Raw genomic sequence first — 57,001 nt, 5'->3', positions numbered from 1 at the left:
ACCTTGGGTTCTCACCGACGCCCCAGCCAATCGACATCTTTCATAGGTGCGGACCGTTTCAGTGCCGTTAAGGGCCCGCCGCCCTACATCAGAATCACACGCGATGACCGGCGAGAACGGACTGTTCAGTAAACCCCGAGTCATCGCCCAGAGATTGTGCCCTTACGTTTCAGGACTTGATCTTGGACAATCCTGCGTTGTGCGCAGCGTGAGCTTTTCCGGCGGACTGACGCGCCGTGCTCTGCCCCGGCGCGGAGCAACCGGTATCCGCCCTGCAGGCGGCGGTCCCGCTGTCGCCGGGGAGCACCGGGGGACATGCGCCGTTTCCAGGCCCGTCGCGCGTCGAGGGACGTCAGGCGGTCCGGCCGATCGTCGCCTCAATGCGGCCGGCAGGCTCATCCGTCGGTAGAAAGACGGTTCCAGCATTGTCGAGGCCGAAGGAAGTAAGGTCGATCGGCAGGTAATGCTTGTTGGGCATCACGAAGCCGATCTCGGCGAGTTCCGGAACCGCGTCGAGCGCGGCCTCACCCATCCGGTACATGCTGTCCTGAATGCCGCGGCTGTAGGTCGTGCCGAACACCGTGAGCAGCGTCTGGAGGATGCGGGCATTGGCCTCGCTGCAATCGGGAGGGGGCGACGCCCAGGTCCAGGTCGCATCCATGCTGGTGGCGGCGATGCGATCCGTCGTATCCGGCAGCGTCCGGTATCGGTCCGCAACGAAATCCGACCAGCCCGATTGGGTCGTCTTCATGAAGGTGTAGCCCCGCAGGCCGGAGCGCAGCGTCGAACCGGCTCGGCTGGCGGTGAGCGCCACGAAGCCGGTGCCGTTCCCGTCCCGCGTGAAGGTATGCCCGTGCGGCGCGCCCGCAATCGCGTGACGCAGCCAGCGGATCTCCTCTGCCTCGATGGCGACGGCCTCGATCTGCGGATAGGTCTCGAGCAGGACCTGCGCGACCGCGGCGACGAAGGCTTCCGCGTCGAGAGTCAGGTTCTGCGCCGCCGTGACGTTGACGATGTTCCTGATGCTGTCGGTGGCGATGGCGGCGCGGTTATCCCCCGTGGTCCAGGCGGCCTCGAAGCGGCCGGTCAGCATGACCGACAGCGTCAGCTCCCGCGGCGTATGCTGCTCGCCGTCGCGGGTGAGACGCAGCACACGAACCCGCTCCTTGCCGTAGCGCGATGCCGTCAGGGCCATGGGGATCTCCGAGCGGGCCGCAGCCGGCCATCTCACGCGATTCTGATTCATCCTAGGCCGAGGCGGGCGGGGGCGCCAAGGTTCCCCGGCACCGCCGCGGCTTGACCGGTGCCTCATATCGGCCGGCATAGTGAAGGGCCGGACCGAACCGGCGCCGGACCGGCGAGGGGGCATGGACCTCAACACCATCGAGACCGTCCTGCGTCCGCGCAGCCGGATCGAGTTGCCCGCCTGGCAGGACGGCGATGCCTGCCTGGGCGGCGGCACGTGGCTGTTCTCCGAGCCGCAGGTCGGGATGCGGCGCCTCATCGACCTCGCGACCCTCGGCTGGCCGCCGCACACGATCGACGCAGGCGGCCTCACTTTGGCTGCGACCTGCACCATCGCGCAGCTCGACCGGCTGGAATTGCCGCCGGGCTGGAACGCGGCGCCCCTGGTCGGCCAGTGCTGTCGGGCGCTGCTCGGCTCCTTCAAGATCTGGAACGTGGCCACGGTCGGCGGCAATGTCTGCCTCGCCCTCCCGGCCGGCCCGATGATCGCCCTCGCGACCGCCCTGGACGCGACCTGCACGATCTGGTCCGCGGACGGGACCGAGCGCCACGTCCCGGTGATCGACTTCGTCCTCGGTCCGCAGCGCAATGCCCTGAGACCGGGGGACGTCCTCCGCAGCCTCTCGATGCCGGCCGCTGCCCTTGCGCGCCGCACGGCGTTTCGCCGCGTCAGCCTCAGCCCGAACGGCCGTTCCGGCGCGCTGCTCATCGGGACGCGCGCCGCGGACGGCGCCTTCGCGCTGACCGTCACGGCCTCGGTGACGCGTCCGCTCCGCCTAACCTTCGACGGGCTGCCGGGTCCGGATGCGCTGACGCGTGCCCTCGAAGGTGCGATTCCGGATGCCCTCTATTACGACGATGTCCACGGCCGGCCCGACTGGCGCCGCCACATGACCCGGCACTTCGCCGAGGAGATCCGCGCGTCGCTCGACGCGGCGCCGTCGCCGGGAGCCGCGTCATGAACGTTATGATCAACGGCGCGATGCACGAGGGTTCGCCGCGGGCCGGACAGTGCCTGCGGACCTATCTGCGCGAGGCGGGCTGGTTCGGCGTCAAGAAGGGCTGCGATGCCGGCGATTGCGGCGCCTGCACGATTCATCTCGACGGCGAGCCGGTCCACAGCTGCCTCGTCCCGGCATTCCGCGCCGAGGGCCGGAGCGTGACGACGATCGAAGGCCTGGCGGGTCCCTGCCATCCCGACGATCCCGAGCCCGCCGAGTTCCATCCGACGCAGCAGGCCTTCCTGGACGCCCAGGGTTTCCAGTGCGGGTTCTGCACGCCGGGCATGATCATGACGGCGGCGAGGCTCGACCAGGGGCAGAAGCAGGATCTCGGCACCGCCCTCAAGGGCAATCTCTGCCGCTGTACCGGCTACCGCGCCATCCGCGAGGCCATCGCGGGCAGCGCAAGGTCCGTGGAGCGCGGCGGCTGTGGAGATCCGGTCGGGCGGAACTGCCCGGCGCCGGCTGCGCCGCTTGTGGTGTCCGGTCGCGCCCGTTTCACCCTGGACGCCCCGCTCGGCGACACGCTCCATCTCAAGGTCCTGCGCTCGCCCCATGCCCATGCCCGGATCGTGGCGATCGACGCCGCGGCAGCGCGCGCCGTCCCGGGGGTCGTGGCCGTGCTGACCCATGCGGACGCACCGCCGCGCCGGTTCTCCACCGGCCGCCACGAGGATCCGCGGGACGATGCGTCCGACACGCGGGTGCTCGACCCGATCCTGCGCTTCGTGGGCCAGCGCGTCGCCGCCGTGGTGGCGGAGTCTGAAGCGGCCGCCGAGGCCGGCTGCCGGGCCCTGCAGGTCACCTACGAGGTCCGCCCGGCGCTCCTCGATCCGGACCGCGCCCTGGAGCCCGACGCACCCCGGGTCCACGATCCCCGCGACGGCCCGGGCGATGATGCGCCGCCCCTCGGACGCCACCCCAACCTCGCCGGCGAGGTCCACGGCGCTGTCGGCGACGTGGAGGTCGGCCTGGCCGAAGCCGACTTCGTCTATGCCGGGACGTTCCGGTCGCAGCGCGTCCAGCACGCCGCCATGGAGACCCATGGCTGCATCGGATGGCGCGCCGAGGACGGCCGCCTGACGCTGCGCACGAGCACCCAGGTGCCGTTCCTGACCCGGGACGCGCTGGCCGACCTGTTCGGCCTGGAGAAGGACGCGGTGCGCGTGGTCTGCGCCCGGGTCGGGGGCGGATTCGGCGGCAAGCAGGAGATGCTCACCGAGGATCTCGTCGCCCTGGCGGTCCTGCACACCCGCCGGCCGGTCCGCTGGGAGCTGACCCGCCGGGAACAGTTCGTCGGAACCACGACGCGTCATCCGATGCGGGTGGATGTGAAGGTCGGCGCCCGGCGCGACGGCACGCTGACGGCGCTCAGCCTGGACGTCCTGTCCGACACCGGCGCCTACGGCAACCACGCCGGCGGCGTGATCCATCACGCCTGCAACGAGGTGCTGGCCGCCTATGTCTGCCCGAACAAGCGGGTCGATGGCCGCGCCGTCTACACCCATACGCTGCCGGCGGGGGCCTTCCGGGGCTATGGGCTGAGCCAGACCGTTTTCGCCCTGGAATCCGCCCTGGACGAGGTCGCCCGCGGGCTCGGCCTCGACCCCTTCGCGCTGCGGCGGCACAACGCCGTCAAGCCGGGCGACGCCCTGGTGTCGAACAGCCTGGAGCCCCACGACGTGGTGTTCGGCAGCTACGGCCTCGACCAGTGCCTGACCCTGGTCGAAGAGGCGCTGCAAGCCGATCCGGGAACGGAGCCGGAGGCCGGCTGGCGCTGCGGAACCGGTATGGCGATGGCGATGATCGACACGATTCCCCCGCGCGGCCACCATGCCGATGCGCGGGTCGGCCTGGACGCCGACGGGCATTTTACCGTTCGCGTCGGGACGGCGGAGTTCGGCAACGGCACCAGCACGGTGCATCGGCAGATCGCGGCCTCGGCGCTCGGCGTCGCGCCGGAGCGCGTTCGCATCGCGGGCGCGGACACCGATGGCGTCGGCCACGATACCGGCGCCTATGGCAGCACGGGGACCGTTGTGGCGGGTCTGGCGACGCTCCGCGCCGCGGAGGCGCTCGCGGTCCGGATCCGCACGCGGGCGGCGGAAATCGCGGGTGCGTCCCCGGATTCCTGCCGCGTGGCGGGGGATGTCGTCGAGACGCCGGCCGGGCCGGTGACGCTCGCGGCGATCGGACCGCTCGACGCGGCCGGCCGGGCCGACGGCAGCCCGCGCTCGGTGGCGTTCAACGTCCACGCCTTCCGGGTCGCGGTCGATCCCGTGAGCGGGGTGGTGCGCATCCTGAGGAGCGTTCACGCCGCCGATGCCGGGCGGGTCATCAACCCGATGCAGTGCCGCGGACAGGTCGAGGGCGGCGTCGCGCAGGCGATCGGCGCAGCGCTCTACGAAGAGGTCCGCGTCGGTGCGGACGGGAGCCTCATCACGCAGACATTCCGCGACTACCACATCCCCGCCTGCGCCGACGTGCCGGACACCGAGGTCCTGTTCGCCGACACGTACGACAGCATCGGCCCCCTCGGCGCCAAGTCGATGAGCGAGTCGCCCTTCAACCCGGTGGCGGCGGCGCTCGGCAACGCGATCCGCGACGCGACCGGCGCGAGGCTGACCGCGACCCCCTTCGCCCCCGACAGGATCTACCGGGCCGTGGCGGCCGGCAGGACCGGGCTCTCGTGATGGATCACCCGCGGGATGCCACGCCGGCGGCCAAACCCGGCTTTCTGGAGCGCACCTTCCGCCTCGCCGAGCACGGCACCAGCGTGCGCACGGAGGTGCTGGCGGGGCTGACCACCTTCCTGACGATGGCCTACATCGTCTTCATCAATCCGAGCATCCTGGCGGATGCCGGCATGCCGCGGGGCGCCGTGTTCGTGGCGACCTGCCTCGTGGCGGCGCTCGGCTCGCTGATCATGGCGCTCTACGCCAATTACCCGATCGCCCTCGCGCCCGGGATGGGGCTCAACGCCTACTTCACCTACGTGGTGGTCCAGCAACTCGGCTTCAGCTGGCAGGCCGCCCTCGGGGCGGTGTTCATCTCGGGGCTGTGTTTCCTGATCGTCACCCTGACCGGGCTGCGCGCGCTCATCGTCGACGGGATCCCGCGCTCCATGCGCATCGCCATCACGGTGGGGATCGGCCTGTTCCTGGCGATCATCGCGCTCAAGAATGCCGGCCTCGTGGCGGCGAACCCCGCGACCCTCGTCACCCTCGGCGATCTGCACAAGCCCGAGACGATCCTGGCGGTGGTCGGCTTCCTGATGGTGGCCGTCCTGTCCGCGCGGAAGGTTCGGGCGGCGCTGCTCGCCAGCATCCTGACGGTGACGGCTTTGAGCTTCGTGTTCGCCGGCAACACCTTCCAGGGTGTCGTCGCCCTCCCGCCTTCCATCACCCCGACGCTCTTTGCCCTCGACATCCCGGGGGCGCTCTCGGCGGGCCTGCTCAACGTGATCCTGGTCCTGTTCCTGGTCGAGCTGTTCGACGCCACCGGAACGCTGATGGGCGTGGCGAACCGCGCCGGGCTCCTGACAGACGGGCGGATGCGCCGCCTCGACCGGGCCTTGATGGCCGATTCCGTCTCGGTCTTCGCGGGCGCGCTTCTCGGCACGTCGAGCACCACGGCCTATCTGGAGAGCGCCTCCGGCGTGGAGGAGGGCGGCCGCACGGGGCTGACGGCCGCCACCGTGGCGGTTCTGTTCCTCGCCTGCCTGTTCTTCGCCCCCCTGGCCGGTGCCGTCCCGGCCTACGCCACGGCACCGGCGCTGTTCTACGTCGCCTGCCTGATGCTGCGGGAGTTGGTGGAGCTCGACTGGGACGATCTCACTGAGGTGGTGCCGGCCTGCGTGACGGCCCTCCTGATGCCCTTCACCTACTCGATCGCCACCGGCGTCTCCTGCGGGTTCATCACCTACGCGGCGCTGAAGCTGCTCGCCGGCCGGGCCCGGGAGGTGAAGCCGATCGTCTGGGTGATCGCGGCGGTGTTCCTGTTCAAGTTCGTCGAGACGGGCGGGGCGCATTGACGGCCGGGCCGCACGGCTACCGGGGCATCGCCGCCTCATAGAGAGCCGCCGCATCCCGTGCCACACGCATGGCCGCGGCGGCCTCGGGATCGCGCAGGCGCCGTGCCACGCAGGCCAGAGCGTTCAGCGGCTCGCCCTCAGCGGCCGTGGGGAGCAGCAACAGGAAGACGAGGTCCACCGGCCGGTCGTCGACCGCCTCGAAATCGATCGGCTCACGGAGCCGGGCGAGGATCCCGTACGGGCGCGTCACCGCGTCGAGGCGCGCATGCGGCAGGGCGATGCCGTCTCCGATCCCGGTCGAGCCGAGGGTCTCGCGCCGGACGAGCGCCGGATGGATCGCCCCCGCGCTCAGGCCGAGGGCGCCGGCTGCACGGCGGGCCAGCTCCTCGAGCAACGCGCCTTTGCTGGCCATGCGCAGGCCGACGAGGGCGTCGGCCGGCATGAGGATCTGGTCCACGGTCATCGCGCGAAATCGCGGGCGCAGGGACGCATCGGGCTATCCTCGAGATCAGTGGGTCGCGGCGCCGTCGGCGGCGCGGGGATGCGGGACCGGCTCGTCGTCGGGCGCGCGCAGGCGGTAGCCGACGCCGGTCTCGGTCAGCAGGAGGCGCGGCCGTTCGGGATCGGCCTCCAGCTTCTGGCGAAGCTGGCGCACGTAGACGCGCAGATATTGCGGATCGGACGAGGACGGGACCGAGCGCATGAGCTGCGCGTGGGTCAGCACCTTGCCGGCATGCAGCACCAGGACGCGCAGGAAATCGTATTCCCGCGGGGTCAGCTTCACCTCGGCCTCGTCGACTTTCACGATCCGGCGGACGAGATCGACCGATAGGTTGTCGACGCGGAAGATCGGCCGCTCGCCCCGCGCGGCGAGCTGGTGGCGCATGGCGGCCCGCAGGCGGGCCAGCAGCTCCGCCATGCCGAAGGGCTTGGTCACGTAATCGTTGGCGCCGAGATCCAGCGCCTCGACCTTGCCGCCCTCGTCGTCGCGGCTCGACAGCACCACCACGGGCAGATCGGGATGGCTCGCCCGGACCGCCCGCAACAGATCGTGGCCGCGCATGTCGGGCAGGCCGAGGTCGAGGATCACGAGGTCCACCCCCTCGCGCCCGAGCAGCGCCAGGGCAGTCCGGGCGTCGGGCGCCTCCAGGACGGCGTAGCCCTGCGTGGCGAGGCCCATGCGCAGGAGCTTGCGGATCGGCGGCTCGTCGTCGACCACCAGGACCGTGGGGCTCATGCGGCGATGTCCTTGGGCGCAGTTCGGGCGGGCACGGGAAGGCTGATGGTGAAGCAGGCCCCGCTCCGGTCCCGGCGATTTCCGGCCGTGACCGTGCCGCCCATCGCCTCGACGAAGCCCCGGGAAATGGCGAGCCCCAGCCCGGTGCCGGCCCTGACCCGATCGCCCTTCCGGACGCGGTAGAACTTGTCGAACACCCGCTCGACATCCGCCTCGGGCAGGCCGTCCCCCTCGTCCAGCACGGCGATCCGGACCCGGTCGTCGGCGCGGCGGACCTGCAGGGTGACGGTCGAGCCCTCGGGCGCGTATTTGGCGGCGTTGTCGAGGAGATTGACCAGAACCTGTTCGAACAGGACGGGGTCGAGCGCCAGGGCCGGCAGGTCGGGCTCCACCTCCACGGCGACGCGATGGTCGGCGAGGATCTTCTGGGTGCGGCGCAGGGCCGTGTCGACGGTCTCGGCCACGTCCTGCGCCGAGAGGTTCGGTGCCACCGCGCCCGCCTCCAGCCGGGTCATGTCGAGGAGGTTTGCGATGAAGCGATTGAGCCGCTCCGATTCCTCGATGATCGTCGCCAGCAGCTCCGCCTTCGCGTCTGCCGGAAGCGCGGATTCGAGGTCGCGCAGCGTGCTGGCCGCGCCGAGCACCGACGCGAGGGGCGTGCGCAGGTCGTGGCTGATCGAGGTGAGCAGCGCCTGGCGCAGGCGGTCGGTCTCGGCGGCGCGCTCGGCCCGGTCCAGATCCTCCACGAGCCGGACCCGCTCGATGGCGAGGGCGCCCATGTCGGCCAGGGCGTCGAGGAGGCGGCGGCCCTCCGGCGACAGGATCGGTCCGGTGCCGTCGGAATCGAGGCCGATCACCCCGATCGTGCCGCGCCCGGTCCGCATCGGCAGAAACAGCCGCTTGGCCCCCGGCAGCGTGTCGGCCCCGCGGCCCGCCGGCCGGTCGTTGTCGAAGGCCCATTGCGCCGCCGCCAGATCGGCCTCGTCCAGCATGTCCTCCGGCGGGTAGCCGGCCCGGACCGTGACGGCCTGACCGTCGGGCAGCAGCAGGACGACGCGGACCTTCAGCATCGCGGCGACCTGGGCGCAGGTGGCCCAGAGCACGTCGTCCAGGGTGCCGCAGGCGGCGAGCTTCCGCGAGAAGCCGAACAGCCGCTCGGTGGCCCGGGCGCGGCCCTGGCTGACCACCGCCACGCGGCGGGCGCGGGAGGCGAGGTTCGAGACCAGCACCGCCACCAGGGTGAAGAGCAGGAAGGCCGCGACGTTGGTCGGGTCGGCGATGGTGAGCGTGTAGACCGGCGGCAGGAAGAAGAAGTTGTAGGCGAGCGAGGCCGCCACCACCGCGGCGAGCGCCGGCCCGAGCCCCCAGCGCACCGCCACCGCGACGATGGCGGTCAGAAGGAAGAGGTCGGCGTTCTCGACGCCGGCATAGGGCTGAGCGAGGATGGCAGCGCCGAGCCCCGCGGCGACGGCCGAAAGCGCGACCGCGTAGGGCCGCGCCTCGAAGCCCGACCGCGACGGGGCGACCGCGACGGGGCGGCGCGGCTGCGTCGTATCCGGAACGGCCTCGCCGGGGACCACGTGCACGCTGATGGCGCCGCTGCCCCGCACGAGATCGTGCACCACGGAGCCGTTGAGCAGCTCGAACAGCCATGACCGGTTCGCCTTGCCGACCACGATGTGATTGACGTTGGCGGACCGGGCGTAGTCGAGTACGTCGTCGGCGATCCGGCGGCCGCCCGGGAGAGTGACGGCATCGCCGCCGAGCCGGTCGGCGATCCGCAACGCTTCGGCGATCCGGTCGCGCTCGGCCTCGCTCAGGGTCGCCGCGCGGGCCCCATCGATCGAGAGCGCCGTCCAGGGCGCATGCAGGCGGTCGGCAAGGCGCTTGGCGTAGCGCACGAGGCCTGCGGAGCGGGGGTCCTCGTTCACGCAGACCAGCACGCGCTCGCCCGCCGCCCAGGGGCCGGCGATGGCGTTGGCCCGCATGTGGCCGAGCAGCTCGTCGTCGACCCGGTCGGCGGTGCGCCGCAGCGCCAGCTCGCGGAGCGCCGTCAGGTTGCCGCGGGAGAAGTAGTGCTTCAGGGCCCGCTCGGCGTGGGTCGGGACGTAGACGTTGCCGTCCTTCAGGCGCTGGATGAGGTCGTCGGGGTTGAGGTCCACCACCTCGATGTCGTCGGCGCGGTCGAGGACGCCGTCCGGCACCGTCTCGCGCACCCGGATACGGGTGATCGAGGCGACCACGTCGTTGAGGCTCTCGACGTGCTGGATGTTGAGCGTCGTCAGAACGTCGATGCCGGCATCGAGAAGCTCCTCGACATCCTGGTACCGTTTCGGGTGGCGCGAGCCCGGGGCATTGGTGTGGGCCAGCTCGTCGACCAGCGCCAGCGCCGGCCGGCGGGCGAGGAGGGCGTCGAGGTCCATCTCCTGAAGGACGGTGCCGTGATACGGCACCGACCGGCGGGGGATCGTCTCTAAGCCGTCGAGCAGGGCCTCGGTCTCGGCCCGGCCGTGCGTCTCGACCACGCCGATCACGACGTCGATCCCAGCCTTCAGCCGGGCCCGGCCGATGGTCAGCATCTCGTAGGTCTTGCCGACACCCGGAGCGGCCCCGAGAAACACCTTGAGCCGCCCGCGCGTCCGCTCCTCCCGGCGCGCCGCTTCGAGCAGGGCGTCGGGCGAGGGGCGGGTCGGGTCGCGGGTGGTCTCGGGCATGAACCTCGTCTCAGGAGCAGTCTGTCTCGGGCCATCCGGCCCTCGCTCTCAGCCGGTGGCCTCGCGGTGCTCCGGCCGGATGCGCGACCCCCGGCCATCCCCGTCGGGGCCGCTGACGCGGCTCTTCAGGATGCGGGCGGGGATCGGACGTGTCCATCACCGACGGGCGAGATCGTCGACGGCGAGGTTCAGCGCCAGGACGTTGACGCGCGGCTCACCCAGGATGCCCAGGGTGCGCCCCTCGATCCGGGCGGTCACGAGGTCGCGCAGCTTGTCCTCCGGGATGTTGCGGGCCTTGGCGACGCGGGGAACCTGGAAGTAGGCGGCCTCGAGCGAGATGTCCGGATCGAGGCCGGAGCCGCTTGCCGTCACGAGATCGACGGGCACCGGGACGCTCGGATTCTCGGCCTTCAGCGCTTCGACATCGGTCTTCACCCGCTCCGCCAGCGCCGCGCTGGTCGGCCCGAGATTCGAGCCCGAGGAATTGGCCGCGTTGTAGGGCGCCGGCACCGTCTTGGAGGCGTCGGCGGGGTCCGGCGCCGTCGTCGCGGAGGGCCGGCCGTGGAAGTAGCCGGCGCCGGTGAAGGTCTGGCCGATCAGGCTGGATCCGATGACGGTGCCGTCGCGCTCGATCAGGCTGCCGGCGGCCTTGGCGGGGAAGATGGCGCCGGCGAGGCCGGTCATCGCGAGGGGGTAGGCGAGGCCGGTGATCGCGGTCAGCGCGGTGAGCAGGACCAGGGCGGGGCGAAGCTGTTTCAGCATGGCGGGTCTCCGATGGACCGGTTCAGACGAGGTGTAGGGCGCTGACGGCGAGGTCGATGGCCTTGATGCCGACGAAGGGCACGAGGACGCCGCCGAGCCCGTAGATCAGGAGGTTCCGGCGCAGCAGAGCGGCCGCGCCGACGGCCCGGTAGGTGACGCCGCGCAGGGCCAGCGGGATCAGCGCCACGATGATCAGCGCGTTGAAGATGATCGCCGACAGGATCGCGCTCTGCGGCGAGGCGAGGCCCATGATGTTGAGCGCCTGGAGCTGCGGATAGAGGCCCAGGAACATCGCCGGGATGATGGCGAAGTACTTGGCGACGTCGTTGGCGATCGAGAAGGTCGTCAGCGCGCCGCGGGTCATCAGCAATTGCTTGCCGATGCCGACGATCTCGATGAGCTTGGTCGGGTCGCTGTCGAGATCGACCATGTTGCCGGCCTCGCGGGCCGCCACGGTCCCGGTGTTCATCGCGACGCCGACATCGGCCTGGGCGAGGGCGGGGGCGTCGTTGGTGCCGTCGCCGCACATGGCGACGAGCTTGCCGTCCGCCTGCTCCTTGCGGATCAGCGCGAGCTTGTCCTCCGGGGTGGCCTGGGCAAGGAAATCGTCGACGCCGGCCTCCGCCGCGATGGCAGCCGCAGTCATCGGGTTGTCGCCGGTGATCATCACCGTGCGGATGCCCATCTGGCGCAGCTCCGCGAAGCGCTCGCGAATGCCGCCCTTCACAATGTCCTTCAGGTAGACCACGCCGAGCAGCCGCCCGTCCTGCGCAACCGCGAGGGGCGTGCCGCCGGCCTTGGCGATCTCCTCCGCGATGGCGCGGATCTCCTTGACGGCACCCGTCTCCGGAGCCGGCTGGAAGGCGAGGGCGGCGTTCGAGCCCCGGCTCGCCACGGGCTGGCCGGACAGGGACGCGATCACGGCGTCGACCGCGCCCTTGCGGATCGAGGCGCTCTCCAGATCGACGCCCGACATGCGCGACTGCGCGGTGAACGGCACGAAGGTGGCGTTGAGACCCGCCATGTCGCGGGCGCGGATGCCGTACTTCTCCTTGGCCAGGACGACGATCGAGCGGCCCTCCGGCGTCTCGTCCGCCAGGGAGGCGAGCTGCGCCGCGTCGGCGAGCTCCTGCGCGCTCACGCCGGAGACCGGGCGGAACTCGGTGGCCTGCCGGTTGCCGAGCGTGATCGTGCCGGTCTTGTCGAGGAGCAGGGTGTCGACGTCGCCCGCCGCCTCGACGGCGCGGCCCGACATGGCGAGCACGTTGAAGCGCACCAGCCGGTCCATGCCGGCGATGCCGATCGCCGAGAGCAGCGCGCCGATCGTCGTGGGGATCAGCGTGACGAACAGGGCTACGAGGACGATCACGGGGATCGAACCGCCCGCGTAGCTCGCGAAGCTCGGGATCGAGGCCACCGCGAAGACGAACACGATGGTGAGCCCGGCGAGCAGGATGTTCAGGGCGATCTCGTTCGGCGTCTTCTGCCGCGAGGCGCCCTCCACCAGGGCGATCATCCGGTCGACGAAGGTCGAGCCGGCCGCCGCGGTGATGCGGACCTTGATCTCGTCCGAGAGAACCTGCGTGCCGCCGGTCACCGCCGAGCGGTCGCCGCCGGATTCGCGGATCACCGGGGCGGATTCGCCCGTGATGGCGGCCTCGTTCACGGAGGCCACGCCCTCGATCACCTCGCCGTCGGAGGGGATCAGGTCGCCGGCCTCGACCAGGACGACGTCGCCGACCTTGAGGGCGGTGCCCGGCACCGTCTCGTAGGCCCGGCCCGCCCCCTTGAGGCGCTTGGCCGTCATCTCGGTGCGGGTGCGCCGCAGGCTGTCGGCCTGGGCCTTGCCGCGCCCCTCCGCGAGGGCCTCGGCGAAGTTGGCGAAGATCAGGGTGAACCACAGCCAGAGGATGATCTGGCCGGAGAAGGCCAGGTCGTTGCCGCCGGTGACGAGGTCGCGGGCGAACAGGACCGTGGTGAGCGCCGCCACGACCTCGACCACGAACATGACCGGGTTGCGGATCATGGCGCGGGGATCGAGCTTCCTGACGGAGCCGATGAGGGCCGGCCCGATCAGGGCGGCACTGAACAGGGATGATGTCTGACGCGACATGGAAGATGTCCGGAAGGGGTGGGGAGCCCGGCGCGGCGCGCCGGGCGCTTTTGGGATCAGAGGGCCAGCCTGCCGGCCGTCAGTGCGTAGGCGGCCAGGAGGGCGAAGCCGCCGAGCAGGACGACGCCGAGGAGCGCCAGGACGAGGTCCGACGTCCGCAGGGGCGGGGCACCGGCGCGGTCGCGCCGGTGGGGCTGCCGGTGCAGCACGAGGTGGTGGCGCGCGACGCGCCGGGCGGGGAGGGCGCGCGGCATCTCAGCCCCCCGTCGCGAAGGTCTGGCCGGCCGCGCCCGCGAGGTGCTCGACCACGGGGCCCAACGCCAGGGATGGGAAGAAGGTCAGGCCGCCGATGATGAGGATCACGCCGACCAGCAGCCCGACGAACAAGCCGCCATGGGTCGGGAACGTGCCCGCCGAGGCCGGGACCGTCTTCTTGGCAGCAAGCGAGCCCGCGATGGCCAGGACCGGGATCTTCACGAAGAACCGGCCGACCAGCATGCCGATGGCCAGGGTGCTGTTGTAGAACAGCGTGTTGGCCGTCAGCCCGCCGAAGGCCGAGCCGTTGTTGGCCGCCGCCGACGTGTAGGCGTAGAGGATCTCCGAGAAGCCGTGCGGGCCGGCATTGGCCGGGCCGGCGAGGCCCGCCGGCACCACCGTCGCCAGGGCGGTGAAGCCCAGCATCATTAGCGGCAGGCAGAGGATGCCGAGCATGGCCATCTTCACCTCCTTCGCCTCGATCTTCTTGCCGAGGTATTCGGGGGTGCGGCCGACCATCAGGCCCGCCACGAAGATCGCCACGATCACGAAGATCAGCATGCCGTAGAGGCCGGCGCCGACGCCGCCGATGATGATCTCGCCGAGCTGCATGTTGAGCAGCGGGATCAGGCCGCCGAGCGCCGTGAACGAGTCGTGCATGGCGTTGACGGCGCCGCAGGAGGCCGCCGTGGTGATCACCGCGAACAGCGCCGAGGCGGCGATGCCGAAGCGGGTCTCCTTGCCCTCCATGTTGCCGCCGGTCAGCCCGAAGCTGTTCAGGACGGCGCTGCCGTGGGCCTCGGCCCAGTAGGTGACGAGGACGCCCGCGAGGAACAGGATCCCCATGGCGCCGAGGATCGCCCAGCCCTGGCGCTCGTCGCCGACCATGCGGCCGAAGACGTTGGTCAGCGCGGCGCCGATCACGAAGATCGAGACCATCTGGACGAAGTTCGACAGGGCGGTGGGGTTCTCGAACGGGTGCGCGGCGTTGGCGTTGAAGAAGCCGCCGCCATTGGTCCCGAGCATCTTGATCGCCACCTGGCTCGCCACCGGTCCGAGTGCGAGGGTCTGGTGCGCGCCCTCCAGGGTCGTGGCATCGACGTAGGCGCCGAGCGTCTGCGGCATGCCCTGCCAGACGAGGAACAGCGTGTAGGGCACGCAGATCGGCAGCAGCACGTAGAGGGTGGCGCGGGTCACATCGACCCAGAACGAGCCGATCGTGCCCGACGAGGCGCGGGCGAACCCGCGGATCAGCGCCACCGCCACCGCGATGCCGGTCGCCGCCGACAGGAAGTTCTGGTGCGTCAGCCCCAGCATCTGGGAGAGGTACGAGAGCGTGGTCTCGCCGCCGTAGGACTGCCAGTTGGTGTTGGTGATGAAGCTGGTCGACGTGTTGAACGCGAGATCCGGCGCCACCGCGGTCTGATCGGCCGGATTGAGCGGCAGCACCGCCTGCAGCCGCAGGATCGCGTACAGCACCGCAAAGCCCAGCACGTGGAACAGGATGACCGCGCCCGTATAGGCCAGCCAGTGCTGCTCCTGGCGGGCATCGATGCCGGACACGCGGTAGAGCCCGCGCTCGACGGGGCCGAGCACGGGTGAGAGGAGGGTGCGCTCTCCGGTGAAGACCCGGGTCATGTACGATCCGAGGGGCTTCACGAGCGCCAGAACGACCGCGCAGTAGAGCGCGATCTGGATCCAGCCGTTGAGGTTCATGGGGGAGATCCGTCAGGGCCGCTCAGAACCGCTCGGGGCGGACGAGGGCGTAGGTGAGGTAGACGAGGAGGCCGGCGGTCACGCAGGCGCCGAGGGCGAGGTCGAGGGTCATGGCGGACTCTCTCAGAGCCGATCGCAGGCGGCCGCGTAGCCGGCCGCGGCGGCAAAGAAGGCGAGCGCTCCGGCGAGGAAGACGATGTCGAGCATGGGGGTCAGGTCCGGTTCGGCGGACCGGCCGCGGAGGTTCCGCACCCGGCCTTGGCCGACCATCAGTGTCGCCTCAAACCGCGTTAGGGTTCGAGCGAGGACCGGGGCGGAACTTATAAGGGTCGCGTTAGGATCGTGCGCGTCCGACGAAGCTCGCACGCAACGCGCCGCAGGCTGCCGGCATCGTCAGCCGCGCGGCGCCGGGGCAGAGCGCACGCCACAGCGCCCGATCCAGCCGGATCACGCCCGCGGCCTCGCCGCGAATGCCGCCATAGATCAACCCACAAGCGTGGCAGCGCCCGGCGACGGGCACGATGGGGCAGGCGCAGGGCGCGGCCAAGCCAATCTGCGGCGACCGCCCGGGTGCGGGACAGGACGGCGCTCCGGAGGGCCGGTCGTCCAAATCGAGCGCCGTAACCGAGGCGCTCATCGAGCGGTGAAGGGTTCGGGGATGTTCAGAGCCAGCAGCAGGACCGAGATGGCCGACCAAGCGCCGAGCGTGACGATCATCAGCGCGAAGACGCGGTCGGCCCGACATTCGGCGAGGATATGGCGGAGGATCTGCATGGGGGGGCTCCATCCGGGCATGTGCCCGGTGGCGCGATCACGTCACCGTCGGCCGTGAGGATCCAAGACGGCTGCAGAGCATCCGGCGTAGGGATGTCATCAGGATCGCGAGCGACTGCGAGGTCAGGCGTCCCGTCGTCGGCGGCCGTGGTCTGCGGCTGTGCCGCCGGCGCCGTGGCAAGACCGAGGAAGCTCGGATCGAGTTCGTGCAGGAAGCAGGGCGGCGAGCTGTACGGGCCGACTTCCAGGTCGGCGCATGCGGAAGACGTAACCGTCGGCCCCTGCGGCCGGGATGCGTCTGAAGCCATGATTCGGCCCTTCCCGGTGCGGCTCGTCCGCGCCCGCGGCCGGACATCCGCATCGAAGCGGACGCCGACCTCTGCATCGTCCGTCTCGCGACCGGCCCTATGCCGGTTCGGTCTCGGGCTGCTCGGTCGAACTGAACACGATGTCGCCGGTCCGCTCGCAGATCACGCTCACCGACGTCGCACCCTTCTCCCGGTGCTGGATTGGCAGTTGCGCCAGCGCGTAGGCCGTCGCCGCCTCGAGGTCGCACGGCCAGAGCTTGGTAAAGCTCTCGCGCTTTCCCTTACGAAAAGTGATCTTGTAGGCCATTATTTCCTCCGTTTTCACGGAAGATACACTGTACCTGACGCGACGCGACGCCTCGCCCAGACATGGCACCGATGCGTCCGAGGCGGGCACGGATGATCGGCGGCCGTGACGAACCGGCTGAAATCGACGGTCTGTTTCGAGTTGCCACATCTGTGGGCACATCGTTCACCGCAACGCGACAGCAGTTCTGACGCCGCTTGATCCGACAATTGGACCATGTAACGGTGTCGAATAATGAATAGCCAGGCTTCGGACAACGCGTGTGTCCGGCCTCACGCGGCAAGCCGCGGCGCCCTCGAAGCGTCGTCGTCAGGGTGGTCCGAGCCATGTCTCACACGCCGGCCGGGTCCCCGTTCGAGACGTCTCCGGATGCGGTGGGGGCCGCGATCCGGACCGCCGGATCGCCCGAGGACGGCGTCGCCAGGCACAAGCTCATCGAGGCCATCGAGAGCAGCTCGGAGGGGTTCGCGCTGTTCGATTCGGACGACCGCCTCGTCTTCTGCAACCGGCACTTCCAGGATTTCCATCCCGGCCTGTCGGCGATCATCGTCCCGGGCGTGACGTTCGCGGCCATCGCCCGAGCCGTCGCCGAGACCTGCATCGTGCGCGCGGACGGGACGACGGTCGAGGCGTGGCTGGCGGAGCGGATCGCCCGTTATCGCGCACCGCGCGGGCCGCTTTTCCAGCAGCGCGTCGACGGCCGCTGGGTTCAGGTCAGCGAGCGCAAGATCAACGACGGCGGCGTCGTTGCCGTCTACACCGACGTGACCGAGATCAAGCGTGCCGAGCAGGCGCTCCGGGCGACGCAGGGCCGGCTGACCTACCTGCTGACCGCGTCCCCGTCGATGATCTGCAGTTTCGAGGTGGGCGGCCGCAACGCGCCGACCTTCATCAGCGAGAATGTACGCGATCTCCTCGGCTACGAGCCCGGCGATTATCTGGCCGGACCGGAATTCTGGCTGGAGCGGCTGCACCCCGAAGACCGGGAGCGCGTCCTCGGCGAATTCCCGCATCTGCTCGATCAGGGTCACAACGTCATCGAATACCGGTTCCTGCACGCGAACGGCACCTATCGCTGGGTCCGGGACGAGCAGCGCCTCCTGCGCGATCCGAACGGTCGGCCCGTCGAGGTGGTCGAGTCGTGGAGCGACATCACGGAGCGCAAGGAAGCCGAGCTGGCGCTTCAGAAGCAGACCGCCTTCGTCGAGCTGCTCCAGGCGGCGGCCGCAGCCGCCAACGAGGCGCCGACGGTGGCGGAGGCCCTGCGCTTCTGTCTGGAACGCGTCGCGCACCATGCCGGCTGGCCCCTCGGCCACGCCTACACCCGCGCCGATGACGGAAGCCGGGCCCTCCTGCCGACGGGGATCTGGCATTGCGACACGCCAGAAGGGTTCGCCCGGTTGCGCGCGGCGACGGCCGGGACGCCGCTCGGTCCGGGAACGGGCTTCGCCGGTCGCGTCTTGCTCTCCGGGTCTCCCGAATGGACCCTCGGCGATCCGACGCTGGCCGGAGACCCCCGCGCCCCGGCGGCCGCGCAGGACGGGATCCGGGCGGGCTTCGGCTTTCCCGTGACAGTCGGGCGCGAGGTGGTGGCGGTGCTGGAATTCTTCGCCCGCGATGCATCGCCGCCGGACGCGTCGCTGCTGCGGGTGATGAGCAATATCGGCGCGCAGCTGGGGCGGGTGATCGAGCGCAAGCAGGCCGAGGAACGTCTGCGACAGGCCAAGGAGGCGGCCGAGGAAGCCAGCCGCGCCAAGAGCAGCTTCCTGGCCAATATGAGCCACGAATTGCGCACGCCGCTCAATGCGATCATCGGCTTCACCCGGCTGGTGATGCGCCGGGCGAAGGACGCCCTGCCGGTGAAGCAGTTCGAGAATCTCGAGAAGATCCTGGCGAGTTCAGAGCACCTTCTCTCGCTGATCAACAGCATCCTCGATCTCGCCAAGGTCGAAGCGGGACGGATGGAGGTGAAACCGTCCGACTTCACGCTGGAGCCGGTCCTCGACCTCTGCCTCAGGACGGTCGAGCCCCTCGTCAAGAACGAGGGCGTGCAGCTCGTTCGGGATGTCCGGGATACGCCCGCGACCCTCCGGACCGACGAGGAGAAGCTGCGGCAGATCCTCATCAACCTGCTCAGCAACGCCATCAAGTTCACCGAGGCCGGATCGGTGACGCTGCGCGTCCGTCCGGTTGGCGAGAGTGTCGAATTCGCCGTGATCGACACCGGCATCGGCATTCCCGCCGACGCGCTGAATGCGATCTTCGAGGAGTTCCATCAGGTCGACAACAGCGCCACGCGCTCCCACAGCGGCACAGGCCTCGGTCTGGCGATCAGCCACCGGCTCGCCCGGCTGCTCGGCGGAAAGATCGGCGTCGAGAGCCGGGAAGGGGCGGGGTCGACCTTCACCCTCAGCATCCCGATGCGGATCGCCGGCGCCGCCGAGGGACCGCCGAGTCCGAGGCCGGCGCTCCCGGTAACGCCGGTGTCCCGGTCGGGCGCCAAGCTCGTGCTCGCGATCGACGACGATCCCAACGTCGTCTACCTGCTGCAGGAGAACCTCGCCGATGCCGGCTACACGGTCATCGGCGCGTCGAGCGGCCAGGACGGGTTGCTCAAGGCGCGGGAGCTGCAACCGCGCGCCATCACCCTCGACATCATGATGCCCGGCACCGACGGCTGGCAGGTGCTGCACGCGCTGAAGACCGATCCGCTGACGCGGGACATCCCGGTCGTGCTGATCTCGATCGTCGACCAGAAGGAGCTGGGCTTCCGCCTCGGAGCGACCGACTACATCGTGAAGCCGTTCGAGCGGGAAGCCCTGATCGGCGCCCTCGCGCGGATCGCCCCCGACAATGAGCGCATCCTCGTGATCGACGACGATCCCAACGTTCCCGACCTCGTGCGCCAGCTGCTCAACGCGGAGCAATGCACCGTCGATTGGGTAGCGGACGGGGCGGCCGGCCTGGAGCGTATCACTCAGGCCCGCCCGAGCGTCATCCTGCTCGACCTGCTGATGCCGCGGATGGACGGCCTCGCCTTCCTGGACGCCCTCCAGGCCGATCCGGTCGGCCGGACGATCCCCGTCGTGGTCCTGACAGCCGCATCCCTGGATACGGCCGAGCGCGACATGCTGCGGGAGCGGGTACTCGGACTGATCGACAAGAGCGGTCTCGACCGCGCCGCCCTGGTCCGCGAGGTGCGGCGCGTGCTGCCGGTCCTGGAGCTCGAGGCGGCCGACCGTGACCGATGAGCCGTCGGCTACGCCCTGCGCGCCGGTCCGCTCCCTCGGGGATCAACGCATGAAGCGAATACTTATCGTCGAGGATGTCGAACTCAATCGTGATCTGCTGACTCAATTGCTCGAGGACACGTACGAGCTTGTCATCGCGGTCGACGGCGCCGCCGGGGTCGAGATGGCGATCGCCCACCGGCCCGACCTCATCCTCATGGATCTGTCGCTGCCGCTCGTCGACGGCTGGGAGGCGACACGCCGCATCAAGGCCAACGCGTCCACCGCCGCCATCCCGGTGGTGGCGATCACCGCCAACGCGATGACGGGCGACGAGGATCGGGCGCGAGCGGCCGGCTGCGACGACTTCATGACCAAGCCCGTCGACGAAGACCTGTTGTTCGCCAAGTTGCGGCACTGGCTCGATTGAGCCCGGCCGATCCGGCCGCAGTCTCGCGCCGGAGGGAGAAGAACCTGTGGAGCCAGCCCGCATCCTCATCGTCGACGATGAGCCCTTCAACCTCGACCTGCTGGAACAGGAACTGGAAATCCTGGGCCACACGAGCGTCCGTGCGGCCAACGGACGAGCCGCCCTCGACCGGCTGAGCGAGGAGCCGTTCGACCTCGTCCTCCTCGACGTGATGATGCCGGCTCTCGACGGCTATGCCGTGCTCGAACGGATGAAGGCCCACGAGGCATGGCGCCACACGCCGGTGGTGATGATCTCCGCGCTGATGGAGATCGGCAGCATCGTCCGATGCATCGAACTCGGCGCCTTCGACTACCTCCCGAAGCCCTTCGAGCCGGTGATCCTGGAAGCTCGCATCCGCTCGTGCCTGGAGCGGAAGCGCGCCCATGATCGCGAGATTGCACACCTGCGAACGATCGAGCGTGAGCGCAAGCGGGCCGACGAACTGCTTCATGCCATCCTGCCGGTCTCGGCCGTGTCGGAACTGATGGAGACCGGACAGGTCAAGCCGCGCCTGTTCGGCGACGTCGCCGTCCTGTTCGTCGACCTCGTCGGTTTCACGACCTGGTGCCATGGTCAGACACCGGACGTCGTCGTCGCGGAGATCCAGCGCCTGGCCGAAGCGTTCGAGGTCGTCGCGCAGGCGCGGGGTCTCGAGAACATCAAGACCATCGGCGATGCCTTCATGGCAACGGCGAACCTGCTGCGGGAACATGCCGATCCGGTCACGGCCGCGATCCGATGTGCCGCCGACATGGTGGCGGTCGCGGCGGCCGGAGAGCCCGGCTGGCGGATCCGCGGTGGACTCCATATCGGGCCGGTGGTCGGTGGGATCGTGGGCCGGACGAAGTTCACGTTCGATCTCTGGGGCGACACGGTCAACGTCGCGGCGCGCCTGTCGGGCCTCGGCGAGGGAACCGCGCTGCATCTGTCGCACGCGGCGTTTCTGCGCCTGCCCGACCGGCGGAGCGTCCGGCCGATCGGCGCGGTAACGCTCAAGGGCAAGGGCGCGGTCGAAGTCTATCGCCACGCGCTCGACCCGGGCGATCCGGACCCCGCCTGAAGCGCGTGCGGCTGCGCGCGTCGCCGTCTCGCGCACGGGCCTTCACGGATCGTCCCCACGGGACCTGCTCGGCGGACCTGATTGCACAGCAAGAAGCGGGATGCAGCACCTCTGCGACGCGCCGTACAGCATGTCGCGGAGGAAGAGAGATGACGAGATTTCGATGTGTTCCGATCGAGACGGCGACGGCGGATCGCTTCCGTCGCACGGGCTTCGATGATCGGGGCAACCCGATCCGGCGGATCATGGCGACGGCGAGCGGTCAATTTCCCTGCCGACATTGTCTCAAACTTGCAAAAGCCGGTGAATGCATGCTGTTGGGATCCTACGATCTTCGGCAGCCGCTCGGCATCTACTGGACCCCAAGCCCGATCTTCCTGCACGAGAGGGAGTGCCCGTATACGGAAACGGTCGACGCGGTCGCGCCCATCGTTCATGCGAATCCGCTGGTCTCCGTTCGGGCCTACGACGCCGATCACCTCTGTCTCTACGACCTCGGACAGGTCTGCCCAGGCGGCGATGTCGCGGAGCCGCTTCGACGCGCCCTCGACGAAACGCGGACGCTCTTCGTCAACATCCACACCGCCCGGCCCGGCTGTCTGCTGTCGCGGGTGGAACGGGTGACGGACTGAGCCGGAGCGGGCCATATCGCCCCGTTGCGCGCGCGAACCGCCCGAGTGCTGAGGGCCGTCAGACACAGGGCGCCTTTAGGCCGCGGCGTTCAACGCGTTCTGCGTGTTGATGAAGTCGGGTACGTCGGCCGCCGGAATCGGCCGGCTCAGCAGATAGCCCTGAACCTCCGAGAATCCGCTCGCCCGCAGCCGGGCCAGCTGTTCCGGCGTCTCGACGCCCTCGGCCGTCGTGGTGATCTTCAGGCTGCGACCGAGTTCGGCAACGACGTGGACGATGGCAGCCGCCTCGTCCTTCTCCAAGAGATTCCGGACGAACGACTGATCCAGCTTGATCTTGTCGAAGCGGAAGGTGTTCAGCGAGCTCAGGGATGAGTAGCCGGTCCCGAAATCGTCCATCGAGAATCGCACGCCCAGGCGACGCAGGCGGGTCAGCATATCGAAGCTCGCCTGATCCTGGCTCAGGATCACGGATTCGGTGATCTCGAGTTCGAGCCGCTGGCTCGGCAGTCGGGTCGTGCGCAGGACCTCCTCGACGAACCGGTCGAGATTGCCTTCGCGGAACTGGATCGGCGAGATGTTGACGGCGACACGCTGCTTGCCCGGCCACCCCATCGCGTCCGCGCAGGCCTTTTGCAGGACGTAAGCGCCGAGGGCGTCGATCAGCCCGGTCGCCTCGGCGACCGGAATGAACTCCCCGGGCGAGATCATGCCCCGCTCCGGGTGATGCCAGCGGGCCAGAGCCTCGAAACTGGTCACCGCGTTCGTCGCCAGATCGAACAGCGGCTGATAATGCAGCGCGATCTGGTCGGTCCCGATCGCCAGCCGCAACTCCCGTTCGAGCCAGCGTCGCTGATTCTGGCGTTCCTCCATTTCCGGCTCGAAGACGCGGACGCGCCGGCCACCGTCGGCCTTGGCGGCATAGAGGGCAACGTCGGCGCGACGCAGGAGATCGTCGCCGTCGGCATCGTCCGCCGCGGAGACCGCGAGCCCGAGACTCGCATCGACGGACACGAACTGTCCGGCGAGGATGAACGGCCGCCTGAGCTGGGTGAGGACCTCATCCGCCAGCGCGAGAACGCCGGCCGGTAAATCCGCCTCCGAGAGGACCATGGCGAATTCGTCACCGCCGAGCCGCGCAACGGTGCCGCCGGGCGGGCAGAGCACGGTCAGGCGTCGACCGACCTGCCGGAGCAACTCGTCGCCTGCCGGGTGGCCCAGGGTGTCGTTGATCCCCTTGAAGTCGTCGAGGTCGAGGCAGATCACGGTCACCGCCCGGCCGTCATGCGCATGGCCTGCCAAGGCCGCGGCCAAGCGATCCGCAAGCAGGGCCCGGTTGGAGAGACCGGTCAGGGCGTCGTGGGTCGCGAGATGGGCGATCCGGGCTTGGGCCGTCACGCTCGCGGTGACGTCCTCATGCGTTTCCACCCAGCCGCCATCCGCCATGGGCTCGACGGTGATCTCGACGCATCGCTCGTCCGCGAGCGTCCTGGTCAGAGACCGCCGGTGCGGGCGGCTCTCCGGACCCGACCAATCCGCAAGACCGGCCAGCTGGCGGACATCCGCATGCGTCGGTTCGGCTTCGAGCGCACCCGGAGCGATACTGTAGATCCGGCAGAACTGCGCGTTGAACACCTTGAGGCGACCATGGGCGCCGAACATGCACAGGCCCTGGGACATGTTGTTCAGGGCCGCATCGAATCGCTCGTTCTGCTCCTGCAGCTGCCGCTCGCGCTCCGTCAGGATCGTGTTCTGCCGGAAGACGTCGTCGCGCAGCTGATCCCGCTCCGACAGGGAATGTTCGAGCACGACGACGGCGCGGGCGATGTCGCCGACCTCGTCCGCGCGGTCGATATCGGGCACGCTGACGTGCCAGTTCCCGCGCGCCACCTCGGACACCGTCTGCGTGATGCGCACCAGCGGACGGGTGATCCGGCTGGACAGGATGAGCAGGACCAGGGCGACAAGGCATAGGGTCAGGCCCGCGACGACGCTGAGCGTCCTGAGGAGCGAGCGGGAACTCTCCTCGCCGATGCCGACGACCTTTCCGGTGAGCTGCTGCAACTCACGCAGCGGCGCCGCGACGCAGAGACGGAGATCCGGAAGCTGAGGAAGGCAGCGCGCGACCTTCTCGGCCCCCACGACGGCGTGCAGATCCGCGCCCGAGATGTCGCCGAGCCGCGCGTCGGCGACGTCGGCACCGGCCGAGGAGAGGAGGTTCTGCCCCGACAGGATCAGCACGTCGCGTCCGCTCAGCGATGCGAAGGCAGTCAGGGTCGGCTCGTGCGGTCGCAGGACGCGATAACCGACCAGTCCGCCGATCACGTCGCCGAATTCGTCGAACAGCGGCTGGCCGAAGACATCGGCGACCGCACCGGACTCTTCGGCAGCGAGCGCCTTCGCGAGGCCGTCGTCCCAGCGCAGGGACAGCACAAACCCGTTCGCGTGCTCCCGGTCGTTCCCGGCGATCACGGCGCGCAACGCGGTGGCGACGGCCGTCGTCCCGAAGGCCGCATTGGCGGCGAGGAGATCCGCATCGACGCGGTCGGCGGTGAGGGCGCGCAGGTTGACGTCGAAGGCGATCGCCCCGTCGACATCCGCCAGGGCGAGGGCGGGCCGCATGAGCTCCGACGCCGCCACCGTGTTGCCGGAGAACACAGCCTTCACCACATCCCAGCGCTTTGCCATGGTGGCGAAGCGGCGCTCGACATCCTCGCGCTGCATCGCGAGCCGGGCCGCGGCGAGCTTGGCATCGCTCAGGAGGCGATCGGAGAGCTGGGTTTCGGACCAGGTCGTGACTTCCTGCGCCTGTTCCCGCAACGTCTGCTCGGAGCGGAGAACCACGAGGAAAACGAGAGCCGCGAGTGCGATCGCGGCCGTCGAGAGCGTCGCACCGACGAGGCGGGCGCGCAGGGATCGCGAGAAGACGGTGCCCGTCACGGCTTGAGCGGGGCGCCGCCCCGCTCCGCCATCAACTGCCCGGCGCGATCCGACGTTGCGAAGGCGACGAACGCCGACGCCTCCGCGTCTTTCGTGGCGGTCTTGTAGATGAGCGCCAGGGTCACCGCGCTGGGATAGCCCGGGTCACGCGGCGCCCTGCCGTCGATCGACAGAACCGTGAAATCGCTTGCCAGACCCGGAGAGAAAGGGCCGAATCCAATGGCGCCGGGCGTATCCCGAACGGTCGCGATCGCGTCCTGCGTGGTGGTCGCGGTCTTCGAGCGGCTGGTCAGGACGAGATCACGCCAGCCCGGCATGGTCGCCCGGAGCACCGACAGCGTGCTGTCGGTCTCCTCGCGGCGGACCACCCGGATCTTCAGATCGGGCCCGCCGAGGGCACTCCAGTTGTCGATCCCGCCCGAGAAGACCGCGGCCACCTGTGCGCTCGTCAACGTCGCCACGCCGACACCGCGATGAACGAAGATGGCCGACGGAATTCGGATGAGCGGCACCTCCACGAGGCCCTGCGCCTTCTCCGTCTCGGTGAGCGGACGCGCGACCCGCCCGAGCTTCTGGCGCTCACCGCCCACGCTCGCCACGGCCCCCCCGGAGCCAATGCTCGGGGGAACCGAGACGCGGGCTTGGCCATGCTCCGCATTGTAGGAATCGGCGACGGCCTGGAGCATCTCGATCCCGTCGCCCGTACCCACGATCGGCAGATCCTCCGCCCGGACGCCGGTCGACGCGGTGAGGAGGAGAATGGCGAGCGCGGTAGCGCTTCGAACGTTCGCGAATATGGGGCCCATTGCCGCAGAATGCGTCTCGAATGCTTAACCTCGAGTCACCAACTAGGTTGCTTTGAAGATGTGGTTGACGATCCGCTAGGCGACCGGATCCGTTTTAGCGGTCCGATTACCTGCCACGCGCTGGAGAAAACGCTGGAAGAAGTTCGTGTCGGACGGCGGGCTCCGGTCCGGCCTGTGTGTCGCGGCGTAGAACGGATCAGCGTAGCAGGTCGCACCGGTCGCGGCCGCCAGGAACTGCACCGCCGCGACCATCTCGGGGGCGCCGGCGGCCAGAACCGTGTCGTCCCGCGTGAGCCTCGGCAGATGGAGGGTCGGCCGCCCGGCTCGGGCGTCGGTGGGTGGGTTGCGGCCGCTGCACGTCAAGATCGTCGCCGCCCCCCGGTCGCGCAGCCATTCCAGGGCCGGACGCATGTAGAGATTCTGCGCCTCGCGCGTGCCGGCCACGACGAGCAGGTCGCGCTCCGGCTCACGCAGGCGGCTCGCTCGGGCGACGGCCCAGGCGGGCGCAAAGCCGACGCCGGACGAAACGACGACGAGACGGCCGCGCCCCAACCTGTGAAACGCGGCTCCGAACGGACCCTCGACCTTCACGGCGGTTCCCGGTCCGATCCGTCCGCCGAGCTGCGGCGACACCACGCCGTCGGGCTGCCGGCGGATCTGGAAGATCAATTCGTTCAGCTCGCCGGATCCGTCCACGCGGAGGGTCGGGCTGTAGTCGCGGGCGGGCAGGCCGGCGAAGGAGACGCGAAGGTACTGTCCCGGGAGATAGATCAGCCGCTTGCGCAACGCGACCGTGACCTCGACGATCTCGGCAGTGAGCTCGACCACGCTGTCCACGATGCCGGCCCGCCGCACGACGTCGGGAACCTCGTCGAACTCGATGGCGATGTCCGCGGTCAGGCGCGCCCGGCACGCCAGGACGGTGTCGCCGATGCGGGTCCCGGCATCGTCCACCGAGCCGGAATGGATCCGGACCCGGCAGGTGTCGCACTGGCCGGTGGCGCAATCGTGCGGGATCGCTTGGCCGGATGCCAGACCCGCGTCGAGGAGGGTCTGTCCGGCGCCGGCACTGATGGGCCGGCCATTGACGACGAGGGAGACGCGATCGGTCATGCTGCGATCCCGCGTCAGCGCAGCAGGACTTCGACCGGCCGCATGTGCCGCGTGTGGCGGGTCTGCGTGTGATCGAAGGCCGAGACGTAGAGGAAGAACTTGCTGCCGGGCAGGAAATCGACGTCGTACTTGCTGCCGGTCGCGATCTTGCGCGAGGCCACCAGGGTCCAATGGTCGTCAGCCCAGTCGGCCGCCGCCGAGATTCCGGCCCGATCGCCCGAATAGCCGTCTGTCATGAGTACACCCGGCATGACGGTCCCGACCGGTATCTCTGCGTCGCCGGCCGCCGAGTAGGCAACCGTCTCGGTCTTCTCGACCATCCACCAAGCCGAACCCGGCGCGGTACTGGCATCGAGGCCCAGATCGATGGTCCCGAGCCTGGCCACGGTGGCCCGCCAGTCCTTGGGCAGCCGCAGCGGCTCGACGGCGCCTTCGTAGCCACCGGGGCCCTCGAAGCGGAAATTGTAGCGGTACGTGCTTGTGCCGGGATCGCCCCAGTAGCCCGCCTGGTAGCGGCCCTTCACAGCCCGCTCCGCGGCGGTCGGCTCGGTGGGCGGCCCGATATGCATGTCCTCGACGACGCCCAGCATGCCGCCCCGGGCCGCCTTCCACTGCCACATGTCGATGTAGCTGCCGTCGGTGGTGTAGTGGTAGCCGCGGCCGTTCAGAGGCGCGGGGGCGTCCGGCAGGGGGCGGGCACCGAGATGGGTCGAGCCGCCGCTGCCGAAGGCATCGGAGCGCGAGAAGATCACGGCGAGCTTGTCTTCGTAGTATCCGGTCACGTCCGCCTTGGCGGCGTCCGCGTCGAGGAGATGCCAGCCGTCGGCCTTCTTGATCATCGGGACGCGCTTCAGCGAGCGGGAGGGGTCCCACCACCGAAAAGCGAAGTAGACGTTCGCCCCATCGCGCACCGCGCGGATCTCCACGGTGGTCTCGCCGGTGCCGCCGAAATTGGCGCCCTGCATCGTCCGGACTGAAACCGGTCGGGCGGTGCGCCAGACGGGATCGTCGAGGAGCTTCGACAGGTCGGGGCCGACCGAAACCTTGTCGACCACGAGGGTGGAGCGACCCGTCAGATCTGCCCAGGCCAGCAAACCCACCACGGGCAGGCCGACGATTGCGGCCGCCAGCAAGGGCCGACGGCGGCGGGTCGCCCCGTCCGCCAGGGGCGCGGGGCGGAAGAGCCGCAGGAGCTGCCACAGCTCGCCATACATGAAATGCGCGAGGGTGTGGATGGCGATGTAGGCCAGCGCGCCCAGGGCGCAGGTGGCGTGCAGCCAGACGACCCAGCCGCCATAGCCGAGATAGAGCGCGATGCCGGTGCCGGTCAGGACGAGGGTGACGGCATAGATCAGCCAGTGCAGGGCGACGTTGACGCCACCCCACCGCGCCTTCCGCGCCGCCCTGCTCCGGCCGCTAACGCGGATCGCGCGAAGCCGGGACAGGCCATTGCGATCCGTGAGACGTCCGCGCACGAGATAGACGAGATAGGCCGTGATCCCGAAGAACAGGGTGAGACCAGCCACGAAGTGCACGGTCCAGACTTCGCCCTGCGGCAGAAACGGGGCCAGGAATTTCGCGGTGCGCGCCACAGGAGCGTCGGCCGAGATGCGCAGACCCGTGAGCAGGCTCGCAACCATCGCGCCGGCGACGATCCAATGGATGACGATCGTGCCGGTATCGGAGCGGGGATGCCGGTCGAGGCGCACGCCCGGTTCGGACGGTGCCGCGGCGCCACGAGACGGATGGGGCGCGAGGGTCAGCGGTTCCGACATTCGATCCTCCGCTCAATCGGCGCAATTTATCCGACCTGCGTTAGGACTTTGTAAATCATAGACCACACCCGGCGATATGGCCGAGCTTTCAAATCCGAGATTCCTCGCGGATATGCTTAACGGCGCCGTCCTGAGCAATCGACCGAATCCCCCGTTGCGAAACGGTCCGGCCATCGTGGTTCGGCGACCGATCGCATCGGCTGCGCCATCGTTTCCATTCGGGGTCCGCTGATGCCCGCGGGCAATGGCCGGCGGATCCATGTCGCATCCTGCCGGCCTGCTCCGTCCGGCTTGTAGGGCGGGCCGGCCATCGAGCGAGATCGGCACGGCATTCGGTCCAATGCACGCTCAGGAGCGTCAGCGCCTCGCTCGGGAGCATGACCGCAGAGGCTTTCGGTCTCCCCGGACCGATGGGGCCGCCGGCGGGAACGCGGGGCGCGGACGGCGATCCGTTTCGATGGTTGCGCGTGACATCGCGACGACGGACAGGCGCCGTGGCGCCGCCGCTCACCCGGACGATCGGCGATCCCGTCCGCGGCTTCCCCCTGAGCAGGACCTTGCCTGGCCGCGGAAACGTCGCAACCGCAAAGCCCCGCGCTTCGTCGTCGTTTCAAGATTCAGATACAAAAACAAATTTAAGGAACCGAATTGTAGTTGAAAAATACAAGTCTAATTTATTTGTAAAATCATTACTTGATAGATACGGTCAAGCTGCCGATCGATAGGCCGGCCAAATCTCCAAAACACTGCGACGTCGCATCGTGCCGGTCATCCCGCACGCGCGTGAACGCGGATCATTGGGTTGACGCTGGCACCTCCATGGCCACGGCGTCGGATGCGGGGACACCATGACCAAAATCAAGGCGCTGTTACTGGGCTCTTCAGCTCTGATGCTTCCGATTGCAGGCGCACAAGCCGCAGATTTGCCGACCCTGAAGTCAGCGCCAGTCGAATTCGTGCGCGTTTGCAACGCGTACGGAGCGGGCTTTTTCTATATTCCCGGCACTGATACCTGCCTCCGCATATCCGGCAGGGCGCGGTATGACTTCCTGTATCAGACCAGCAAGGTCCGCACCGGCGGTGGCGGCGACCTGACCGGATATCTGGGCCTGATGCGGATCAACCTCGATGCGCGGACCCAGACCGATTACGGAACCCTCAGAGCCTTCCTGCGGGTCGACGTCGCCAACCGCAGCGGCCCGTTCCTGACCTCCGGATCGAGGCAGCGCGAGAGCTTGGCGATCGCCGGACTCGGCGCCGACGCGTTCGGGCGCACGCAAACCTACATCAACGCCGACAAGGCGTTCATTCAGTTCGCCGGCCTGACCGCGGGCCGCGCCTCCTCGTTCTTCGACTTCTATGCCCACGACTTCGAGCTGATCGGCGGAACGGCCGGATCCGACACGTTCAGCACGAACCTGCTCGCCTATTCGGCGACGCTCGGGAACGGCGTCACCCTGACGGCCTCCATGGAAGACCCGGTCTATCGCCGCTTTCCGATCTTCGGCACGGGGGCCGCTGTCGGCGCCTTCACGGCGGGCGGCGGGTTCGCGGGCTACAGCAACGCCTTCAACCCGTTCACGCCCGCGACCTTCCTCGCACCGATCGTTGTTAGTCCCGGCAACGTGGCTTTCGTCGATGTGACCCAGAAAAGCCGGATGCCCGACTTCATCGGCGTGGCGCGCATCGATCAGGCCTGGGGATCCGCCCAGGTGTCGGCCGCCATCCACGAGATCAATGCGGGCGATGCCGGAAGCACGGTGGGGGGCATCACCACGGCCACCACCGGTCTCGGCATATCGCCCACGGGACGCGCGTCGAACGCCTATGGATGGGCGGTCCAGGGCGGCCTGAAGGTCAATCTGCCGTTCATCGCGACGGGCGATACGCTGTACCTTCAGGGCGCCTACGGGCAGGGTGCCATCGCCTATACGGGCATCTCGAACTACACGGCTCCGTACGATGCCCTCGGCGCAGCGCCCGTGGGTGGCGGCTCGTTCGCCCAATACTACGCCGATGCGGTCCTCAACCCCACCACGGGCCGTCTCGAGCTGTCGACGTCATTTTCGGCCGTCGCGTCGATGCTTCACTACTGGTCACCGGCCTGGCGGTCGGCCTTCTTCGGAAGCTACGCTCAGATCGATTACAATTCGAAGGGCCGCAATGCCCTCGGCCTCCTGGGCTTCGGCTTCGCACCGGCCGGCGCCAGCGCCTCCAATGCCCTGGCCTTCGCCACAAGTCCTGTCCTGAGAGGAAACAACCAGATCATCACCGGCGCGAGCCTGATCTGGACTCCGGTGAAGGACCTGGATATCGGGGTCGAGGGCGAGTACATCCGCACCGCCCTCAACAATGGTGTGACGCCCGACATCTCCAAGAACGCGCTGCGCTACGTGAGTTCTCAGGACGCGGCCCAGTTCCGCTTCCGCGTGCAGCGGGACTTCTGAGCGCCAGCGACGCGCGCAACCACTCACAACAAGAAATTTCGAGCCCAGCCATTCGGCTGGGCTTTTGTTTGACCGGAAGACGCTTGGAAATTTTCGGTTTTGTTCGGCAAATAAAACTTCTTTTAATTGATAATGACGCGGAACGAGCTACAACTAATACAGCTCTTCGGCGGCTCGCTTCGCCTCCGGTCGAGCAGATGCTACGGTTTCAGATCGGCGGGCCCGGGTACCAGGGCAGGGCCGACCTGATCCAAAGCTTCAGACCCAAAAGACTCTGCCGACCGGGCAACCGGTCGGCTTTTTCATGTTCGACGCCGGCCGGCATCCAGGTGAGCGATCTCCTGCGCCATCTCCCGGGTCAAAGACCGGGTTTTGCAGGCCTTCGAGCGCCACCCCGCACAGCCTCTCAAGCCGCACAGGCGTGTTGCGCAACCGTCGGGCGTTGTCGGCCCGAAAAGCCGTCGCTTCTTTCACCGAGCCAAATGCCAGCAAACCCCATGCAGAGGGCCGCGTCCGCGATCCCGGCGCGGCGGGCTCGAACGCCGCTCGCGCTGCACTCCGCCTTCGCCAAGGTCAAAAATTCAAAAAACCTTTCAAGATTGAAGCCGAAACAAAGAGCGAAAGAATTATTCTGCAATAAAATATAGCCTTCAAACCGTCTGTGCTGCATGTATTACTCACGTCGCCGGTTCGCGACAGAACAAAGACGGGAGATTATCATGAAGAGCATTGTCCTGGCCTGTTCCATGGGCGCCATGCTGATCGCGGCTCCGGCGTTCGCGCAGGATGGAGGTCCGTCGATCGATCCGAGCCTCATCATCCGGACAAACGGCAGCGGTCTCGACGCGTGGTCCGCCGCCGAGGGCAACGACAAAGCCGGCGGCATGTGGGAAGGCGCGACCGGCTACAGCGCGGCCGTTCAGCGGCCCGCCTCGATCGGAACGGTCCCGGCCAATCCTCAGTGGAGCCGCTACAACACCCGCGAGCGTCGACACGGGCGGTCGTCCTACTGAGACGCCGCATCGGAGGCTCCGCGCGCCCGGCGCTCCTGACGACGGGAAGGGGCCGGGCGCGGCGGCGCTACAGGGCAGGGGCGGGGACAAGGTCGATGGACGGCGTGTTCGCGACCGTGCGCGCCCAACGGAAGGTGACGCAGCAGCCGGCGCCGTCGCTGGCGATGTCGAAGGTGGCACTGTGGAGCCGCGCGATGGAATCGACCAAGCTCAGGCCGATCCCGAAGCCGCTCTTGTCGGTCTTCAAGGCACCGCGACGGTACCGCGCCCGCACCGCGCTGAGCTCGTCCGCCGGGATGCCGCAGCCGGTATCGACGACGCGGATGCCCGCCGGATGCTGGAGCAGCGTGACCGCGACCTCTCCGCCGGCCGGGGTGAACTTCAAGGCGTTGTCGATCAAGTTGCTCGCCGCCTCGAAAATCAGGCTGCGATCACCCTCCACGAGGCAGGGCCCGTCCGGCCGCTCCCAGCGCATCCGGATGCCGCGCTCCACGGCCAGCGGCTCGTAATACTCGACGGCGTCCTCGAGCAAACGCCCGAGATCGACCTCGGTGAAGCCCGATCGGCGCAGCCGGTCCTCCATCTCCGAAATCCGCAGCAGCGCCGAGAAGCGCACGACGATCGACTTGACCTCGGCAAGCACGTCCTCGTTGCAGGCCCGAAAGGCCTCGACGCTGTCGGCCTTGCGCAGCGACCGTTCCAGCGTGCCGACCACCCGGGTCAGCGGGGTCCGCAGGTCGTGGGCGATGTTCTCGTTGACCCCCTTGATCTCCAGCATCAGCCGCTGAAGCTGATCCAGCATGTCGTTGACCACACGCGTGAGGTGCGCGAGGTCGGCCGAGACGCCGCGCGTCGGCAGACGCTCGCTCAGATCGCCCCGCATGATGCGCTCCACCGCCTTGGTGATCGCATCGTTCTGCCGCAGGGAGCCGGCCCCGAAGACCACGGCGCCGATCAGACCGATGACGATGGTGGCGATCATGCCCCAGACGAAGGTCTCGACCAGCGCCTTTTCCAGGGTCTCCAGATCCTTGGCAGACCGGCTGACGAGGACATACTCGCCGCTTGGCAGCTCCGTGAGTTGGCTGAACAGCGCGCGGGTGCCGTGATCCGTCGGCTGTGACAGGATGAACGGCCGGCCAACCGGCGCCGTGACCGGGAAAGGGATCGGTGCGCCGGCCCGGCGCGTCTGATCGGGCCCGAACAGCACCAGCGGGCGGCCGCCTTCGGCGAAATCCTCGGAGGCGTCGATCCGTTCGCGCAGCGCGCGCGGGGACAGCCCCAGAAGATGCTTCGACTCCCATCCCACCCATTCGAACGCGGCCTTGCGGCCGTAGCTGCGCGTGTCGACGTACAGGAAGGCCGACAGCGCGAGCGACGCCGTTCCGAAGGTCGCGAAGAACAGGCAGGCGACCCGGAAGCCGCTCGTGCGCCGGACTTCAAGCAGGCGCACGGAGGATGAAGCCTGTGTTGCGCACGGTATGGATGCGGGGGTTGAGCCCGTCGGGATCGAGTTTCTTCCGGATCTTGCCGATATGGACGTCGATGACGCTCGACTGGTGATTGAAGCTGTAGCCCCAGACGGATTCGAAGATCATTTTCCGGCTGACGAGGGTGCCGGCGTTCTGCATCAGGAACTCGATGATCGCGAACTCCTTGGGCAGGAGTTCGATCTCGCGCTCGGCGCAGTAGAGGACGCGGTCGATCAGATCGAGGCGGAGGTCGCCGACGACGAGTTCGTTGACCGCCTCGGCGGCCATCTTGCGGCGGGCCAGCGCGTCGACGCGGGCGGTGAGTTCGATGAACTCGAACGGCTTGGCGAGGTAGTCGTCGCCGCCGGCGCGCAGGCCGTCGACGCGCTCGTTGACGGCCGAGAGGGCGCTGAGGATCAGGACCGGCGTCGACACCTTGGCGGCGCGCAGCTTGGTCAGCAGCGACAGGCCGTCAATCTCCGGAAGCATCCGGTCCAGAACGATCACGTCAAATTTACCGTCGAGGGCCTTGCGTAATCCGATACTGCCGCTTGGGGCCTCGTCAACCTGAAATCCGTATTCCGCGAGTGCCGATCCGATCTCGGCCGCGACCCGCCGGTCGTCCTCTACCACCAATACGCTGGCCATCCGTTTTTCCTTCTTATTTTGTATTCGTCGGCTCTGCTTGGTCTCCTGCAGCTCGGAGGAGGAGCCGGAAATATCCTCTTCGGTTCCGGAGTCAAATGGGGACGGCTCGGGGCTATCGCTCTGCATCATCGGCTCGGCAAAGCTTACAGGTGAGCGCGGGATCTGAACCATGCGCCTCACTCCGCGCTCGCCTGCTCGGAGAGCTTGGCTGTGGGGATCCGGGAAGCGGTGGGGCCTTTCGGAACGACCCGGCCGCCTTCCCGGAGGTCGGCAGGCGGGTTGAGGACGACCATTTCACCGCTGCTGAGGCCGCTGCGCAGCTCGAGGCGGGTGCCGAGATCCCGCGCGATCGTGATCGGCCGGAGATGCACAATGTCGTCCGTGCCGACCACGGCGACCTGCGTTCCGCCTGCGTCGAAGATGAGCGCCTCGGACGGGATGACCACGCGCGGGTGCATGCGCGGGACCTCGAAGGTCACGGCGACGTAGAGGCCCGGTCGCAACGTTCCCTCCGGATTGGCGACGTCCACCTCGGTGTCGAGCGTCCGGACCGAGGATTGGAGGGCGACCGAGCTGCGCGACACCGTGCCCGCGAAGGTGCGATCCGGGATCTGCGCAACCTGAACGCGCGCCTTCACGCCATCATGGATGCCCACCGCCGCCGATTGAGGCACCTGCACGGTCACGCGCAGGACATCGATGCTGTCGATCGAAAAGAGCGGCGTCCCGCTGCCGGCATCGCCATGGACGAGGTCGCCGACGTCGACCTTGCGGGCGACGATGATGCCGTCGAAGGGCGCGACCACGTTCTCGAAGGTCGTCAGGGTGCGAAGCCGTTCGACGGTGGCCTGCTGCGCGGTGATGTTGGCCTCCGCGACCTTCACCTTCGCCTGCGCGGCGGCAAGGGAGGCCGTGGCCGTCAGCATGCCGGCGCGGGTCTGGTCGGCATTCTGCTTGGATGCCCAGCCCTGACCGGCCAGGGTCGCGGTGCGCGCGTCGGTGACGTTGGCGAGCGTCACGTTGGCTTTGGCCTGCTCCACGTCCGCCTGCGCCACCGCCAGTTGGGCCTTGAACTGACCGAGCTGGGCTTCGGCCTGCCGGGCCTGCTGATCCAGGTCCGGTGCGGCGATGCGGACGAGCAGATCGCCCTTCTTCACCCGCGAGCCGATATCGACCTTGCGTTCGGCGATGTAGCCGGTGGCACGGGCGAAGATGTCGGCATGGTCGAACGCCTCGGTCTGCCCCGGCAGGGTCAGCCGCATGGGCCCGTCATCCACGGTCGCTGGGCCGGTGCGGACCGTAGGCACGAAGTCCACGGCTTCGGCCTGGGTCTCCAGCGACGCCTGATAGACGTCCCAATGGTGCCACGCGCCGAGCCCGAGGGCGCTGCCGAGGGCGAGGAACGCCACCAGGAAGGGCCGCTTGCGCGGCGGCGGTGGCGCGGCCTGGGCCAGGGTCTCTCCGGCCTCGTCCCGCCGCAGCGGATCGACCTCGAGCGCGTGCTGGTGCGCCCGCGCGGCAGGCTCGGCGCCGGCCTCGGGAGGGTCGGTGAAAGCGGTCATCAATAATCCTCGAGGGGCTTGATCGGCTGACGCCGGAGCAGGGTGTAGAGGAGGGGGACGAACAGCAGCGTCGACACGGTTCCCATCCCGATCCCGCCCATCACCGCGCGGGCGAGGGCGGCGTTCTGCTCGGCGCCTTCGCCGGCGCCGATCGCCATGGGGATCAGGCCCAGGAACATGGCGGACGCTGTCATCAGCACAGGCCGCAGGCGGGTATGCCCGGCCATGAGGGCGGCCTCGCGGGCCGAGCAGCCGGTGGCTTCACGATGCTCCTTGGCGAAGGTGACGAGCAGGATCGAGTTCGCGCTCGCGACGCCGACCGACATGATCGCCCCGAACAGGGCCGGGATCGAGAACGCCGTGCTGGTGATGAACAGGCTCATCACGATGCCGCAGAAGGCGAGCGGCAGCGCCGCGATGACCACGAAGGGATCGACCCAGGTCTGGTAGTTCAGGACGAGCAGCAGGTAGACCGCCACCAGGGCGATGCCGAGCCCGAGCTCGATCCGCGAGAACGCGCTCTCCATGCTCTCGATCTGGCCGCGGACCAGGATCCTGTCCGGCGCCGGGAGCTGAGCCTGTTCGTCGGCGACGATCCGGTCGACGGCGTTTCGCACGCTGCCGAGATCGGCGTTCTGGACGTTGGCGAGGATGTCGAGAGTCGGCTGCTGGTTGACGTGGTTGATGACCGTCTGCTCCGGCTGCCGCTGCATCGTGGCGATGTTCGACAGCAGGATCGGAATGCCCGGCTTGTCCTGCCCGTTCGCATGGACGGAGACCGGCGTATTCATCAGCTGATGAATATCGGCGTTGCGCCATTCCGGCGTCTGGACCCACAGCTGATAGGGCATCCCGGACTTCGGATCGGCCCAGAAGTTCGGGCTGACCTGGAATGAGCCGGAGAGCGAGACGTTCAGATTCTGAGCGATGGATTGTTCGCTGACCCCCATTTCGGACGCCAGCCTCCGGTCGACATTCACGTACATCTGCGGCGCGTCGACGATCTGGTGCAGGTGGACATCGACCGCGCCTCGGACCGCCGCGATGCGGCGGACGAGATCCCGCGCCACGGCCAAGTCTTTGTCGTCGTGACGTCCGGACACTTGAACGTCGATCTGGGCGACGGTTCCGAAGTTGAGGATCTGCGTGATGATGTCGGAGGGCTGGAAGTAGAAGATATCGTCCGGGAAGGCTTCGTGCAGAACCTTGCGCAGGCGCTTTTCATAGAAGGAAATCGGCTTGTGCTCGCCCTTCAAGTTGATCAGCATCTGCCCGTCATTGTAGGCGACGAAGGAGGCGTCCATGAACGCGAAATTGTAGTTCGATGCCGGTAGGCCGATATTGTCGAGGATGAGTCCGAGTTCGTCCTTTGGGACGACCTGCCTGACGACGTCCTCGACCTGCGCGAAGGTCTTTTCCGCCTGCTCGATCCGCTCGCCGGGCCGCGTGCGGATGTGCAGCGTCATCTGGCTGGATTCGATCTGCGGGAAATAATCCTGCCCGACGAAGGGAAAGATCGCCGCGGTCACCGCGGAGACGGCCATCACGCCGACCAGGGCGCGGGCCGGGTGGCTGATCACGGCGGAGAGAAGTCCAACATAGCCGGCGTGGAACCGCGCGAAGCCCCGCTCGAAGGCCGCCCGGAAGGCGAGGGCGCCACGCACCGGATACCGCAACGCCCAGACGAGCGGCCGCACCGCGAAGCCGAGCACGCGCCCGAGGACCGAGCGGCGCCGGGGCGCCGCGGATTCTTCGGGCCCCGCCTCCGACCCGCCGTGATGCTGCGCGTATTCCGGTGCGACGAGGACGTCGATCAGGATCGCCACCAGCGTTCGAGACAGCAGGTACGAGGTCAGCATCGCGAAGACCACCGCCTCGGCCTGCGGGACGAAGAGGTAGCGGGGCGCATCGGTGAGGAAGAAGACCGCCGAGAAGGCCGAACAGATGGCCAGCGTCGAGATCAGGGCCGGCTTGGCGATACCGGCGACGCCCTCGACCACGGAGCGCCTGAACGAGAAGCCCTCCTCGAACATCCGGTAGGTGTTCTCGATCGCCACGGTGGCATCGTCCACCAGGATACCCACCGCCAGGGCGAGGCCGCCCAGGGTCATCACGTTGATGGTCTGGCCCAGGGCGACCAGGATCGACAGAGAGGTGAGGATGCAGAGGGGGATCGAGACGAGCACCACGATGGTCGAGCGCCACGACCCCAGGAACAGCAGGATCGCGAGGCCTGTGAGGCCGGCCGCGATCACCGCTTCGCGCACCACGTCGGAGATGGCGTCCGAGACGAAGACCGACTGATCGAACAGCGGCGTGATCGTCATGCCCTTCGGCGCGGCCGCGTGGATGTCGGGCAGGGCGCCCTTGACGGCATTCACGACGTCCAGGGTCGAGGCCGCGCCGTTCTTGAGGACCTGCAGCAGGACCGAATGGTGCCCATCCGCGCGGACGATGTTGATCTGCGGCGGCGAACCGTCCCGGACATGGGCGACATCGCGCAGCAGAACCGGCTGGTTGTTCTCGACCTTGATGGGAATACGGTTGAGCTTATCGACCAGCTGCGGACTCGAATTCAGGCGCACGGTGTATTGCTGCGTCCCGATCTTCGCGAGCCCGGAGGGCACCACGAGGTTCTGCTTGAGGACCGCGTTCAGGACATCGAGCGGCGTCATGCCGATCGCGCGCAGCTTGGCGGGATCGAGATCGACCATGACCTGACGCGGCGCGCCGCCATAGGGCGACGGCAGCGTGGAGCCCGGCACCTCGGCGAGCCGCCGCCGGGTCCGGTACTGCGCGTAGTCGAAGACCTTGGTGAGCGGCAGCTTGGATGACGACAGCGCCATCTGGATGACCGGCACCGAGGAGGCGGAGAAGCGCATGATGACGGGGGGCTGCACGCCCGGCGGCATGCGCGAGCGGATCGCGTTCATGGCCGAGTCGACCTGGGTCATCGCCAGATCGATGCTGACCGCCGAATCGAAGTAGATCCGCTCGGTCACGGTGCCCTGGATCGAGGTCGATTCGATCCGCCTGATGTTGTTCACGTTACTCGACAGCGAGAACTCGCTGTAATTCGTGATCCGCTGGACCATGTCGGTGGCATCGAGGCCGTTGTAGGTCCACACCACGACCACAACCGGTATGTCGACGGCGGGAAGGACGTCCTTGGGGGCCACGGCAATGGAGCCGACGCCCGCGAGGAACATTAGGACGGCAAGAACATAGAAGCTCTTGCGAAACTTCAGGGCGAACCGGACGAGTTCCATGTGACCTGTCGGATCTTCCATCACGATCCGGCTCGCGTCCCGGGCGGCCGGGCCGCGGGAACATCGAGCAGATCATGCCTCGTTTTCAGAGAGAACACAGGGCGAATGCCCGGCGCGGAAGAGATATAGCTTTCGCCGAAACACTCTTCGAATGAATTCGACACGACAATCTAAAGCGGATTTCAAGAAATTAAAAACGCCCCAGCTCTCTTAAGGATCGCCGGGCTCCATCCCGGCGATGTGCTGCAGCACCGGACGCCGATGGCGGCGCGCCGGTCGAAAATTAAAAGGTATTTTGGAAAAAAATTGAATTTTTACTGCTAGAAGACTTATTTAATTGCGTCTCTTGCACATCCTGCACGATCATCCTGGCGCCGCTCCGACCGATCCGGTGCCATTGCCGCGTATCGCGGGGCTGCCCGTGCCACGCGACCCGGGGTGCCTCCGATGTCTCGCGTGATCGAACCGCAGGGCCTCGTTTCGGCCGGGTTGCGGCCTGTCCGCTCACCCCGTGCCATGGCGGCGAGCGAACCTCTCGGACACCTGAGCGGCCCCCGTCACCGCCGCTCCGGGGCGGAATGAAGACGCCGATCGATCGGCGTCTGTGCTGATGATGTCAGGCTCGACGAGGAGTTAAGCCGGTGGGCGGACGATACCTGGGGCTCCTCATCCTGGCCTTGACGCTGCTGCGCTTGGTCGGGTCCGCGCGTGCGGAGAGCGAGATGGCGGCAGGGGGCGCGTTCATGAGCAGCTACACGTCGGATCCCTATTTCGATCCGCGGTCGCGATATTCTCAAGTGCATTCAGCCGGAGACATCCGCGGTCAGCCGATGTTGGCGGAACCCGGCGATGCGCCAGCGCCGTGCAGGCTCTTCGACAAGGCCTGCGCGGATGCCTTCGAACGCGCACGCCGGCACGCCTATCCTTAGACTTCTGCGTGCGTGAGGTCGGCGGCGGGCCGCAGCCGTCATGGCAGGCCCATTCCGGCAATTCGAATGAATCCGTGAAGACCTTTTTGAGCCCTCGCCACTAGCTTGACCCTGTTTGGGGTCGAGCTGTCATGATCAAAGAGCGAAGCGCCCGGCGCGTATCAGTCAACTTGCACGGACGCATCGCGGTCGCGGGTCACCCGACGATACCCTGTGTGGTCCATGACATGTCCCGCTGGGGCGTGCGCCTCCGGCTGGTCGGCACGGAGCGGGTCCCCGCTGAATTCCAGCTGACGATCGACGCCACCGAGAAGGTGATCGGTTGCGAGACGGTCTGGAAGAATGACGACGAGATCGGGGCCCTGACCGATCTGATGGAATGATCGTCGCGTCTCGGGAGCGCGGCGAGGCGGCGGGCCGCGTCCCAGTGGCGGACGCCGTCTACCTCGCGGCACCCTGGTCGGGGACGGAGAGCGTATCCACCCGGCACTGATCGTCGAGCCCTGTTCGAAGGGGCGCGCGACGTCGGCATCCGCCCCGGGGAAGGCCCCTCAGCCGCGGGCGAGCGCCGCCTCGAACTCCTCGGCCGGGAGATGCGCACCACCGGTCGTCCAGATGACGTGGGTTGCGGCGGCGCGCGTCTCCGCCGGGATGATCTGTGCAAAACGTCCCGCCGCCGCGAAGCCGGCCGCCGCGGAAGGCTCCAGGCGGATACCCGCCTCCGTCCAGAGGATCTTGAGCCAACGATACAACGCATCGTCGGGGACCGTGACCACGGCCCGGACAAGCTTCTCGAGGGTGCGAGCGACCAGCATGGACGCGGAGGCGACCGCCAGCCCGTCGGCGGCGGTGCGATTGTCGAGACCGACATCGTAGACGCTCACCGGCCGTTCGAGCCCCGCCGCGAGCTGAACCAGCATGCAGGGCGACGCCACGGGCTCGACGAAGACCGGATGCACGGAATCACCGAACAGCAGCTTCAGGCCGAAGGCGACACCACCCGGCGCGCCTCCGACGCCACAGGGCAGATGGACGAACAGGGGATGGGCCGGTCCAACCGGGATCCCGGCTGCAGCGAGCTGGCGCTCCAGGTCGAGGGCCGCGGCCGCATAGCCCAGGAACAGCTCGACCGAGTCCTCGTCGTCGACGAAATGCGCGTCGCCGCGTCCGGAATAGGCGTTGCGCGCCGCCGCGACCGCCGCACCGTAATCGCCGCGATGCTCGACCACGCGGGCGCCGAGTTCCCGAAGGCGTTCCTTCTTCCAGGCCTTGGCATCGTGCGACATGTGGACTTCCACCGCGAAGCCGAGCGCCCGTCCCATCAGTCCGACGCTGAAGCCGAGATTGCCGGTGCTGCCGACCGCGATGATGTGACGGCCAAACAGGTCGCGAAATTCCGGGTCCGCGAAGGCCGCATAGGATCGGCCCTCGGCGAGCAGTCCGGCCTGCGCGGCCAGCGCCTCGGCGTAGGCCAGGACCTCGTAGACGCCGCCGCGTGCCTTGATGCAGCCCGTCACCGGCAATGCATGGTCCGCCTTGACCAGCACACGGCCCCCCGCTCCACGCAGGATGGTGTCGGACAAGCCGGCCGCCAGCGGGATCAGCGGTGAATCGATTCGGCCTGACACCTCTTGCGGGAAGAGGCGCGTCAGCAACGGTGCGAAGCGCTGCCAGCGTGCCACCGCACCGTCGACGTCGGCTCTGCCCAGCGCCAGATCCGGGAGGACGGACGCACTGTCGGCCACCGCCGGGTTGATCCAGATCGTCGGACAGGCCTGCTTGACCGCGACGGGGATGCGGTCGACCCCGGGGCTGTTCTGCATCTCGACGATCCCTGCCATGGCGTTTTGGATCCCGCTCGCTTCGGGCCGGTCCGACCTGCGCGAGGGTCGGTGACGCAGCCGCGTGTCTCCGCCCGGACTGCTTATCAGAGCCACCTGCCGTTCGGCATGCCCATCGGGCGCATGGTGGGTCTGGCCGGCGATCCGTCCTTGCGCCCTCGTCGGGGCTGGCGCTGTCGCGGTGGCGGACATCCCGTGAAGGTCACCCAGACGCCGTCGCAGGGGGAGGCTTGTGTAAGAGGGAGACGATCTCGACGGACGGAAACGCCACGCCGGCCCTCTGAACCGCGCCGTCGATGCCGTCGGCGATCGTTCCGGCCCCGCGACGCTCCCGACGGGACTGCCGCTCCCCTGAGCCGCGCGACGGTCACGCGATCCGTTTTCAGGTGTGCGGGAGCACTTCGGCCCGCAAAGCTTGAGCTTACATCGGAATCACACCGCGAAGACAGTCGCGGATCCGATGGAGACTTCCAATGACCCTCACTGCGCGTCTCACCCTTGCCGCCGCCGCCGCCCTGGCCACCATCGCGGTCCTGGCCGGAACCTACGTCGAAGTCCTCGATCGTGCCCTGCCGATGCACTTCGTCTAAGCATGCAGTTGCGAACCGAATGAGCGCCGCATCCCGGGACGACGCCGGGGAGCGGCGTCGTCCCGGGATGCGGCGGGAGGAGACCGATGCGCCAGATCCTGTGGTCCGTATTCGACGGCGCGCTTTGGGCTGCCGATACGCTCGATGACATCCTCGTCCAAGCCGCCCTGAGCTTCGGCGCAGCCGCCCCGTTCGTGGCTGAGCCTTCCGGCGATCCTACCTTAACCACCGCCTCCGGCCCGGAGGGCTCCGCGGCCACATCGGACCGGGCATGACCGCAGATGTCTCGGACCGTCCATCGGTCGGCCCCGTTACGATCGCGGGCTGCCGGCGCGCGGACGCGCCGCCGCAATGAACGCCGGTTCGGCGCAAGAGGCGCCTTAGGACGAAGGCTTCGAGCCGCTCCTGATCGCGAGGCGATCGGGAACGGTTCTAGCGCTTCGGCGGGTTCGGTGCGGATTGATCGGTCTGCGGTTCCATCTTCGTGGTGTCGGGCTTCGTCGGTGTATTGTTCTGCGCCTGCTTGTCGTCGCAGGCCGCGAGGCCGATCAGCATGAATCCTACCAGCGAGAGACGACTGATCGACGGCATGGAACTTCCTTCTTGCAAATGCATGGAATGGGACCGACAGCGCTCGGCTTCAGTGCTGAGGACCGCTGGCCCGAAGCCTGCGTCGCTCGGAACTTTGCTCCCGCCGCTTTGATACGGCGACGTCCTCCGCGGCCAAAGCGGGGGGTAGCATCCGCAGACGATGCAATCCGGGGGACGATCATCAGTTCCGAGTCGATCTCCCTCAGACGCCAGACGGTGCCGCCGGCAGCCCAGGTGGCGGGAAGGGCACCCTGACCGGCGAAGGCCAAGCCCGGCCGCCGGGACCTCACCCTTCAGCTTTCCGTCCACTCTGGGCGGCGGATCGCGGCGTTGCAGTTCAGCGGCACAGAGATGTCGGAAGCGGATCACAACGCGACCCGTTTGCCCCCGGCCTCAGCGCCCTGTGTATCCCATCACCGCCGCAGCCGACTTCAGACGCGCGAAGGCGTCGGCGTAGCGCTCGCGCAGGAAGGCGGCATCGGGCGGTATCCGGGAGGGACGAAGATTGTCCTCCGTATCGGACATCTTGATCAGCAGTGCCGCGAGATCACCCGATCCGATCAGGGCCGCAATTCGTTCCGAATAGGCGATCCGGCAGGCGGGCTTCGTGAGAAGCGTGACCGTTCTGATAATATCCGCCTCGAAACCGGCCGCCTGAAGATCTGTCGTCGTGCGTGACGTGTCCTCCAGCACATCGTGCAGGAGCGCCGCCTGCATCACTCGCATCGGGTCAATGTCGAGTCCGTCGCTGAGTCGGGCGTGACCGGCTCGGGCCAAGGCCGCGTTCGCAACGCGCTCCAGGTGCCGCATGCAGGGCTCGCCACACTTGTCGAGCTGACCGGCATGCGCGGTAAGGGCGAAGGTATGGGCATCGAAGATCGTCGGCACGCTGCCCTCTTGCGGCATCCACCGGACCGGATTGCCGTCGCTCCGGCTCCCAGCTCCGTGAAGTCCTTAACGCGCTGGGGTGTTCCCGACCGGCCCGCGTCAAAGAAGGCCGTGTCTTACCCGGGCCGTCGAAGCCGAGACGGTGCGGGTCCGGAAAATATCACGGATGCGCAGTCTTCGCGCGTCGGCCGAAAGTTATGACCGTTTGGACTATTGCCCAGCTCCTCGGAACTCGCCATCTCTTGTCTCTGTTCGGACAAGCGGCGAGTCGCACTTCAGGATTGAGCCCATGGCGTCCGTGACACTGGAGAAGCCGCTCGATGTCGGTGGGCCGCTCAGCCGGCGCGCCGCGGCCCTGGCCAACGTCCGATGGTTCCGTGCCCTGGCATGGCGGGCCCTTCGCGATGGAGGCCCGCGCGCCGAGTTGCGCGCCGCCAACGCACGGGCCGCCGCCCGGATCGTGCTTCGTCAGGCCAAACGCGACGCTTTGGTCGCCTGCTTGGCGCGTCAGGCTCTGGAAAGCCCCGGTGGACCGCTTCACCGAGCGCCTGATCGCCCCTCCCAGGGCGACACCGTCGCACCGTCGCGATAGCCTGTCATTCCGCCTCGTGCGGTCGGCACAGACAGCACTGTCGTCGATCATGTCATGGCGGCCCGGCGCTGCGTTATGCCTCGGCCGCCACGACGGGTCCCGCGATCGTTCCACCGCGAGACCCGAATGGTCGGCCGGGCGCTCTGCCCGGCCTCGTCTGAGATCTGGATCTCAGCGCTTGAACTTGCCGTCGTACTTGAATTCCGGCGCAGCCTTGAGCTGATCCTTGGAGGCTCCGATGACGGCCTTCCACTTCTTCGCGTCGGCGTCGTAGCCGATGGCGATCGAGCTCGGCGAAACCGCCACGTAGTGCTCGCCCATGCCGAGGAAGCCGCCTACCGAGACGATGTAGCCGACAAGCTTGTCGTGATTGATGGCCAGATCCTTGATCTCGCCCACCGTGTTGTTCTGCGCGTCGGTGACGTTGAGACCGATCAGATTGTAGCTGAGCACGGCGTCCTGCGGGACAGCCTCGAATTTCGGCGCCACCGTCGCGGGCGCCTCGTTGGCGGCGAAGGCGGGACCGGCGAGGGTGGCGGCGGCGAGGGCTGTAAGGACGAGGCGGCGCATGAATAACTCCAGTGTCCCGGTATGGGTGGCTGGAAATGGACGATGACGCCGCATCGTTCCGCCCCCGCACGGAAATGTTAATGCGCGGAACATGGAGCCCTCGCGAGGTGCCCGCGCGGTCCGCGGACACCTGGTCGTGAGTCGCCCGTCGAACCCCTTGCGCAACTGTACTGACGCGTGACCGGGACAGAATGCCCGGCGGCGGCGGGATCGTTCCTGGCCCACCGGTGCCCGTCGCGGCAAGCGAAGGCCGACGTGAGTTTGCGGGAGACATGCATGGCAGACGCCTCGCTCGATCGGGCGCGGAGGTCAGCACCGGGCGCCTGGATGGATGGTCTCGTCGGGATCACCATCTTCAGCGCCTCGCTGGTCGCGACCCGGCTCGCCCTGACCGGCATGGACGCCCTGTTCCTCAGTGCGGCACGGGCGGCGCTCGCCGGCCTCGCCGGTGCGGCGGCCCTTCTGGCCCTGCGCCAAGCGCGCCCGCGCCGGGCCGACGTTCCGGCGCTCGCCATCGTGGCCGCGGGGGTCGTGGTCGGGTTTCCGCTGCTTACCGCCCTGGCCTTGCAGACCGTCGGTGCCGCGCATGGAACGGTGTTCCTCGGCCTGCTGCCCCTGGTCACCGCGCTGTTCGGTGCGCTGCGCTCGGGCGAACGGCCATCGCCCGTCTTCTGGTTGTTTTCGCTCACCGGTGCGCTCGTCACGGTCGCCTTCGCCGCGCGCGGCCTCGATGGACCGCCCGGCCCCGGGGATGGTTTCATGCTCACGGCGATCGTGCTCTGCGGGCTCGGCTACGCCGAAGGCGGCGTCCTGGCGCGCCGGCTCGGCGGATGGCAGGTGATCGCCTGGGCCACGGTCCTGTCCTTGCCGGTCAGCGTGCCGCTGGCCCTGGCCCTCTGTCCGGCCGAGCCCGGCACGATCCCGCTGCCGGCCTGGGCGGGCCTCGCCTACGTGGCGCTGTTCAGCATGCTGATCGGCTTCGTGTTCTGGTATCGGGCCCTGGCGCGCGGCGGCATCGCGGCGGTCGGCCAGCTCCAGTTGCTGCAGCCGTTCCTGGGCCTCGGCGTCGCCGCGCTGGTCCTCGGCGAGCGGATCGAGCCCGCCATGATCGGCGCCGCTCTGGCCGTGGCCGCCTGCGTAGCCCTGGCCCGGCGCTTCGCCTGAAAGCCGATCCGGCGTTCTCAGCCCGACTTGGCCACGACCTCGATGTCGCGGTCGAGGCCGCTCTCGACCTTGAATTCCCGCGTGTAGACCTGCCCGTCATGGCGCGCGATCAGGACGTAATCGCCCTCGGCGAGGGTCACCTGCGGGAACGCCCCGATGGCCTCGCGAATCGTGTCGCCGCCGGGGGTGAGAACCGAGAAGGCGGTGCCCGCGAAGGCCTCGGCCCCGGGAGCGGCCACGAGTTTCAGCGTGACGGTGGCGGCGCGGTGGTTGAGGGTCGCCTCCGTCACCTTGCCGTTCTCGACCCGGAGGTCTGCGCGCTGAATCGCGTTCGACTCCCCATAGGTCGAGACCACGTGATACGTGCCCTCGGGAAGGCGCAGCAATTCGCCGGTCTTGATCCCGGAGCGGACGAGGCGGCCCTCGGAATTGGTCCCCACCGGCACGAAGACCGAGAACATCACTTGGCCGGGCGGGATCTTCTGGTCACCCACGGCGCCCGCAAGCTTCAGTGCACCGGCGGCCACCCGCAGCGTATCGGTGGTCGGCTGGCCACCCATCACGAGCCGCTTCGAGGCGCTGGCGAAACCGTAGGTCACGGTCGCCACATAGGTGCCCGGGGCGAGGTTGAAATGCGGCTCCGCCTCGTTGGAACGGGCGACGATCGCGGGGCGGGTGCCGTCGCCCCGGTCCTCGTAGATGCGCCATGCCAGCCCCTGGCGCAGGGGTGTGCCCGGCCCGGACAGAAGCGCCGACAGGGACAGCTGCGCCTCCGGCTCGGCGGCCGGCAGGGATGGCGGCAGGTTCGGCGTGGTGATCGACGGCGAGGGGAGGGCGCCGCCGAGCCGGTTCTGGAACGGGTCCTGCTGGGCGGATGCGGGCAGCAGGCCGGCAGCGAGAATCGCCAGCGCCGTCGCGGCAAGCCTCATGCGCATCGGTCGGCCTCTCTCAACCCTTTGCCCCAGCTCGGACGCCGGATCGTCCGGGGCTGCCTGTGCCTCCGGACCATGGCGGTGGCAAGGCCGCACTTCCACCGGAGGCCCGCGCATGCCACATCCCCCACGGGACGCGATACCGGGACGGAGCGCATGACCGCCACCCTCGATCTCCTGAAGACCCGACGTTCGGTGCCGCCGCCGCTGCTGGACGAGCCGGGCCCGGATCGCGCGCAGCTGGAGGCAATCCTGACCGCGGCCTCCCGCGTGCCCGACCACGGCAAGCTCGCGCCCTGGCGCTTCATCGTGATCGGCGGGGAGGCGCGGTCGCGGGCGGGCGAGATCATTGCGTCGACCTTCGCGGCGGACAATCCGGACGCCTCGCCGGAGCGGCTCGCGCAGGAGCGGGCGCGCCTGACCCACGCGCCGGTGGTCGTCGCGGTGGTCTCGCGAGCTGGGCCGCATGTGAAGATCCCGGAATGGGAGCAGGTGCTCTCCGCCGGTGCCGCCACCATGAACCTCGTGATCGCGGCGAATGCCGCCGGTTTCGCGACCTCCTGGCTGACGGAATGGTTCGCCTACAACCGTCGCGTCCTCGACGCACTGGGCTTGGCGCCGGCCGAGAAACTGGCGGGCTTCGTCCATATCGGCCGGGCGCGCGAGGTGCCCTCCGACCGGCCGCGGCCGGCGCTCGACGACATCGTCACCTACCTCTGAAGGGACCGGCCGTGCATTACGATCTCGCGCTGCCTCGGGAGGCGCGCGCCCTCCCGCACAATCCGCTGAAGGCGATCGTCGCGCCCCGCCCGATCGGCTGGATCAGCGCCATGAACCGTGCGGGCGCGGTGAACCTCGCGCCCTACTCGTTCTTCAACGCCGTGGCCGACAACATGGTCGCGTTCTCCTCCACGGGCCGCAAGGACGCGATGACCTTCGCCGAGGAGGGGCAGGAATTCGTCTGCAGTCTCGCGACCTGGGATCTGCGCGACGGGATGAACGATTCCTCGGCGCCGCTGCCGCGCGGAACGAGCGAGTTCGCCTTCGCCAAGCTGGAGACCGCGCCCTCGCACAAGGTTCGCCCACCGCGGGTGGCCGCCTCGCCGGCGGCGTTGGAATGCCGCTGGTTGCAGACCGTGCCGCTGGTCCCCCTTGAGGGCGGCGAGGCCGAGAATTTCCTGGTGATCGGCCAAGTCGTGTCGATCTATATCGATCCACGCTACGTGGTCGACGGCATGGTCGATACGGCGGCGATGCATCCGATCATGCGTGGCGGATACTTCGACTACTTCCACGTCACGGCCGACACCCGGTTCCAGATGCGCCGGCCGAAGGGCGCCGGGGAGTTCACCGGGTCCTGAAACAGGATCGGGCCGCGCACCGTCGATTGAGGACTTGTTTACCATAGCGGGCGCAGGTTCGGACGGTCCCCACTCCCGTGCGCGCCCGGATGTTCCTGTTCACCACGCCGTCGAGCCCACCGGAGAGCACGCCGCCCCAGGCGCGGTCCCTGCCGGCCGCGCCCGCCTCGGGTCCGGTCGTTCAGGCGATCCGTGACGGAGCGACGGCGAGCGGCGTCGGCTTCGACTATCTCCTCGCCACGGCGCGGCGTGAATCGGCCCTCGATCCCGCCGCCAAGGCGGGGACCTCCTCCGCCACCGGGCTGTTCCAGTTCATCGAGCAGACCTGGCTCGGCGTGATGAAGAATGCCGGGCCGCGGCTCGGTCTGCAGGCCCAGGCCGAAGCCATCACCCGACAGTCGGACGGCACCTATACGGTCCCCGACGCGAGCCAGCGGCAGGCGATCCTCGACCTGCGCCGCGATCCCAAGATCTCCGCCACGCTGGCCGGCGCCCTGACCCAGCAGAATGCGGACGCCCTGACGAGCGCCCTCGGCCGCGAGCCGACCGCGGGCGACCTCTATGCGGCGCATGTGCTGGGCGCGAAGGGTGCCGCGGCCCTGATCTCGACGGCCCGCGCCTTCCCGGAGCGCGCCGCCGCCCTCGACCTGCCGGAGGCGGCCGCCGCGAACCGGGCTCTGTTCTACGACCGCGCCGGACGGCCGCGTAGCGCTGCCGAACTGTATGCCAGCCTCTCGGCGGCCGCACAGGGCGCGGCCGCCACCGACCTGACCGGCCTGCGCCAGGATAATCCCGCCGCGCCGCAGGCCGTGTCGGCCTATGCCAGTGCAGCGACCGCGTTCGGCGGGAGCTCGGATCTGCGCAGCCTGTTCCAGACGGACCAGCGCGGTGCGGCGTCGGATGCCGCGGCGCGGCTCTGGCAGTCCCGCAACACCGCCGCGCCGACGCAGCACCCGGCGCCGACCTACTTCCCGCGCTCCGATTCGGAGCCGCCGTCGCGCGTCGCCGACGCGGAGAATGCCGTCACGGGCGCACTTCCCGAACCGGCGGCGACGCCCGCGGGCGCACCTCTTCTCAATCCGCCGCTGCCGCCCCGCCGACCCGCGGACCTTGCGGTCGCAGTGCCCATGCCCGGCGACAGGACCAGCCTGTTCGCCCCCCGGAGCGGTCGATGATCATCCGCGACTTCCTGGCCTGGACGCAGAATGCTTCGGCCGGAGGCCGGGCCGAGGCGACCGCGTCTCTGGCGCGGGCCTATCTGTACGGGGATCTCAACGCCGACGAGGCCTGGGAGGCCAAGACGGCGCTGCTCGCGCTCTTGGACGATCCATCGCCGCTGGTACGCCGGGCGCTCGCCGAGACCTGCGCGGCCTCAGCACGGGCCCCGCGTCCCCTCGTGGTCGCCCTCTCCTGCGATGTGCCGGAGGTGGCGCGGCTGGTCCTGGCCCGATCCCCGGTCCTCACCGATGCCGATCTCGTGGACGCTGCGGCCCTCGGCGATGAGGCGACCCGCGCGGTGATCGCCGCCCGGCACCACCTGTCGCACGCGGTCTCGGGCGCCCTGGCCGAGATCGGCGAGACGGACACGCTGGTCGTTCTGGCGGCCAATCCGACGGCGAAGATCACGGCCGGCCGGTTGCTGCGCATGATCGAGCGGCGGGGAGACGCGGCGTCCCTGCGCGAGGCGCTGCTTGCCCGGGCCGACCTGCCGCCCGAGGTGCGCCATGCCCTCGGGATCGCGGTGGCACAGGCTCTCTCCGGGTTCGTCACGGACCGGGGCTGGCTCAGCGCCGAGCGTTGCGGCCGGATGAGCCGCGAGGCCGGCGAGCGCGTGGCCCTCGAAGCCTGCGAAGGACGGGGTGCGGCTGCGGTGTCGCGCCTCGTGACCCATCTGCGCACGACCCGGCAGCTGACGGCAGGGCTCGTTCTCCGAGCTGTGCTCTCCGGCCAGATCGACTTCGCCCTGGCCGCCCTGGCCGACCTCTCGGGTCAGGATCATGCCGCGATCGTCCGGGCCATGCGCGACCCGCGCCAGTTCGCGGACCTGCATGCCAGAGCGGGTCTGCCCGACCCGCTCCTGCCGGCGATGCAGGCGGCGCTCTCCGCCTGGCAGGACCTCGCCGGCCGGGCGCTCCCCGCCCGGGGAACCGGTCTGTCGCGGCGGATCATCGAATGCGCCATCGAGGCCTGCGGCGATCTCTCGGATCCGCACATGCATCCGGTCATCACCCTGCTGACCCGCTACGAGGCCGAGGCCGCCCGGGACGAGGCCCGCGAGGCGGCCCGCGCAATCGCCGCACAGGCGCTCGCCCGGGAAACGGCCCGCCGGGAGACCGAAGCCGCCGACGCCGCGTGGCGTGCTGCCTTAGAAAGCCAGCGCCGGACCGCCTTCGTGGCCGAGGCCGGTCCGGATGAATCCGTCATCGTCACAGCCGTTGCCAACGTGCCGGCTGTGGCCGAGCCGCTCAATCCCGTGGGGGCGATCCTCGACGCGTTGCCGGAGCAGATCCTGGCTTGGTACCGCACCGAGGAACTGGACCCGGCCACGCAGGCTGCGACCGATCGGGTGCTCGACGGCCTCGGTGACAGCCTCCTCGACCATTTCCGCGCCAGCCAGGGTCGCGCCGAGCCGGATTCGGAGGAGGCGACCAGCGATCAGGCCGCGCGCATCGCCGCCTGATCGGACGACAGCGCCCGGCCTGGCCGTCGCCGCCTCGTCCTGGGCAAGCGCAGCGGCGGGCGGCACCGCTGCGCCTGGATCGCTCCGCACGGGAAGAGCTTCAGGACACGGCCTTGTCCGACGCAGTCGGAGCCGCGCCCGGATCGGTGGGCGGCCGGGATCGCCGGCTTCCGCAGCCGGTCAGGCACGAGTCCGCAGTCAGGGCACGATCTCGGGCGGCATTCCGCCCGGGATGCCCAGCGGCTCGTTGGCCGGCGGCACATCGTCCGGCTCCGAGTCGGGGATGCCCAGGGGCTCCGGCAGCGGGGTTTGCTGCGGCTCCGGTGTCCGCGCGGGAGATGGCGGCGGGAAGCCGGTGTCAGGATCGCCAGGGTTGCCCGGGTTCGCCATCGGCGCACCTCCCCGTCAGTGGCTCATCAGGCTGCAGACCGACGCGTCGGCCAGGAGGTCACGGGTCACGCCGCCGAAGAACCATTCTCGCAGACGGCTGTAGCCGTAGGCCCCGGTCACGATCAGGTCCGCATCGGCCTCGACAGCTGCCCTCTGCAGTTCCTCGGCCGCCGTCCAGCCCGATGCCACGACTCGGCGCGGCACCGCATTCACGTCGTGGAGGGCCAAGTACCGGGCGACATCCTCGATCTCTGACGCGTCCTCGCCATCGTTGACCCGCACCACTTGGACCGTCTCCGCACGCCTGAGCAACGGCATCGCGTCCCATACGGCCCTGCGGGTCTGCGGAGAGCTCTTCCACCCGACGACGATGCGCTTCGCCTCCATTCGCTCGACGCCGGGCGGTACGACCAGAACCGGACGGCCCAGCTCCATCAGAACGTCCCCGAGGTCGACCGCAGCCCCGAGGGACACCCCCTCGTTCTGCGCGTAGCGACCGACGACGACGAGGTCTGCGGCCCGCGCCTGCTGCTCCAGAAAGCGGACGGGATGGTCGAGATCCGAGCGCCACTCGACGCGGTCGCTGCGGCAGGCGGCCTCCCGGAAGATCTGTTCGAAGCCTGCGAGTCTCGTAAGGGCGGCTTGGCGGATGTCCTCGATGGCCGAGCCCATGGGCACGGCGGTCTCGCCATAGCCCCGCGGATAATCCGGCACGCATGCGGCCACACCGACGAGGCGCGTGCCCAGGCGATGCGCGAGATCCGCCGCGAGTCGTATGCGTTGCGCGGCGTGCAGCCCGTCATCGACCGCGACCATGAGGCTAGCGTACGACATGCGGATATCCTGCGACCGGGAACGGAATACCCACCCACAATGCGGTCGCGGTTTCAGCAGAGCCTTGATCCATCTCAAGACCCGGACGACCCAGCATCTTGCGCTGGATCAAGGCGGCCACGCGCCTTCTGGGCCACCCGTCGTGTCTCGCTTTCGGCACGGGAAGGGGCGCCATGGGCTACGCGAACATCCTCGTCGCCCTCGACCTCAGCGAGGACGCTCCGGACCGGGTCAGCCTCGCCGCCGGATTGGCGCGGCGCTTCGAAGCGATCCTCACGGGTGCGGCCGCCCAGACGGTGCCTGTTCCTATCCTGGTGCGGGACCTCTGCGAGGCGGCCGACGACGTCGAGCAGAATGCGACCCGGGTCCGCGGGATCCTGCAACGGGCGCGCGACGTGTTCGAACACAGCGCCGGCTGCGAGCTGCGCACGATCTGGCACGCGGGCTTCGCCGATCCGCTGACGCATCTTGTCGAACAGGCGAGCACCGCCGACCTCGTCGTCGTGAGCCGGCAGGGGCCGGATGACCCGGAACCGGGTCCGCTTGGCGTGTCGCCGGGGCCCGTCCTGATGCAAGCCGGCCGGCCCGTCCTCATCGTGCCGCCGCGGATCGTCCATCTGAAGGCCGCCCGCATCGTCCTTGCCTGGAAGGACGGTCCTGAAGCGCGCCGGGCGATGTCGGCGGCGCTGCCCTTCTTCCGCGCGGCGGATCAGGTGCTCGTGGCGACCCGCGGCGAGGACCTGCGGGTCGGCAACGCCGAGGATCTGGCGGTTCACCTCGCCCGGCACGGCGTGAGCGCCACCGCCCACCACCTCCACGCTGCCGGCCCGGATGCCGACGCGATCATGCGGTTCGCCCTGGAGCAGGACGCCGACCTGGTCGTCATGGGGGCCTACGGCCATTCCCGCTTGCGGGAATGGATCTTCGGCGGCGTCACGCGCGATGTCCTCGACCGCGCACCCATCTGCAGCCTGATGTGTCACTGATGCGTCGGCGGCTGCTCTCCGTCGGTGTCGCCCTCGGCCTGGATCTGCTCTGCACCGGAGCGATCGGGGCGGAGGAATCCTCGGCGCCGCAGGGGCGGAAGTTTGCGCATGCGCATTGCGCAGGCTGCCACGCCATCGGCCTCCGGGGCGCGAGCCCGATGCGGGCGGCCCCGACCTTCAGGATGTTGGCCGAGCGCTTTCCCGTCGACGACCTCGCCGACGTCCTGATCGAGGGCGTCGAGAGGCGCCATCCGGCGATGCCGGACTTCCGGCTCGAACCGGATGATGCCGCCGACCTCACGGCTTACCTCAAGACGCTGAAACCGTGACGGCCGGTCGACGAATGCACGACCGTGCATCCCGGCCAATGCAGTGCGGATCGGATCGCGGCCGGGTTCAGAAGGCGTAAAAGTCGGTGCAATGCGCCGGCGGAAGGAGACCGGCGTAGCCCCAGATGCAATCGTCGTAGCGCCTCCAGCGCTGGAACCCGTCTGCCGCGCCCATCATCGGAACATGGGCGCCCGTGTCGAATCGGCCGCCGGCCAGGGTCCGGCTTCGCACGCCGCCTTGGAAGGCGGCGCGATCGCGGTAGACCGACGCCCGGTCCCTGAAGCGGGGCGATCTTCGCACGGGGCCGCACGCGCAAGTCGATGTCCGACGCGCCTCGACATGCGCGAAGGGCAGGGCGCCGCTTCCGGGCCGCGCGAGCGCCGCGGTCGATCCGACCAGGACGGCGATGACGAGGACAGAGCGGAACATGACGCCTTCTTCCGGTCACCGGATGACGGCGCGGATCATAGACCCGCACCCCGACCGCGCGTTTGACGCGTGTCAACGGAATCTCATCCGGCGAAGGTCTCGCTGCGTGCGCGATCCGAGGACGCGCCGCCTCGGCAGGCCAAGCTCGTCGGTTCACACTCGAACACAGCATTTTCCCCGGTCGATCGCTGCATAGGCACATCCGATGCGGCGTTCCCGTGTTGATGAAGATCAAGCCGCGGCGGCGGGACACGGCTTATCTGAGTTGCGGATGCGGGTTGGAGCCCGGTCATTTCGCCGGCATCCCGGAGTCCTTCGTGGAGAACGTCGCGCGCCTGCCGAGCGAGCGGTTCGATCCGGTCGCGCAGCCCACCGGAGCCGCTGTCCTGGACATGGTCCGGTCGCTCCTGCTCGAACTGCACCCGGAGCGGGGCGCGACGATCGCGGTCGACCTCGACAGCGACCTCGAACGGGAGTTCGGCCTCGACAGCCTGGGGCGCGCGGAGCTGATCCTGAGGCTGTCGCGCAGCTTCCGGGTGTCGCTGCCGGAGAGGCTGATCGGCGAGGCAGCGACGCCGGCCGCGTTGCTGGCCGCGATCCAGGCTGCGGGCGCCGCGCGCGAGCCCTCGGCGGCGTCCCCGCCACCAGCCGCGCTGCCGACGGCGGCCGAGCCGCACCGGGCCACCACGTGGGCGGACGTGCTCGATTTCCACGTCCGCAATCACCCGGACCGCCCCCATCTTCGATTGCAACAGGAGGACGGGACCGAGACCGTTCTGACCTACGCGGCGCTCGACCGGCGTTCGCGTCAGGTCGCGGCCGGCCTCCTGAAGCTCGATCTCGCCTTCGGCGACCGGGTCGCCCTCATGCTGCCCACCGGGCCCGACTTCTTCCCGGCCTTCCTCGGCACGATCCTGGCGGGTGGGGTCCCGGTCCCGCTCTACCCGCCGTTCCGGCGCGCCCAGATCCAGGATCACCTGCAGCGTCAAGTCGGTATCCTGGCGAACGCCGCGCCGCAGATCCTGATCACCGATGCGGCGATCAAACCCTTCGCCTGGCTGCTGCGCGACGGCGTCGAGAGTTTGCGGGTCCTGACGACCACCGCGGATCTCGTGACGGAAGACGCTCTGGCGGCGGCCGTCCCGGCCACGGGGGCGGACCTTGCGCTGATCCAATACACCTCCGGCAGCACAGGCGATCCGAAGGGCGTGATGCTGACCCACGCCAACCTGCTCGCCAATGTCCGCGCTATGGGCGAAGCGGTGGCGGCCTCGTCGGCTGACGTTGTCGTGAGCTGGCTCCCTCTCTACCACGATATGGGATTGATTGGCTGCTGGCTGGGCAGCCTCTATTTCGGTGCGCCGGCGGCGATCCTTTCACCCCTGGCCTTCCTGGCCGATCCGGGGCGCTGGCTCAGGACAATCCATCGCCAGCGCGGCACGATCTCGGCCGCCCCGAACTTCGCCTACGAGCTGTGTCTCAAGACCTTGCGGGACGAGGATCTCGAGGGGCTCGATCTCAGCTCGCTGCGCGTCCTGACCAACGGGGCCGAACCGGTCAGCCCGGACACGCTGGCCCGGTTCACTGAGCGCTTCGCGGCCTTCGGCCTCCGGCCGTCGGCCGTCACACCCGTCTACGGGCTCGCCGAATGCGCGGTCGGCCTCACCTTTCCGCCCCTCGGCCGGGGCCCGCGCATCGACTGGATCGACCGCGCAACGCTGTCGCGGAGCGGCGAGGCCCTGCCGGCTGAGCCTGGCGCTCCGGGGGCCGTCGCCTTCGCCGCCTGCGGGCATCCGTTGCGCGGCCATCAGATCCGGATCGTGGACGAGGCCGGGCGCGAGGTGCCGGAGCGCCGGGAGGGGCGGCTGCAGTTCAACGGTCCCTCCGCGACGACCGGCTACTTCCGGCGTCCGGAGATCACCCGCGCCCTGTTCGACGGAGCTTGGCTCGAGAGCGGCGACCTCGCCTATTTGGCGAGCGGCGACGTCTTCGTGACGGGGCGTACCAAGGACATCATCATCCGGGCCGGTCGGAAGATCCATCCGCACGAGCTGGAAGAGGTGGCGGGTGCGGTCGACGGCGTCCGAAAGGGCTGTGTCGCGGCCTTCGCGAGCCCCGACCCGAGAACCGGGACGGAGCGGCTGATCCTCGCCGCCGAGACGCGCCTCACCGACGCCGCGGCCCTGGAGGAGCTGCGCCGCACCCTGGCCCGGGAAGCGACGGGCGTGATCGAGCAGCCGCCCGACGTGATCGTCCTGTGTCCGCCCCGCACATTGCCAAAGACGTCGAGCGGGAAGATCCGTCGCGCGGCGACGTGGTCGCTCTACGCGGCAGGCGAACTCGGCCGGCCGGAAGCCGCCCTGCGGACGCAGCTGGTCCGGCTCGCCGTCGCGGGGGCCGCGGCGCGGCTGCGCCGTATCGGGCGGCTCTGGTCGGAGGCAGCCTACGCGGCGTCCTGGTGGGGCGTCCTCGTCGTCATCGGTGCCATCCTATGGCCGCTGGTGCTCGTCCTGCCGAAGCGCGCTTGGCGCTTCGGCGCCCTCCGGACGGGCCTGCGGCTCTTCTTCTGGGTCACGCGGACGCCGTTGACCGTATCGGGCGAGCCCGTCAGCCGCGGCGCCGTCATCGTCGCCAACCATGCGAGCTATCTTGACGGCGCCGTGCTGGCGGCCGTGCTGCCCGGGGCGCCGGTCTTCCTCGCCAAGCAGGAGCTGGCCCGTCAGCGCATCGCCGGGCCGTTCCTGCGGCGGCTAGGAACCGCCTTCGTCCACCGGGGTACCGTGGCGGGTATCGCCGACGCGGCGGCGATCGTCGGGCGCATCCGCGATGGCGAGCAGGTGGTCGCGTTCCCGGAGGGCACCTTTACCCGGACCCCGGGCCTCCTCGGCTTCCATCCCGGTGCGTTTCTGGATGCCTGCCGCGCGGGTGCCCCGATCGTGCCGGTCGCGATCACAGGCACGCGGTCGGCGCTGCGGGCCGATCAGTGGTTCCCC

48 protein-coding genes (1 of these 48 running past the window's edge) are annotated in these 57,001 nt (G+C 68.9%); 19 read left to right on the top strand and 29 right to left on the bottom strand.

Features of this window, described 5'->3' with window-relative positions; all coding sequences use genetic code 11:
• Positions 1-352: 352 nt before the first annotated feature.
• The gene (gene pucL / locus ABIC70_RS08035; RefSeq protein WP_279897556.1) at positions 353-1,195 is read right to left on the bottom strand and encodes a factor-independent urate hydroxylase; all 843 of its coding nucleotides are present in this window, start codon (positions 1,193-1,195) and stop codon (positions 353-355) included.
• Positions 1,196-1,367: 172 nt separating this feature from the next.
• On the opposite strand from pucL, the gene ABIC70_RS08030 reads away from it, so the two are divergent.
• Genes ABIC70_RS08030 through ABIC70_RS08020 form a run of 3 tightly spaced genes read left to right on the top strand, consistent with a single transcriptional unit; the run spans position 1,368 to position 6,279 of the window.
• Positions 1,368-2,207 (top strand): FAD binding domain-containing protein, encoded by an 840-nt coding sequence (locus ABIC70_RS08030; RefSeq protein ID WP_354439392.1) that lies wholly within the window; start codon positions 1,368-1,370, stop codon positions 2,205-2,207.
• Entirely contained in the window at positions 2,204-4,939 is a 2,736-nt protein-coding gene (locus ABIC70_RS08025) for a molybdopterin-dependent oxidoreductase (RefSeq protein WP_354439390.1), read from the top strand. Before ABIC70_RS08030 ends, ABIC70_RS08025 begins: the two co-directional genes overlap by 4 nt.
• Entirely contained in the window at positions 4,939-6,279 is a 1,341-nt protein-coding gene (locus ABIC70_RS08020) for an NCS2 family permease (protein WP_278307334.1), read from the top strand. Before ABIC70_RS08025 ends, ABIC70_RS08020 begins: the two co-directional genes overlap by 1 nt.
• Before the next feature lie 16 nt (positions 6,280-6,295).
• On the opposite strand, the gene ABIC70_RS08015 is transcribed toward ABIC70_RS08020, so the two are convergent.
• The 11 genes from ABIC70_RS08015 to ABIC70_RS07965 form a co-directional block, all read right to left on the bottom strand.
• The gene (locus tag ABIC70_RS08015; RefSeq protein WP_182592507.1) at positions 6,296-6,742 is read right to left on the bottom strand and encodes a PTS sugar transporter subunit IIA; all 447 of its coding nucleotides are present in this window, start codon (positions 6,740-6,742) and stop codon (positions 6,296-6,298) included.
• A 45-nt stretch (positions 6,743-6,787) separates the two neighbouring features.
• Positions 6,788-7,516 carry a response regulator transcription factor gene (locus tag ABIC70_RS08010; RefSeq protein ID WP_043356449.1) on the bottom strand — a complete coding sequence of 243 codons (729 nt, stop codon included), beginning with the start codon at positions 7,514-7,516 and terminating at the stop codon, positions 6,788-6,790.
• Complete coding sequence (locus tag ABIC70_RS08005; protein WP_354439389.1) at positions 7,513-10,230, bottom strand: ATP-binding protein; 2,718 nt, start codon at positions 10,228-10,230, stop codon at positions 7,513-7,515. Before ABIC70_RS08005 ends, ABIC70_RS08010 begins: the two co-directional genes overlap by 4 nt.
• A 156-nt stretch (positions 10,231-10,386) precedes the next feature.
• Complete coding sequence (locus ABIC70_RS08000; RefSeq protein ID WP_354439387.1) at positions 10,387-10,992, bottom strand: K(+)-transporting ATPase subunit C; 606 nt, start codon at positions 10,990-10,992, stop codon at positions 10,387-10,389.
• 22 nt (positions 10,993-11,014) lie between these two features.
• On the bottom strand, positions 11,015-13,105 hold the full coding sequence (gene kdpB, locus ABIC70_RS07995) for a potassium-transporting ATPase subunit KdpB (RefSeq protein ID WP_043755116.1): 2,091 nt from the start codon (positions 13,103-13,105) through the stop codon (positions 11,015-11,017).
• A gap of 56 nt (positions 13,106-13,161) precedes the next feature.
• Positions 13,162-13,359, bottom strand: coding sequence for a hypothetical protein (locus ABIC70_RS07990; RefSeq protein WP_043354148.1), 198 nt, complete (start codon positions 13,357-13,359; stop codon positions 13,162-13,164).
• Between the two features lies 1 nt (position 13,360).
• Positions 13,361-15,076 carry a potassium-transporting ATPase subunit KdpA gene (gene kdpA, locus ABIC70_RS07985; RefSeq protein WP_043354149.1) on the bottom strand — a complete coding sequence of 572 codons (1,716 nt, stop codon included), beginning with the start codon at positions 15,074-15,076 and terminating at the stop codon, positions 13,361-13,363.
• A gap of 22 nt (positions 15,077-15,098) precedes the next feature.
• A complete protein-coding gene (locus ABIC70_RS07980) occupies positions 15,099-15,188 on the bottom strand; it encodes a K(+)-transporting ATPase subunit F (RefSeq protein ID WP_020091582.1) in 90 nt (29 codons plus the stop codon).
• A gap of 11 nt (positions 15,189-15,199) precedes the next feature.
• On the bottom strand, positions 15,200-15,346 hold the full coding sequence (locus ABIC70_RS07975; protein WP_158498429.1) for a hypothetical protein: 147 nt from the start codon (positions 15,344-15,346) through the stop codon (positions 15,200-15,202).
• A gap of 363 nt (positions 15,347-15,709) precedes the next feature.
• Positions 15,710-15,850, bottom strand: coding sequence for a hypothetical protein (locus ABIC70_RS07970; protein WP_164706328.1), 141 nt, complete (start codon positions 15,848-15,850; stop codon positions 15,710-15,712).
• A gap of 405 nt (positions 15,851-16,255) precedes the next feature.
• Positions 16,256-16,465, bottom strand: a complete 210-nt coding sequence (locus ABIC70_RS07965) for a hypothetical protein (RefSeq protein WP_043382179.1) — start codon at positions 16,463-16,465, stop codon at positions 16,256-16,258.
• Positions 16,466-16,791: 326 nt separating this feature from the next.
• Between ABIC70_RS07965 and ABIC70_RS07960 the strand changes: the two genes are divergently transcribed.
• From ABIC70_RS07960 to ABIC70_RS07945, 4 genes are all read left to right on the top strand, one after another.
• Positions 16,792-19,716 carry a response regulator gene (locus tag ABIC70_RS07960; protein WP_354439383.1) on the top strand — a complete coding sequence of 975 codons (2,925 nt, stop codon included), beginning with the start codon at positions 16,792-16,794 and terminating at the stop codon, positions 19,714-19,716.
• 49 nt (positions 19,717-19,765) lie between these two features.
• Entirely contained in the window at positions 19,766-20,125 is a 360-nt protein-coding gene (locus tag ABIC70_RS07955; protein WP_043346454.1) for a response regulator, read from the top strand.
• 46 nt (positions 20,126-20,171) lie between these two features.
• Positions 20,172-21,227 (top strand): adenylate/guanylate cyclase domain-containing protein, encoded by a 1,056-nt coding sequence (locus ABIC70_RS07950; protein WP_043382172.1) that lies wholly within the window; start codon positions 20,172-20,174, stop codon positions 21,225-21,227.
• A 245-nt stretch (positions 21,228-21,472) separates the two neighbouring features.
• Positions 21,473-21,859 carry a DUF1203 domain-containing protein gene (locus ABIC70_RS07945; RefSeq protein WP_287089147.1) on the top strand — a complete coding sequence of 129 codons (387 nt, stop codon included), beginning with the start codon at positions 21,473-21,475 and terminating at the stop codon, positions 21,857-21,859.
• A gap of 75 nt (positions 21,860-21,934) precedes the next feature.
• On the opposite strand, the gene ABIC70_RS07940 is transcribed toward ABIC70_RS07945, so the two are convergent.
• The 4 genes from ABIC70_RS07940 to ABIC70_RS07925 form a co-directional block, all read right to left on the bottom strand.
• Entirely contained in the window at positions 21,935-24,796 is a 2,862-nt protein-coding gene (locus ABIC70_RS07940) for a putative bifunctional diguanylate cyclase/phosphodiesterase (protein WP_354439381.1), read from the bottom strand.
• Positions 24,793-25,602 carry a PstS family phosphate ABC transporter substrate-binding protein gene (locus tag ABIC70_RS07935; protein ID WP_354439380.1) on the bottom strand — a complete coding sequence of 270 codons (810 nt, stop codon included), beginning with the start codon at positions 25,600-25,602 and terminating at the stop codon, positions 24,793-24,795. The genes ABIC70_RS07940 and ABIC70_RS07935 overlap by 4 nt, the downstream gene beginning before the upstream one ends.
• Before the next feature lie 75 nt (positions 25,603-25,677).
• Positions 25,678-26,715 carry a 2Fe-2S iron-sulfur cluster-binding protein gene (locus tag ABIC70_RS07930; RefSeq protein WP_354439378.1) on the bottom strand — a complete coding sequence of 346 codons (1,038 nt, stop codon included), beginning with the start codon at positions 26,713-26,715 and terminating at the stop codon, positions 25,678-25,680.
• Positions 26,716-26,729: 14 nt separating this feature from the next.
• The gene (locus tag ABIC70_RS07925) at positions 26,730-28,490 is read right to left on the bottom strand and encodes an ethylbenzene dehydrogenase-related protein (RefSeq protein WP_354439377.1); all 1,761 of its coding nucleotides are present in this window, start codon (positions 28,488-28,490) and stop codon (positions 26,730-26,732) included.
• Between the two features lie 848 nt (positions 28,491-29,338).
• Here ABIC70_RS07925 and ABIC70_RS07920 point away from each other — a divergent pair.
• Entirely contained in the window at positions 29,339-30,937 is a 1,599-nt protein-coding gene (locus ABIC70_RS07920; RefSeq protein WP_354439376.1) for a porin, read from the top strand.
• 406 nt (positions 30,938-31,343) lie between these two features.
• Here the strand turns inward: ABIC70_RS07920 and ABIC70_RS07915 are convergent, their stop codons facing one another.
• Positions 31,344-31,607 (bottom strand): hypothetical protein, encoded by a 264-nt coding sequence (locus ABIC70_RS07915; RefSeq protein ID WP_354439375.1) that lies wholly within the window; start codon positions 31,605-31,607, stop codon positions 31,344-31,346.
• A 49-nt stretch (positions 31,608-31,656) separates the two neighbouring features.
• Between ABIC70_RS07915 and ABIC70_RS07910 the strand changes: the two genes are divergently transcribed.
• Positions 31,657-31,950, top strand: coding sequence for a hypothetical protein (locus ABIC70_RS07910; protein WP_354439374.1), 294 nt, complete (start codon positions 31,657-31,659; stop codon positions 31,948-31,950).
• A 67-nt stretch (positions 31,951-32,017) separates the two neighbouring features.
• Here the strand turns inward: ABIC70_RS07910 and ABIC70_RS07905 are convergent, their stop codons facing one another.
• The 4 genes from ABIC70_RS07905 to ABIC70_RS07890 all read right to left on the bottom strand — a co-directional run bounded on the left by ABIC70_RS07905 (position 32,018) and on the right by ABIC70_RS07890 (position 38,901).
• Positions 32,018-33,403: a sensor histidine kinase gene (locus ABIC70_RS07905; protein WP_043382161.1), complete on the bottom strand. Its 1,386-nt coding sequence runs from the start codon at positions 33,401-33,403 to the stop codon at positions 32,018-32,020.
• Positions 33,390-34,070 carry a response regulator transcription factor gene (locus ABIC70_RS07900; protein WP_043347627.1) on the bottom strand — a complete coding sequence of 227 codons (681 nt, stop codon included), beginning with the start codon at positions 34,068-34,070 and terminating at the stop codon, positions 33,390-33,392. Before ABIC70_RS07900 ends, ABIC70_RS07905 begins: the two co-directional genes overlap by 14 nt.
• Before the next feature lie 176 nt (positions 34,071-34,246).
• The gene (locus ABIC70_RS07895) at positions 34,247-35,632 is read right to left on the bottom strand and encodes an efflux RND transporter periplasmic adaptor subunit (RefSeq protein WP_354439372.1); all 1,386 of its coding nucleotides are present in this window, start codon (positions 35,630-35,632) and stop codon (positions 34,247-34,249) included.
• Entirely contained in the window at positions 35,632-38,901 is a 3,270-nt protein-coding gene (locus ABIC70_RS07890; protein ID WP_354439561.1) for an efflux RND transporter permease subunit, read from the bottom strand. The genes ABIC70_RS07895 and ABIC70_RS07890 overlap by 1 nt, the downstream gene beginning before the upstream one ends.
• Positions 38,902-39,961: 1,060 nt before the next feature.
• Between ABIC70_RS07890 and ABIC70_RS07885 the strand changes: the two genes are divergently transcribed.
• Positions 39,962-40,213, top strand: coding sequence for a PilZ domain-containing protein (locus ABIC70_RS07885; RefSeq protein WP_053608960.1), 252 nt, complete (start codon positions 39,962-39,964; stop codon positions 40,211-40,213).
• Positions 40,214-40,381: 168 nt separating this feature from the next.
• On the opposite strand, the gene dsdA is transcribed toward ABIC70_RS07885, so the two are convergent.
• Positions 40,382-41,671, bottom strand: coding sequence for a D-serine ammonia-lyase (gene dsdA / locus ABIC70_RS07880; RefSeq protein WP_182592519.1), 1,290 nt, complete (start codon positions 41,669-41,671; stop codon positions 40,382-40,384).
• Between the two features lie 676 nt (positions 41,672-42,347).
• Here dsdA and ABIC70_RS07875 point away from each other — a divergent pair.
• A complete protein-coding gene (locus tag ABIC70_RS07875; protein ID WP_274926005.1) occupies positions 42,348-42,536 on the top strand; it encodes a hypothetical protein in 189 nt (62 codons plus the stop codon).
• Between the two features lie 157 nt (positions 42,537-42,693).
• Here the strand turns inward: ABIC70_RS07875 and ABIC70_RS07870 are convergent, their stop codons facing one another.
• The 3 genes from ABIC70_RS07870 to ABIC70_RS07860 form a co-directional block, all read right to left on the bottom strand.
• A complete protein-coding gene (locus ABIC70_RS07870; protein WP_164706327.1) occupies positions 42,694-42,852 on the bottom strand; it encodes a hypothetical protein in 159 nt (52 codons plus the stop codon).
• 393 nt (positions 42,853-43,245) lie between these two features.
• On the bottom strand, positions 43,246-43,740 hold the full coding sequence (locus ABIC70_RS07865; RefSeq protein ID WP_354439370.1) for a phosphohydrolase: 495 nt from the start codon (positions 43,738-43,740) through the stop codon (positions 43,246-43,248).
• Between the two features lie 763 nt (positions 43,741-44,503).
• Positions 44,504-44,902: a PRC-barrel domain-containing protein gene (locus ABIC70_RS07860; protein ID WP_043382150.1), complete on the bottom strand. Its 399-nt coding sequence runs from the start codon at positions 44,900-44,902 to the stop codon at positions 44,504-44,506.
• A gap of 276 nt (positions 44,903-45,178) precedes the next feature.
• On the opposite strand from ABIC70_RS07860, the gene ABIC70_RS07855 reads away from it, so the two are divergent.
• Positions 45,179-46,066 (top strand): DMT family transporter, encoded by an 888-nt coding sequence (locus tag ABIC70_RS07855; protein WP_354439368.1) that lies wholly within the window; start codon positions 45,179-45,181, stop codon positions 46,064-46,066.
• 17 nt (positions 46,067-46,083) lie between these two features.
• On the opposite strand, the gene ABIC70_RS07850 is transcribed toward ABIC70_RS07855, so the two are convergent.
• On the bottom strand, positions 46,084-47,001 hold the full coding sequence (locus ABIC70_RS07850) for an RgsD C-terminal domain-containing protein (RefSeq protein WP_043755151.1): 918 nt from the start codon (positions 46,999-47,001) through the stop codon (positions 46,084-46,086).
• A 153-nt stretch (positions 47,002-47,154) separates the two neighbouring features.
• Between ABIC70_RS07850 and ABIC70_RS07845 the strand changes: the two genes are divergently transcribed.
• The 4 genes from ABIC70_RS07845 (at position 47,155) to ABIC70_RS07830 (ending at position 51,039) form a co-directional block, all read left to right on the top strand.
• On the top strand, positions 47,155-47,718 hold the full coding sequence (locus tag ABIC70_RS07845; RefSeq protein WP_354439366.1) for a nitroreductase family protein: 564 nt from the start codon (positions 47,155-47,157) through the stop codon (positions 47,716-47,718).
• Between the two features lie 11 nt (positions 47,719-47,729).
• Positions 47,730-48,359 (top strand): flavin reductase family protein, encoded by a 630-nt coding sequence (locus tag ABIC70_RS07840; protein WP_043349196.1) that lies wholly within the window; start codon positions 47,730-47,732, stop codon positions 48,357-48,359.
• Positions 48,360-48,448: 89 nt separating this feature from the next.
• Positions 48,449-49,534: a lytic transglycosylase domain-containing protein gene (locus ABIC70_RS07835; protein WP_354439560.1), complete on the top strand. Its 1,086-nt coding sequence runs from the start codon at positions 48,449-48,451 to the stop codon at positions 49,532-49,534.
• Entirely contained in the window at positions 49,531-51,039 is a 1,509-nt protein-coding gene (locus ABIC70_RS07830) for a DUF2336 domain-containing protein (RefSeq protein ID WP_354439365.1), read from the top strand. Before ABIC70_RS07835 ends, ABIC70_RS07830 begins: the two co-directional genes overlap by 4 nt.
• A 198-nt stretch (positions 51,040-51,237) precedes the next feature.
• Here the strand turns inward: ABIC70_RS07830 and ABIC70_RS07825 are convergent, their stop codons facing one another.
• Together ABIC70_RS07825 and ABIC70_RS07820 are read right to left on the bottom strand one after the other, a co-directional pair.
• Positions 51,238-51,429 (bottom strand): hypothetical protein, encoded by a 192-nt coding sequence (locus tag ABIC70_RS07825; protein ID WP_043382136.1) that lies wholly within the window; start codon positions 51,427-51,429, stop codon positions 51,238-51,240.
• A gap of 15 nt (positions 51,430-51,444) precedes the next feature.
• Positions 51,445-52,263, bottom strand: a complete 819-nt coding sequence (locus tag ABIC70_RS07820; RefSeq protein WP_053608952.1) for a universal stress protein — start codon at positions 52,261-52,263, stop codon at positions 51,445-51,447.
• Between the two features lie 173 nt (positions 52,264-52,436).
• Here ABIC70_RS07820 and ABIC70_RS07815 point away from each other — a divergent pair, with 173 nt between their 5' ends.
• Both ABIC70_RS07815 and ABIC70_RS07810 read left to right on the top strand, forming a co-directional pair.
• Positions 52,437-53,249 (top strand): universal stress protein, encoded by an 813-nt coding sequence (locus ABIC70_RS07815; RefSeq protein WP_354439362.1) that lies wholly within the window; start codon positions 52,437-52,439, stop codon positions 53,247-53,249.
• Positions 53,249-53,578, top strand: a complete 330-nt coding sequence (locus ABIC70_RS07810; RefSeq protein WP_274925999.1) for a c-type cytochrome — start codon at positions 53,249-53,251, stop codon at positions 53,576-53,578. Before ABIC70_RS07815 ends, ABIC70_RS07810 begins: the two co-directional genes overlap by 1 nt.
• Before the next feature lie 67 nt (positions 53,579-53,645).
• Here the strand turns inward: ABIC70_RS07810 and ABIC70_RS07805 are convergent, their stop codons facing one another.
• Entirely contained in the window at positions 53,646-54,008 is a 363-nt protein-coding gene (locus ABIC70_RS07805) for a hypothetical protein (protein ID WP_354439361.1), read from the bottom strand.
• A gap of 278 nt (positions 54,009-54,286) precedes the next feature.
• Between ABIC70_RS07805 and ABIC70_RS07800 the strand changes: the two genes are divergently transcribed.
• On the top strand, positions 54,287-57,001 hold the 5' portion of the coding sequence (locus ABIC70_RS07800) for an AMP-binding protein (protein ID WP_354439360.1). The gene runs 174 nt beyond the window's last position; only the first 2,715 of its 2,889 coding nucleotides appear in the window; the start codon lies at positions 54,287-54,289; its stop codon lies beyond the right edge, outside the window.

Source organism: Methylobacterium sp. 1973 (assembly GCF_040545035.1).
Lineage (GTDB): Bacteria > Pseudomonadota > Alphaproteobacteria > Rhizobiales > Beijerinckiaceae > Methylobacterium > Methylobacterium fujisawaense.
Note: the sequence above shows the minus strand (reverse complement) of the source record. Positions and strands in the feature narration are given on the sequence as shown.

Coding starts and splice junctions, on each gene's coding strand:
- pucL (WP_279897556.1), bottom strand. CDS start 1,195: ATGGCCCTGACGGCATCGCGCTACGGCAAGGAGCGGGTTCGTGTGCTG.
- ABIC70_RS08030 (WP_354439392.1), top strand. CDS start 1,368: ATGGACCTCAACACCATCGAGACCGTCCTGCGTCCGCGCAGCCGGATC.
- ABIC70_RS08025 (WP_354439390.1), top strand. CDS start 2,204: ATGAACGTTATGATCAACGGCGCGATGCACGAGGGTTCGCCGCGGGCC.
- ABIC70_RS08020 (WP_278307334.1), top strand. CDS start 4,939: ATGGATCACCCGCGGGATGCCACGCCGGCGGCCAAACCCGGCTTTCTG.
- ABIC70_RS08015 (WP_182592507.1), bottom strand. CDS start 6,742: ATGACCGTGGACCAGATCCTCATGCCGGCCGACGCCCTCGTCGGCCTG.
- ABIC70_RS08010 (WP_043356449.1), bottom strand. CDS start 7,516: ATGAGCCCCACGGTCCTGGTGGTCGACGACGAGCCGCCGATCCGCAAG.
- ABIC70_RS08005 (WP_354439389.1), bottom strand. CDS start 10,230: ATGCCCGAGACCACCCGCGACCCGACCCGCCCCTCGCCCGACGCCCTG.
- ABIC70_RS08000 (WP_354439387.1), bottom strand. CDS start 10,992: ATGCTGAAACAGCTTCGCCCCGCCCTGGTCCTGCTCACCGCGCTGACC.
- kdpB (WP_043755116.1), bottom strand. CDS start 13,105: ATGTCGCGTCAGACATCATCCCTGTTCAGTGCCGCCCTGATCGGGCCG.
- ABIC70_RS07990 (WP_043354148.1), bottom strand. CDS start 13,359: ATGCCGCGCGCCCTCCCCGCCCGGCGCGTCGCGCGCCACCACCTCGTG.
- kdpA (WP_043354149.1), bottom strand. CDS start 15,076: ATGAACCTCAACGGCTGGATCCAGATCGCGCTCTACTGCGCGGTCGTT.
- ABIC70_RS07980 (WP_020091582.1), bottom strand. CDS start 15,188: ATGACCCTCGACCTCGCCCTCGGCGCCTGCGTGACCGCCGGCCTCCTC.
- ABIC70_RS07975 (WP_158498429.1), bottom strand. CDS start 15,346: ATGGTCGGCCAAGGCCGGGTGCGGAACCTCCGCGGCCGGTCCGCCGAA.
- ABIC70_RS07970 (WP_164706328.1), bottom strand. CDS start 15,850: ATGCAGATCCTCCGCCATATCCTCGCCGAATGTCGGGCCGACCGCGTC.
- ABIC70_RS07965 (WP_043382179.1), bottom strand. CDS start 16,465: ATGGCCTACAAGATCACTTTTCGTAAGGGAAAGCGCGAGAGCTTTACC.
- ABIC70_RS07960 (WP_354439383.1), top strand. CDS start 16,792: ATGTCTCACACGCCGGCCGGGTCCCCGTTCGAGACGTCTCCGGATGCG.
- ABIC70_RS07955 (WP_043346454.1), top strand. CDS start 19,766: ATGAAGCGAATACTTATCGTCGAGGATGTCGAACTCAATCGTGATCTG.
- ABIC70_RS07945 (WP_287089147.1), top strand. CDS start 21,473: ATGGCGACGGCGAGCGGTCAATTTCCCTGCCGACATTGTCTCAAACTT.
- ABIC70_RS07935 (WP_354439380.1), bottom strand. CDS start 25,602: ATGGGCCCCATATTCGCGAACGTTCGAAGCGCTACCGCGCTCGCCATT.
- ABIC70_RS07930 (WP_354439378.1), bottom strand. CDS start 26,715: ATGACCGATCGCGTCTCCCTCGTCGTCAATGGCCGGCCCATCAGTGCC.
- ABIC70_RS07925 (WP_354439377.1), bottom strand. CDS start 28,490: ATGTCGGAACCGCTGACCCTCGCGCCCCATCCGTCTCGTGGCGCCGCG.
- ABIC70_RS07920 (WP_354439376.1), top strand. CDS start 29,339: ATGACCAAAATCAAGGCGCTGTTACTGGGCTCTTCAGCTCTGATGCTT.
- ABIC70_RS07915 (WP_354439375.1), bottom strand. CDS start 31,607: ATGCAGCACAGACGGTTTGAAGGCTATATTTTATTGCAGAATAATTCT.
- ABIC70_RS07910 (WP_354439374.1), top strand. CDS start 31,657: ATGAAGAGCATTGTCCTGGCCTGTTCCATGGGCGCCATGCTGATCGCG.
- ABIC70_RS07900 (WP_043347627.1), bottom strand. CDS start 34,070: ATGGCCAGCGTATTGGTGGTAGAGGACGACCGGCGGGTCGCGGCCGAG.
- ABIC70_RS07895 (WP_354439372.1), bottom strand. CDS start 35,632: ATGACCGCTTTCACCGACCCTCCCGAGGCCGGCGCCGAGCCTGCCGCG.
- ABIC70_RS07890 (WP_354439561.1), bottom strand. CDS start 38,901: ATGGAACTCGTCCGGTTCGCCCTGAAGTTTCGCAAGAGCTTCTATGTT.
- ABIC70_RS07885 (WP_053608960.1), top strand. CDS start 39,962: ATGATCAAAGAGCGAAGCGCCCGGCGCGTATCAGTCAACTTGCACGGA.
- dsdA (WP_182592519.1), bottom strand. CDS start 41,671: ATGGCAGGGATCGTCGAGATGCAGAACAGCCCCGGGGTCGACCGCATC.
- ABIC70_RS07875 (WP_274926005.1), top strand. CDS start 42,348: ATGCGCCAGATCCTGTGGTCCGTATTCGACGGCGCGCTTTGGGCTGCC.
- ABIC70_RS07870 (WP_164706327.1), bottom strand. CDS start 42,852: ATGCCGTCGATCAGTCGTCTCTCGCTGGTAGGATTCATGCTGATCGGC.
- ABIC70_RS07860 (WP_043382150.1), bottom strand. CDS start 44,902: ATGCGCCGCCTCGTCCTTACAGCCCTCGCCGCCGCCACCCTCGCCGGT.
- ABIC70_RS07855 (WP_354439368.1), top strand. CDS start 45,179: ATGGCAGACGCCTCGCTCGATCGGGCGCGGAGGTCAGCACCGGGCGCC.
- ABIC70_RS07850 (WP_043755151.1), bottom strand. CDS start 47,001: ATGCGCATGAGGCTTGCCGCGACGGCGCTGGCGATTCTCGCTGCCGGC.
- ABIC70_RS07845 (WP_354439366.1), top strand. CDS start 47,155: ATGACCGCCACCCTCGATCTCCTGAAGACCCGACGTTCGGTGCCGCCG.
- ABIC70_RS07835 (WP_354439560.1), top strand. CDS start 48,449: ATGTTCCTGTTCACCACGCCGTCGAGCCCACCGGAGAGCACGCCGCCC.
- ABIC70_RS07830 (WP_354439365.1), top strand. CDS start 49,531: ATGATCATCCGCGACTTCCTGGCCTGGACGCAGAATGCTTCGGCCGGA.
- ABIC70_RS07825 (WP_043382136.1), bottom strand. CDS start 51,429: ATGGCGAACCCGGGCAACCCTGGCGATCCTGACACCGGCTTCCCGCCG.
- ABIC70_RS07820 (WP_053608952.1), bottom strand. CDS start 52,263: ATGTCGTACGCTAGCCTCATGGTCGCGGTCGATGACGGGCTGCACGCC.
- ABIC70_RS07815 (WP_354439362.1), top strand. CDS start 52,437: ATGGGCTACGCGAACATCCTCGTCGCCCTCGACCTCAGCGAGGACGCT.
- ABIC70_RS07810 (WP_274925999.1), top strand. CDS start 53,249: ATGCGTCGGCGGCTGCTCTCCGTCGGTGTCGCCCTCGGCCTGGATCTG.
- ABIC70_RS07805 (WP_354439361.1), bottom strand. CDS start 54,008: ATGTTCCGCTCTGTCCTCGTCATCGCCGTCCTGGTCGGATCGACCGCG.